Origin of the sequence: Streptomyces luteolifulvus, assembly GCF_008806595.1 — a bacterium.
Classification (GTDB): domain Bacteria; phylum Actinomycetota; class Actinomycetes; order Streptomycetales; family Streptomycetaceae; genus Streptomyces; species Streptomyces luteolifulvus.
In genome coordinates, this window is sequence record NZ_VZRB01000026.1 from 1 (window position 1) to 56,328 (window position 56,328).

The following is a 56,328-nucleotide window of genomic DNA, read 5'->3' on the forward strand; positions in this document are numbered from 1 at the left end:
AAAGGAACCTCGCCCCGGCCGTGACGGCCGGAGACGGGGTATCAACATATCTGGCGTTGATTTTTGGCACGCTGTTGAGTTCTCAAGGAACGGACGCTTCCTTCGTACTCACCCGAGACCATCTCTCAGGTTTTCCTCCGGGCGCTTCCCTTCGGTCTTGCGTTTCCGACTCTATCAGATCCTTTCGGGCCTGACTCCCAGTCAGCGGGATTTGTCCTCGCGGCCGTTGGGCCGTTCCGACGAGTGAGACTTTAGCGGATTCCCGGCTCCCGAGCTAATCGGAGGCCCGCGTCCTTTCGAACGGGATTCCTCATTTCGAAAATACGCATACCAATGGCACGACGGCAGTACGACTGATCGTCGGGTCTTGGCTGGTACTTACGGAATGGCTGCCCGGGGACCGACCGAAGTCGGCGCTCACGTCGGACAACCCGAAGAACACTACGTACCGGCCCCAGGTGTGTCAACTTCGGGCCGGACGGTCCCCCGGCGGCGTACGCTGGGATCCATGACGACGCATACGTGCACCCAGCAGTGGTGGGCCGCCTGACGGCGGCCGTACTCACGTATGCATGCAACGGCCGCCGACCCGGCGGCCGTTCTCGTATCTCCCTCCCGGGGCCGGCCGACGGTTCGGCGGTCTCTACCAGGAGGTGGAGAGATGACGCGGGTCTTCAGCGGGATCAAGCCGACCGGGCACCTGACGCTGGGGAACTATCTGGGAGCCATGCGGCGGTGGGCAGCCGTCGACCAGCACCGGGCGGACGCGCTGTTCTGCATCGTCGATCTGCACGCGCTGACCGTGGACCACGATCCGGCGCGAGTACGCCGACTCAGTCGGCAGGCGGCGACGCTGCTTCTGGCGTCGGGGCTGGATCCCGAGCTGTGCACCGTGTTCGTACAGAGTCATGTGGACGAGCACACGCGGCTGTCGTACGTGCTGGAGTGCGTGGCCACGGACGGCGAGATGCGGCGGATGATCCAGTACAAGGAGAAGGCCGCACGGGAGCGGGAGCGGGGCGGGAGTGTTCGGCTGTCGCTGCTGACGTATCCCGTGCTGATGGCGGCGGACATCCTGGCGTACGGGACCGACGAGGTGCCGGTGGGGGACGACCAGACGCAGCATGTGGAGCTGACCCGGGATCTGGCGGTGCGGTTCAACCAGCGGTACGGGCACACGTTCGTGGTGCCGAGAGCCACGCGTCCGCAGGTGGCTGCGCGGGTGATGAACCTCCAGGAGCCGACGTCGAAGATGGGCAAGAGCGACGACGCCGGGCCGGGGATCGTCTATCTGCTGGATGAGCCGGACGTGGTGCGGAAGAAGATCATGCGGGCCGTGACCGACAGCGGGCGGGACGTCGTGTACGACCCTGAGGCGAGGCCCGGCCTGGCGAATCTGCTGGAGATCCTGGCGGCCTGCACGGGTGGGAACCCTTCGGGCTTGAGCGGTGTATATGAGTCGTACGGCGCTTTGAAAAGGGACACCGCGGAGGCGGTGGTGGAGGTTCTCAGGCCCGTGCAGGAAAGGCACAGGGAGTTGTGCGCGGATCCGGGCTATGTGGAGGGGGTGCTGCGGGATGGAGCGGAGAGGGCGCGGGCGTTGGCCCGGCCGACCGTGGATGCCGCATACCGTGCGATCGGGCTGCTGCCTGCCGTGTCCGACAGCGGCTCCCCCTCTGATACCGGGGCTGTGCTGAACGCGGCCCGGTAGGCGCGTGGGCTGGTGGCGAGGCGCGATGCGAAGTGCTGGCGCATGGTGACCTCGCTGCCGAAGCCGGCGCGGCGGGCAACCTCGGGCATGGGGAGGTCAGTGCGTTCCAGGAGCTTCTGTGCGGCGGCGATGCGCTGGTCGAGGAGCCAGCGGAGGGGGGTCGTGCCGGTCGCCGCGGTGAAGTGGCGGGCGAAGGAGCGCGCGGACATACCTGCCTGGGCGGCCAGGTCGGCGACCGTGAGCGGTTCGTGCAGGTGGCGCAACGCGTGTTCGCGTACGGCGGCCAGGGCGTCGGCGTCCCGGTCCGTGTGGGGAGTGGGGTGCTCGATGAACTGTGCCTGGGTTCCGGTGCGGAAAGGGGCCGTGACCATGGAGCGGGCGATGGTGGCGGCCGCTTCGGCTCCCTGGGCGGTGCGTACGAGGTGGAGGCAGAGGTCGATGCCGGCGGCGGTACCGGCCGCGGTCCAGATGTTGTCGTCCTCGATGTAGAGGGCGTCGGGGACGACGCTGACTTGGGGGTGGTGTGCGCGAAGAAGGTCGACGAGATTCCAGTGGGTGATGGCGCGGCGGCCGTCGAGGAGGCCGGCCTGGGCCAGGGTGAAGGCGCCGCCGCAGAGCGCGGCGATGGTGGTGCCGCGGGCGTGGGCGCGGCGAAGGGCGTCGAGGACGGGGGTGGGTGCGGGTGTGAGGTGGTCGTCGAGGCCGGGGATCACGATGAGATCGGCCCGGTGGAGCCAGCCGAGGGTGCGGTCGGGGAGGAGGGTGAGACCGCCGCGCATCGGGACCGGGGTGGTGTCGGTGGCGACGCGGTGGAGGTCGAAGGCGGGGACGCCGCGGTCGGTGCGGTCGGCGCCCCAGACCTCGGTGATGACGGAGACGTCGAAGGCGCGGACACCGGGAAAGGCGACCAGGGCGACGCGGTACGCATGCTCCACGGTGGCAGTAAACCATCGATCGCTGACTTCTGTAGCCCTGGGGTGAGGGGGTCCGCGACGGCAGCATCGTGGGCATGGAGATCGCACAGAACGCAGCGCTGGTTGTCGTGGACGTCCAGAAGGGCTTCGAGGAACTGGACTTCTGGGGGCCGCGGAACAACCCCGGGGCGGATGACAGCATCGCGTCGCTCATAGACGTATGGCAGTCGACGGGGCGGCCGGTCGTCTTCGTCCGCCATGACTCGGACACGCCGCGGTCGCCCCTGCGGGCGGGGTATGCGGGCAATGAGTTCAAGGAGTACGTGGAGCGGCGGCGCGGAAAGGGGGCCGGAGCGGAGCTGTTGGTGACGAAGACGGTGAACTCGGCGTTCTATGGCACGCCCGAGCTGGACGGCTGGCTGAAGGCGGAGGGGATCACGCAGATCGTCGTGGCCGGGATCCAGACCAACATGTGCGTGGAGACCACCGCGCGGATGGGCGGGAATCTCGGGTACGACGTGATGGTGGCGTTCGACGCCACGTACACCTTCGATCTGGAGGGGCCGTTCGGCTGGCGGCGGAGCGCCGAGGAGGTGGCGCAGTCGTCGGCGGTGTCCCTGCATGGGGGCGGCTTCGCGCGCGTGGTGACGGCGAAGGAGATCGTGGCTGCGGCGGGGTGATGTGCCGCCCCCTGGGAGCAGGTCGGGCCGCCCCCGGGGAGCAGGTCGGTTCTTGGGGAGAGGTCAGTCCTTCTTGCCGGAGGCCAGTTCGCGGCTGCGGTCGCGGGCGGCTTCGAGGGCGGCGATGAGGGCGGCCCGTACACCGTGGTTCTCGAGTTCGCGGATGGCATTGATGGTGGTGCCGGCGGGGGAGGTCACGTTCTCGCGGAGCTTGACCGGGTGTTCGCCGCTGTCGCGGAGCATGGTGGCGGCGCCGATCGCGGACTGGACGATCAGGTCGTGGGCCTTGTCGCGGGGCAGGCCGAGGAGGATGCCGGCGTCGGTCATGGCTTCGACCAGGTAGAAGAAGTACGCCGGGCCGGAGCCGGAGAGTGCCGTGCAGGCGTCCTGCTGGGACTCGGGGACGCGGAGCGTCTTGCCGACGGCGCCGAAGATCTCCTCGGCGTGCGCAAGGTGTTCCTCGCTGGCGTGGCTGCCGGGCGAGATGACGGACATGGCCTCGTCGACAAGGGCGGGGGTGTTCGTCATGACGCGGACTACGGGGGTGCCGGCGGCAAGCCGGTCCTCGAAGAAGGAGGTGGGGATACCGGCGGCTCCGCTGATCACCAGGCGGTCGGCGGGGATGTGCGGGGCGAGCTCGTCCAGGAGGGTGCCCATGTCCTGCGGTTTGACCGTGAGGATCAGGGTGTCGGCGGTCTTGGCTGCCTCCGGGTTGCTGACCGGGGTGACGCCGTAGCGGGTGCGGAGTTCCTCGGCACGCTCGGGGCGGCGGGCGGTGACCAGAAGGTTGGCCGGTGCCCAGCCTGCGCGGATCATCCCGCTGAGCAGGGCTTCGCCGATCTTGCCGGTGCCGAGGACTGCGACTTTCTGGGTCATGGTGCGGGGCCCTCCGGGGGTGCGTCGTCCTACAGGCATCCTCGCATCGGGGGTGCGTGTGCGGCTTGTCTGTCCGGTGGGCGGAACGTGGCTGGAGCGCCCTCGGCCGGTTCTGGACGGGTGGGTAGCGCAGCCCGGAGCTGAGGGGGTGCCGCTTCTTTGGGACGGGCGCCGCCCCAGCGGCACGACTGCCCGCCGCGGGTCGGGACCGACCGGCGGTGAGCTGCGGTCACGCGGTCCTGCGCCGTAGCGTCGCCGCGCCCAGTCCCAGGACCAGGAGTGCGCACCCCGCCACGATCAGGACGTCCCTGATGAACGTCGCCGTCATGTCCGTGTGGCGCAGGACCTCGTTCATGCCGTCGACGGCGTAGGACATGGGGAGGACGTCGGAGATGGCTTCCAGGACCGGGTGCATGTTGTCGCGGGGGGTGAAGAGGCCGCAGAGGAGAAGCTGGGGGAAGATCACCGCCGGCATGAACTGGACCGCCTGGAATTCCGAGGCTGCGAAGGCGGAGACGAACAGACCGAGGGCGGTGCCGAGGAGGGCGTCGAGGAGGGCGACCAGGAGGAGGAGCCAGGGGCTGCCGACGACGTCCAGGCCGAGGAACCAGACGGCCAGGCCCGTCGCGAGGGCCGACTGGATGATCGCGAGGGTGCCGAAGGCGAGGGCGTAGCCGGCGATCAGATCGCCTTTGCCGAGGGGCATGGCGAGGAGGCGTTCGAGGGTGCCGGAGGTGCGTTCACGCAGGGTGGCGATGGAGGTGACCAGGAACATCGTGATGAGCGGGAAGATCCCCAGGAGGGATGCGCCGATGCCGTCGAAGGTGCGCGGGCTGCCGTCGAAGACATAGCGCAGCAGGAAGAGCATCACGCAGGGGATCAGGATCATCATCACGATCGTGCGCGGGTCGTGGCGGAGCTGGCGGAGGACCCGGGCCGCGGTGGCGGTGGTGCGGGAGACGTTGAGGGCGCTCGTGGGGGCGGTGGTGTTCATCGTCGGCTTCTTCGTCGGCTTCGTCGGCTTCTTCGTCGTCGGTGTGCTCATCGGGCCGTTTCCTTTCGCCGGCCGGCGGCTGCGGCCTCGTCGACCAGGTGCAGGAAGGCCGCCTCGACCGTTTCCGAGCCGGTGCGCGTGCGCAGGGCGTCCGGGGTGTCGTCGGCGAGGATCTCGCCCTCGCGCATCAGCAGCAGGCGGTGGCAGCGCTCGGCCTCGTCCATGACGTGCGAGGAGATGAGGAGGGTGGCACCGCGGGAGGCCGCGATGTCGTGGAAGAGGTTCCACAGGTCGCGGCGCAGGACGGGGTCCAGGCCGACGGTCGGCTCGTCGAGGATCAGGAGTTCGGGGGTGCCGAGCAGTGCGACCGCGAGGGAGACACGGCTGCGCTGGCCCCCGGAGAGGTTGCCGGCGAGGGAGTCGGCGTGGGTGGTGAGGTCGACGTCGGCGAGGACGCGGTCGATGTCGGTGCGGCGGGCGGATGCCGCGCGGCCGAGGGTGAGGATCGCGGCGAAGTAGTCGAGGTTCTGGCGGACGGTCAGGTCGTCGTAGACGGAGGGGGCTTGGGTGACGTAGCCGATGCGGGTGCGCAGGGTGGGGTGGCCTGCGGAGAGGCCGAGGACGTCGAGGGTGCCGGTGACCTTGGCCTGGGTGCCGACGATCGCGCGCATCAGGGTCGACTTGCCGCAGCCGGAGGGGCCGAGGAGGCCGGTGATCTGGCCTCGCGGGACGGTGAAGTCGAGGCCGCGCAGGACCGTGCGGGGGCCTCGGACGACGGTGAGGCCTTCGGCGCGTACGGCTGGGGTGGGCAGGGTGCGGCTCTCCGTCTCCGGCGGACCGGAAGAATAATTCATCATGCGATGAATAATCCTCGCGGGCCGGTTCGCCGTCAAGTGGGGCGTGTTCGGCGGCGCAGGCGCATGGTGTGGCGATCGGGAGCGGACGCCCCGGGCCGTGTGCCTCCGTGCCCCCGCCTGGTCACTCGGACGGGGCTGCACAGACGTCCTTCCGTTCCTGACAATGGATTTCAGTTCGCCGAGCCCCTCCCCCGGCTCGGCGCCCACGCATCTCCCACATCCCTGGAGGTGCTTCTGTCATGCGCTGTGGCGTACGCAAGGCCGATCTGTCCGCTTCCCTCGTCGTGTTTCTCGTCGCGCTGCCGCTGTGCGTCGGAGTGGCCCTGGCCTCGGGCGTGCCCGCCGAACTGGGGCTGGTCACCGGAATCGTCGGCGGGCTCGTCGCCGGGGCGCTGCCCGGCAGCAGCCTGCAGGTCAGCGGGCCGGCGGCGGGGCTGACGGTGCTCGTGTACGAAGCCGTGCAGAGGTACGGCCTCGAAACGCTCGGAGTGCTGGTGTTCGCGGCGGGGCTCGTGCAGCTGGGGCTCGGGGCGCTGCGGCTCGGGCGGTGGTTCCGGGCCGTGTCCGTGGCCGTCGTACAGGGGATGCTCGCCGGGATCGGGCTGATGCTGGTCGCCGGGCAGGTGTACGCGCTGGGTGACGCCGCCGCACCGGCGACCGGGCTCGGGAAGGTCGCCGGGCTGGTGTCGCTGCCGGGGCTGCTGGATCCGGTGGCGTTGTCAGTGGGCGGTGCCACCCTTGCCGTACTGCTGCTGTGGCCGCGGTGGAAGCGGGCGGCGCGGCTGGTGCCCGGGCCGCTCGTGGCGGTGGCCCTGGCGGCTGCGGTGACCGGGGCGTTCGACCTGGGGGTGCGGCGGGTCGACGTCCGGGGGCTGCTGGATGCCGTGCGCGTACCGGAGGCGGGGGATTTCGGGCGGCTTACGGAAGTGGGGGTGATCGGGACCGTCGTCGCCTTCGCGCTGATCGCGTCCGCCGAGTCGCTGTTCAGCGCGGCGGCGGTGGACCGGCTGCACCGGGGTGCGCGGACCGACTACGACCGGGAGTTGATGGCACAGGGAGCCGGGAACGCGGTGTGCGGGGTGCTCGGGGCCCTGCCGTTGACCGCGGTGATCGTGCGGAGTGCGGCGAATGTGCAGGCCGGGGCGCGGACCAAGGCGTCGCGGGTGCTGCACGGGGTGTGGCTGCTGGTGTTCACGGTCGTGCTGCCCGGGGTGCTCGGGCTCATCCCGGTGGCGGCGCTGGCCGGACTGCTGGTGCATGCCGGGTGCAAGCTCGTGCCGGTGCGGGAGGTGCGCGGGCTGTGGCGCGGGCATCGGGGAGAGGTCGTCGTGCTGGGGGTGACCGCCGGGGTGATCCTTGCCGGGAGTCTCTTCGAAGGGGTGCTGGTCGGATTGGCGCTGGCCATCGGGAAGACGGCGTGGGACGCGAGCCATGTGCATGTGGAGACCGAGGACCGGGGGGAGGGCGGGTTGCTGGTGCGGGTGCTCGGGCACGCGACGTTTCTGCGGCTGCCGAAGCTGCTGGACGAGCTGGAGTCCCTGCCGCACGACCGGGAGGTCAAGCTTGAACTGGGCGGGCTGCGGCACCTGGACCACGCGTGTGCGGCGGCCCTTGAGGGGTGGGCCGCCGCACGTGGTCAGGAGTTGGTGGCGAGCAGCAGGTCGACGTCGTAGATCTCCTCGACGATTCCGTCGGGGAAGGCCCGCAGCAGATGGGCGCGCTCCTCGGTGAAGAAGGCGGCGGCCGCCTCCTCGTCGTGGACCAGGAAGAGGGAGTGGCTGCCGACGTTGGCGAGATGGATGTCGACGGGGACGCGGCGGCTCCAGCGGAGCCGGCGGACGGCGAAGTCGAGACGGCCGTCCGGGTCGGGGGCGCGAGCGCCGGCCCCCGCCTTCTCGGCCGCGATGTCGATGCCGAGGAAGCGGCCGATGCGGTCCGCCTCCTCGGCGATCCACGGCACGTCGAGGGCGTCGGTGTTCCACCACAGCGCGAGCGCGCCGCCGGGGCGCAGGACGCGGAAGGCCTCAGGGATCGACTCGGCGGGGTCGGTCCAGTGCCAGGACTGCGCGTAGGTGAGGAGGTCGGCGCAGCCGTCGGTGAGGGGGAGGGCGTTGCCGTTGCCCCTGATCACCGGGATGCCGGGGAGGGCGCGGCGGAACTGGGCCGCCATGCCCTCGCCGGGCTCGACGGCGATCACATCGGCGCCGCGGTCGCGGAGGAGGGCGGTGGCTATGCCGGTTCCGGCGCCGATGTCTGCGACCCGGGAGCCGGTGAGGGGGCGGGCGGTCAGGGCCTCGATCGCGTCGAAGAGGGCGGGTGGGTAGGAGGGGCGGTTGGCGGCGTACTGGGCCGCGGCGGCGTTGAAGGAGTGGGCTCGGCTTGTGTGGGAGGGGGGCGGGGGTGCGGAGGCCGAGGGTGTGGTCATACGGCCATGGTGGCGGGCGGGGTGGGACGGCATCGGGTTTTTCGCCCCCGCCGCCCCTGCCCCTGCCCCTTCCCGTCCCCTGGGGCTGCGCCGCCAGACCCCCCTTCGGCCTCAACGGCCTCGTCCTCAAACGCCGGACGGGCTGGATCAAACGCCGGACGGTCTGGGTTATCGCTTCCGCTTCTTCGACGGGTTGCCCGTGCGGCGGCCGGTGCGCTTCTCGTGCTGGGCGCGAGCCCTGTCGTACTCCTCGCGGTGGAGCTTTTCGCCGGGAGCCTCGGTGAGGGAGCGGAAGAAGTACGCGAGCAGCGAGCCCACGAAGCCGATGGCCAGCAGGCCGCGCAGGGAGGCCTGGCGGGCCGGGTCGTGGCGCTTGGTGAAGCCGTCCCAGGTGTGGCGGAAGGCCAGGGCGCTGCACACCGCGAACATGACGACGACCAGGAACGTCACGAAGGTGCCGATGTCCGCGATCTGGAGGCCTTCGTAGGCGAAGCGCAGGACCAGGCAGGAGGCGACCGCGGCGGCGAGTGAACCCGCGGACGCGGCGACACGGCGGAGGGTGTAGCCGTCGTCGTGGTTCACCCAGGTCGTGCCGAAGAAACGCAGGGGCTCCGGGCGGGGGCCGGTGGAGCCCGCGGGGGTGGACGGGGTGCCGTTCTCGTCGCTCACCCGTCGATTATGACTCGGGGTGTCCGCGGGCTCCGTGGCGCGTCAGGAGCAGCGCGGGGCGATGTACCCGTCGGCGCCCGTCTTCACATACGCGTCCGAGACGTACTCGCCGTCGTTGATGTTGTCCCAGATCCTGGTGGTGCCGTACGGGCCGGTCACCGTCGAGCCCGGTGTCTGACAGAAGATCGGGACTCTGGCGCCCTCGGCCAGTACCCGGACGATGCTGTACGTCGTGCCGGGACCACTGCGGACATTGAGCCGGACGCCCGGCGCGACCGGGTAGTAGTGCAGGGCCGTCGTCGTGACGGCCTCCTCGACGGCCTCGGCCGCTCCGGCCTCGTCGACACGGTCGACTGACATACCGAACTCCCCCCGTTGAACCCCATGACTGCCATGGGGCCACGTTGATTCCCCTGATACGCGTGATGAAACACATATGCGCAACTCGTACATGGAGGCTAGCAAGCCTCCTCTGACTCGTACGAGTCATCGACTAGGCTCCCTGCGTCGCGCGCGCGGACGAACAGCACCGGGGGTGGTTCCATGGCGCCACAGCAGAACGCCGGAGCGGGCGCGGAAGCGGAACTTCCCGAGTACGCCGGTCACTACCGTCTTGAGTCCTCCCTCGGCTCCGGCGGCATGGGGGTCGTGCACCTGGCCCGGAGCACCTCCGGGATGCGGGTCGCGGTGAAGGTCGTCCATGCCGAGTTCGCCAGGGATCCCGAGTTCAGGGGGCGTTTCCGCCAGGAGGTGGCCGCCGCGCGGCGGGTCAGCGGGGCCTTCACCGCGTCCGTCGTCGACGCCGACTTCGAGGCCGAACGGCCCTGGATGGCCACGCTGTTCATCCCCGGACCGACCCTCTCGGACCATGTGAAGCGGAACGGGCCCATGGAGCCCGACCAGCTGCGCCGTCTGATGGCCGGTCTCGCCGAGGCGCTGCGCGACATCCACCGGGTCGGGGTCGTGCACCGGGATCTGAAGCCGAGCAATGTGCTGCTGGCCGAGGACGGGCCGAAGGTCATCGACTTCGGCATCTCACGGCCCAAGGACAGCGAACTGCGCACGGAGACGGGGAAGCTGATCGGGACGCCTCCGTTCATGGCACCCGAGCAGTTCCGCCGGCCGCGGGAAGTCGGACCGGCCGCCGATGTGTTCGCGCTCGGGTCCGTGATGGTGCACGCGGCGACGGGGCGCGGGCCGTTCGACTCCGACAGTCCGTACGTCGTCGCGTACCAGGTCGTGCACGACGAACCGGATCTGACGGGTGTTCCGGAGAATCTCACGCCGCTGGTGCTGCGCTGCCTCGCCAAGGAACCGGAGGACCGGCCCACCCCGGACGAGCTGATGCGGGAACTGCGATCGGTGGCCGCGTCGTACGAGACCCAGGCGTTCATACCGGCGCAGCGGACCACCGACGCGCGGCCGCCCGCGCAGGAGTCTCGTGGCAGAAACGGCAAGAACAGCAAGGACAACAAGAACAACAAGAACAGCGCGGACAGGAAGAAGCAGGGTCCTCGCACGAAGAGGAGCCCGCGCAGGCAGGTGCTCATGGTGGCCGGTGTGCTCGGCCTGGCCGTGGTCGCCGCCTTCGCCTCGGTGCCAATGCTGCGCGGCGGGGGAAGCCCCGTACCGAAGGAATCGGGCTCCCCGGTCGCCGCGGCCGGGTTCACGTCGTGGGAGACGAAGCCGGTCGCCGGGAAGGCGGCGGCTTCGCAATGCTCGTACGGGGCACGGATGTTGCTCTGCGCCCAGCCCGGCGTGGTGTTCGCGCTCGACCCGTCCGACGGCACCGTGCTGTGGCGGCACCGGGTCGCCGAGTCCAGCAGGAGTGAGCCGCCGGTTCTGTCGGGCGGGCTCGTGCAGGTGTCGGCGAACGACGGGCGGCGGCTGGAGGCGCTCGATCCCGCCTCGGGCAGGACGCGCTGGCACCGGGACGCGCCGGCGCACAGTGGGACGGCGTACGCCGGGGGCGTGCTGCTGCTGACGGGCGCCGACGGGACGGTCACCGGCGTGGACGGCTCCTCGGGCGAGACGAAGTGGAGCCGGCGGGTGCCGGATCAGAAGACGCCGTACTTCTCCTCGTTCGGCGAGGACTCGCTCGCCTATGCGGCGAGCAGTTCCGACGACGGGTCGAGCACACGGATCAGCGCGGTGGACCCGGCCACCGGGGACGTGCGGTGGGACGCACAGCTGAAGGGCTCGCTGAGACCGGTCGGCGTGCGTGGCGGGTCCGTGTACTTCGTCGCCGTGGATCCGGTGTACGAGGAGACGAAGGCCGTTGTCCGCTACACCCCCGGGGACAAGGACCTGCGGCGGGTGGCTCTGCCGTTCCCGCTGGCGCGTGCACGGGCCGCCGTCCACGGGGACGTCGTCCATCTGCTGGCCGCCGACGGTGCTCTGGCGGCCGTCGACCTGGCCGCGGGGAAGCAGCTCTGGAGCCTTCAGACGGCCGTGAACCGGGGTTCGACTCCGGTCGTGGACGACCGGCATGTGTTCTTCACGGCCGCCGACGGGCGGCTCCTCGCGGTCGACACGCGCAGGGGGAAGCTGGTCGGGCAGACCAAGCCGCGGCCGGGCACGGACTCGGACCGGGTCGCGGGCTCGCTGCCCGAGCCGTTGATCGCCGACGGCCATGTGTTCGCGGGCGCCCCCGACGGCACCGTCTTCGGCGTCAACGGGCGCAACCCCTCGACCTGGTAGCACGCGAAAGGGCCGCCCCCGCACGGAGGCGGCCCCAGGAAGCGGGCGAGCCCTCGGAGCCTGCGGCTCTCAGCCCAGCCGGCTCACGTCCCGCACCGCGCCCTTGTCCGCGCTGGTCGCCATCGCCGCGTACGCCCGCAGCGCCGCCGACACCTTCCGGTCGCGGTTCTTCGGGGCGTACGTCCCGCCCAGCGCCTGCTCGCGGCGGGCCAGTTCGGCCTCGTCGACCAGCAGCGCGATGGAGCGGTCCGGGATGTCGATGCGGATGCGGTCGCCGTCCTCGACGAGGGCGATGGTGCCGCCGGACGCGGCCTCCGGGGAGGTGTGGCCGATGGACAGGCCGGAGGTGCCGCCGGAGAAACGGCCGTCGGTGATCAGGGCGCAGGTCTTGCCGAGGCCGCGGCCCTTGAGGAAGGAGGTCGGGTAGAGCATCTCCTGCATACCCGGGCCGCCCTTGGGGCCCTCGTAGCGGATGACCACGACGTCGCCGTCCGTGACCTGCTTGTTGAGGATCTTCTCGACGGCCTCCTCCTGCGACTCGCAGACGACCGCCGGGCCCTCGAAGGTCCAGATGGACTCGTCGACGCCCGCCGTCTTCACCACACAGCCGTCGACGGCCAGGTTGCCCTTCAGCACCGCGAGGCCGCCGTCCTTGGAGTAGGCGTGCTCGACGGAGCGGATGCAGCCGCCCTCGGCGTCCTCGTCGAGGGCGTCCCAGCGCTCGGACTGGGAGAACGCCTCGGCGGAGCGGACGCAGCCGGGCGCCGCGTGCCACAGCTCGACGGCCTCCGCGGACGGGGAGCCGCCACGCACGTCCCAGGTCTTCAGCCAGTCGGCCAGGGACGGGCTGTGGACCGAGTTCACGTCCTCGTTGAGCAGGCCCGCGCGGTGCAGTTCGCCGAGCAGGGCGGGGATGCCGCCGGCGCGGTGCACGTCCTCCATGTAGTAGGTGCGGTTCTTGGCGACGTTCGGGGCGACCTTCGCCAGGCACGGCACACGGCGCGAGACCGCGTCGATCTGCTCCAGGCCGAAGGGGACGCCCGCCTCCTGGGCCGCGGCGAGCAGGTGCAGGATCGTGTTGGTCGAGCCGCCCATCGCGATGTCCAGGGCCATCGCGTTCTCGAAGGCCGCGAAGGAGGCGATGGAGCGGGGCAGGACCGTCTCGTCGTCCTGCTCGTAGTAGCGGCGAGTGATGTCCATGACCGTGCGGGCCGCGTTCTCGTACAGCGCCTTGCGGGCGGTGTGCGTGGCGAGGACCGAGCCGTTGCCGGGCAGGGAGAGGCCGATGGCCTCGGTCAGACAGTTCATCGAGTTGGCGGTGAACATGCCGGAACAGCTGCCGCAGGTCGGGCAGGCGTTCTCCTCGATACGGGAGATGTCCTCGTCGGAGATCTTGTCGTTGACCGCGTCGGAGATCGCGTCGACCAGGTCGAGCGTGCGGACCGTGCCGTCGACCAGGGTGGCCCGGCCGGACTCCATCGGGCCGCCGGAGACGAAGACGGCCGGGATGTTCAGGCGCAGGGCCGCGTTGAGCATGCCCGGGGTGATCTTGTCGCAGTTGGAGATGCAGATCAGGGCGTCGGCGCAGTGCGCCTCGACCATGTACTCCACGCTGTCCGCGATCAGGTCGCGGGAGGGCAGGGAGTAGAGCATGCCGCCGTGGCCCATGGCGATGCCGTCGTCGACGGCGATCGTGTTGAACTCGCGCGGGATGCCGCCCGCCTCCCTGATCGCCTCGCTGACGATCCGGCCGACCGGCTGGAGGTGGGTGTGGCCCGGCACGAACTCCGTGAAGCTGTTGGCGACGGCGATGATCGGCTTGCGGCCGATGTCCGCACCGGGTACACCGGAGGCGCGCATAAGGGCGCGGGCGCCCGCCATGTTGCGGCCGTGGGTGACTGTGCGGGACCTCAGCTCGGGCATCGTCGCTCGCTCCTTCAGAGACGGCTGTCAGAGATTTCGGGATTCTGACTGAGTCGAGCGTACGCCGGTTGCTCCAAGGGGCGGACACGTCGTCCGGAATGCGGGATGCACATCTCAGAGCCCGTGTCGCCTGCTCTCGGCGATCGGGTGCCCTGCGCTTCGGGGATTGGGCTGATCAGGGGTCGGTGAGGTGCCCCTGCACCACCGGCGCCAGCCGCGCGATGATCGCCTCCAGATCCGCCGAGGCCAGCGGCTCCACCTTGATCACGTATCGCAGCATCGCCGTACCCACGAGCTGCGCCGCCGCGAGTTCGGCGCGCAGCTCCGCGTCCGGCAGCTCCAGCTGGGCGGCGATACGGCGCAGCAGCTGCGCGGCGACGAGCCGGCGGAAGACGGCGGCGGCGGTCTCGTTGCTCACGGCGGAGCGGAGGATCGCCAGCAGGGGCGCACGGGTGGTCGGGTTCTCCCAGACGCCGAAGACGAAGCGGGTCAGCCGCTCGCCGACCCCGTCGAGGGGACCGTCGGCGATCGCCTCCGGCGCATTCATGGCGGGCGCGAAGGCGACCTCCACGGCCGCCGCGAAGATCTGTTCCTTGGTGCCGAAGTAGTGGTGGACCAGGGCCGAGTCCACCCCGGCGGCCTTCGCGATGCCGCGCACGGACGTCTTCTCGTAACCCCGCTCGGAGAACTCCTCGCGGGCCGCGGCCAGGATGCGGTCGCGGGTGTCGGCGGATTCCGTACGAGGAGGCCGGCCCCGGCGCCGGGCGGTCGCGCCGGTCATCGCCGCGGCACCTTCACTGCCGAGGCAAGATGGAGGCGGGTGAAGGCCAGCGCCTCGGCGAGGTCGGCCTCCCGCTCGGCTCCGGACATGGCACGCCGGGTGTTGACCTCGATGACGACATGGCCGTCGAAGCCGGTCAGGGCGAGGCGTTCCAGCAGTTCGGCACAGGGCTGGCCGCCGCGGCCGGGAACGAGGTGCTCGTCCTTCGCCGAGCCCTTGCCGTCCGCGAGATGGACGTGCCCGAGACGGTCGCCCATGCGGTCGAGCATCTGCAGTGCGTCGGAGCGGGCCGTCGCGGCGTGCGAGAGGTCGAGCGTGAAGTGGCGGTAGTCGTCCTTCGTCACGTCCCAGTCGGGCGCGTAGGCGAGCATCTCGCGGTCGCGGTAACGCCATGGGTACATGTTCTCGACGGCGAACCGCACATCCGTCTCGTTCGCCATGCGCCAGATCCCGGTGACGAAGTCACGGGCGTACTGGCGCTGCCAGCGGAACGGGGGGTGGACGACGACCGTGCTCGCGCCGAGCTTCTCGGCCGCAGCCCGGGCCCGCTGGAGCTTCACCCACGGGTCGGTGGACCACACGCGCTGGGTGATGAGCAGGCACGGCGCGTGCACCGCCAGGATCGGGATGCCGTGGTAGTCGCTGAGTCTGCGCAGCGCCTCGATGTCCTGGCTGACCGGGTCGGTCCACACCATGACCTCGACTCCGTCGTAGCCGAGGCGCGCGGCGATCTCGAAGGCCGTCGCCGTGGACTCCGGGTACACGGAGGCCGTGGACAGCGCGACCTTCGCATCCGGGATGCGTACGACTGGCTCCGCCATGGGGGACAGGTTACGGGGTGCGGTCGGGTGGGGGCGGGGTGCCTATTCGCCGTTGTGGGGTTTGCCACGTGGGCGGGTGCGGGTGCGTCGGGGCTCGTCGCGCCCACGCGGCGGAGCCGCAACGTCACAGCCCCGCCCCCGTGGGTCCGTCATGCCGAGCCCATGTGATCAAGCCTCCGCAGGATCACGCCCTCTCTCAGGGCCCAGGGGCAGATCTCCAGGTTGTCCACTCCGAAGAGGTCCATCGTGCCCTCGGCGACCAGGGCGCCGGCCAGGAGCTGGTTGGCGCGGCCTTCCGAGACTCCGGGGAGTACGGCGCGTTCGGCGGTGGTCATGCCCGCCAGGCGTGGGACCCAGGCCTCCAGGGACTCGCGCTTGAGTTCGCGCTGGACGTACAGGCCGTCGGCGGAGCGGGCGGCGCCGGCGATACGGGCCAGTTGCCTGAAGGTCTTGGACGTGGCGACGACGTGGTCGGGGGCGCCGAAACGGCTGAATTCGCCGACGGTACGAGCGATCTGCGCACGGACATGGCGGCGCAGGGCCCTTATGTCGTCCGGTTGGGGCGGGTCCCCGGGCAGCCAGCCGGCGGTGAGGCGGCCCGCGCCGAGCGGCAGGGAGACGGCCGCGTCGGGCTCCTCGTCGATGCCGTACGCGATCTCCAGCGAGCCCCCGCCGATGTCGAGGACGAGCAGCTTGCCCGCGGACCAGCCGAACCAGCGGCGGGCGGCGAGGAAGGTCAGCCGGGCCTCCTCCGCGCCGGTGAGGACCTGCAGCTCCACACCCGTCTCCGCCTGCACGCGCGCGAGGACGTCGTCGGCGTTGCTGGCCTCGCGCACGGCGGAGGTCGCGAACGGGAGCAGATCCTCGACGCCCTTGTCCTCGGCGGCCTGAAGCGCCTCGTGAACGACGGAGATGAGCCTGTCGACCCCGCCGGGGGCGACAGCTCCGCTCTCGTCGAGAAGTTGGGCAAGGCGCAACTCCGCCTTGTGCGAATGGGCGGGAAGGGGGCGCGCGCCTGGGTGTGCGTCCACCACCAGCAGATGCACCGTGTTCGATCCCACGTCGAGGACACCGAGTCTCATGTACGGAACGCTACTGCCACCTGGGCGGACTTCCGTCCTCCGTGCTGTCCCTGGAGGGGTCTCGGGCGACTTACCCTGGACGCGTGCCAAAGACGAAAAAGGCGAAGGACGACAAGGCGGCCAAATCTGTCGGCGGTTCTTCGCCGGAGAAGCAGGCGAAGCTGTCGAAGCAGTCCAAGCAGTCGAAGAAGGCCCTGGCGGACGACGAGAAGGGCCTCGACTTTGCGCGGGCGTGGGTGGAGTTCCCTGATCCGGCGGACGACGAACAGGTCTTCCGCTGCGATCTGACATGGCTGACCTCCCGCTGGAACTGCATCTTCGGCAGCGGCTGCCAGGGCATCCAGGCGGGCCGCGCGGACGACGGGTGCTGCACGCTGGGCGCCCACTTCTCCGACGAGGACGACGAGAAGCGGGTCGCCGAGCACGTGGCGCGGCTCACGCCGGAGATCTGGCAGCACCACGACGTCGGCACGAAGACGGGCTGGATCTCGGAGGACGACGAGGGCTCCCGGCAGACCCGCCCCTACCAGGGCTCGTGCATCTTCCAGAACCGGCCCGGCTTCGCGGGCGGCGCGGGCTGCTCGCTGCACATCCTGGCCCTGAGGGAGGGCCGCGAGCCGCTGGAGACCAAGCCGGACGTCTGCTGGCAGCTGCCGGTGCGGCGGACCTACGACTGGATCGACCGGCCCGACGACACCCGCGTGCTCCAGGTGTCGATCGGTGAGTACGACCGGCGCGGCTGGGGCCCGGGCGGCCACGATCTGCACTGGTGGTGCACCTCGGCGACCTCGGCGCACGGCGCGGGCGACCCGGTGTACGTGTCCTACCGGGCCGAGCTGACCGAGCTGATGGGCAAGGCCGGCTACGACCGTCTGGCCGAGCTGTGCGAGGAGCGGCTGGCCTCGCAGCTGCCGTTGCTGGCACCTCATCCGGCGGATCCGGTCGACTGACCCCTACGGAGCGGCCACGGTGGGGTCGCCGCCGCCCGCGGGCGGCGTGGGCGAGCCCCCCGGGTCGGTCGGGGCGGTGTCGCTGGGGGTCGGTTCCGGGTCCGGTGACGAGGGCGGGTCGGCCGGCGTGGGGTCCGAGACGACCGTTGCCGTCGGTGTCGGGTCCGGGCCGGGCGGGGGCGGGTCGCCCGGGTCGGGGTCGGAGGGACGGGGCGCCCTGCCGTAACCCTCGATGGTCACGACGGCACCGGCGGGCGCGATCGCCACGCGCGCGCTCCAGCGGCCGGACGGCTCGCGCAGATGATCGACGTACACCTTGATCGTCACCGTGTCACCGGGGTCGAGGGTTCCCGACGACCGGCTCAGATAGAGCCAGGGGGCGGCCGTGGTCGCGGACCAGCGGACCGGGGCGGACCCGGTCGCGGTGAGGGTGATGAGTGTGGTGTCGCCGCTGTGCCCGGCCGACACACCCAGGCGGGCCTGGCCCTTCCGGTCGCCGCCGGTGACGCTGACGACCTCGACGGAGACAGCACCGGAACCCTTGCCGAAGCGGCCGCCGGGGCTGGTCCTGGCGTTGCCAGCATTCGCGTATCCGTCGCCCGCCGCCTCACCGTCGAGACTGCCCGGGCCCCGCGCCTCGCTGGCCGAGGCCGAGCGGCCGTCCTGGCCCTCGACGGCCGGCTCACCCCGGTACGCGGCCCACAGGGCGAGCACCGGGGCGGCGACGACGGTGGCGACGACCGTCGTCGTGACGGCACGCGCGCGCAGGCGCTCTCTTCGGGCGGCGCGGTCCTTGGGGTCCATCGGAAATCCGCGCCGGTCGAAGCGCGGGGCGGCGCTCCCCCGCGCGCGGGGAAGGTGCGCCACGGCGGAGCGCAGGGCCGCGCGGGGCGCCTCCAGGACCGGCAGCTCGGCGGGCGTGACACTGGCGCCGGGCCAGCGGCCGGGCACGGCGCGCTCGGCGGTACGGCGGCAGCGCGGGCAGTCGTCGACATGCCGGACGAGCTCACGGCGTACAGCCGTACTGAGCACGAGCCGGCTGTCGCCCGTGAGACGGGCCACGTCCGGGCAGGCGCCGGTCTCGACGACGGCGAGCGCCGCGCGCGTGCGCTCCACTTCGCAGGCGGCCGTGGCGAGCAGCTCGCGGGCTGCTGCCGGGTCCATGCCGAGGACGGCGGCGACCTCGGGGGCGGCCAAGTGGTGGCGCACGGCGAGTTCGAGCGCCTCGCGCTGCTCCGGGGTGGTGCCGGCCGCCTCCGGCCAGGCGAGCAGGGCGAGTTCACGCCGGCGCTGCTTCTGGGTCTCTTCGGCGACCGGCGGTGCGGCGGGCTGTGCGGGAGGCTTCCGGCCGGCGGTGGGGCGGCCCGCCGCGTGGGTGCCCTGACGTTTCTGCCTGGCCTCGGCCAGCTTGCGCAGACACGCCCAGCGGGCCAGTGCGTACAGCCAGGCCCTGCGGTCGTCGGCGCCGTCCGGGCCACGGCGGCGCTCGGCGAGCGCGAGGGCGTCCCCGAGGGCGGCGGTCGCCGCCTCGTGCTCGCACAGCACGGACAGACAGTAGGTGAACAGGCCGTCCAGATACGGCTCGCAGCGCGCGAACGGCCGCTGGGCCAGCGAGCGTGCGGCGGCGCGGTCACGCGCTTCCCGGTGGGCCCGGTGAGCGCCGGTGGTACGGATCGAGGTCTCCGAACTGCTGCTCATCCATGGACCGTAGGCGGCGTACGGCAGCCCCTTCCTCCCGCTTGAGCACATTTAATCCGTACGGGTGAAACGATCCCTCATGTCCATGGTCCCGTGAGCGGCCGGGCAGCGCGGGAGGAACACCATCCTCCGCCCTCGGGCGTTGTCAGTGGCCTCGGCTACGGTTCCGTCCATGGCTGCCCGTGCGAAGACCACCAAGGACCGTCCGTCCTACCGCTGCACCGAGTGCGGCTGGCAGACGGCCAAGTGGCTCGGCCGCTGCCCGGAATGCCAGGCATGGGGGACGGTCGAGGAGTACGGCGCGCCCGCTGTCCGTACGACGACGCCGGGACGTGTCACCACCTCCGCCCTGCCCATCGGCCAGGTCGACGGGCGCCAGGCCACCGCCCGTCCCACCGGTGTGCCCGAGCTGGACCGGGTGCTCGGCGGCGGGCTGGTGCCCGGTGCCGTCGTCCTGCTCGCGGGCGAGCCCGGCGTCGGCAAGTCCACGCTCCTGCTCGACGTGGCGGCCAAGTCGGCGAGTGACGAGCACCGCACCCTGTATGTGACCGGCGAGGAGTCGGCGAGCCAGGTGCGGCTGCGCGCCGACCGCATCAAGGCCATCGACGACCACCTGTATCTGGCCGCCGAGACCGATCTGGCCGCCGTGCTCGGCCACTTGGACGCGGTCAAGCCGTCGCTGCTGATCCTCGACTCGGTGCAGACGGTCGCCTCGCCGGAGATCGACGGCGCCCCCGGCGGCATGGCGCAGGTGCGGGAGGTCGCGGGGGCCCTGATCCGGGCCTCCAAGGAGCGCGGGATGTCCACGCTCCTTGTGGGCCATGTCACCAAGGACGGCGCCATCGCCGGGCCCCGTCTCCTCGAACACCTCGTGGACGTCGTCCTGCACTTCGAGGGCGACCGCCACGCACGCCTCCGGCTCGTACGCGGTGTCAAGAACCGCTACGGCGCGACGGACGAGGTCGGCTGCTTCGAACTGCACGACGAGGGCATCACGGGGCTTGCCGACCCGAGCGGGCTTTTCCTGACCCGGCGTGACGAGCCCGTCCCGGGCACCTGCCTGACCGTCACCCTGGAGGGCCGCCGTCCCTTGGTGGCCGAGGTCCAGGCGCTCACCGTCGACTCGCAGATCCCCTCCCCCCGGCGCACGACCTCGGGTCTGGAGACCTCCCGCGTCTCGATGATGCTGGCCGTCCTCGAACAGCGGGGCCGGATCAGCGCCCTGGGCAAAAGGGACATCTACTCCGCGACGGTCGGCGGTGTGAAGCTCTCGGAGCCCGCCGCCGACCTCGCGATCGCCCTGGCGCTGGCGTCGGCCGCGAGCGACACCCCGCTGCCGCAGAACCTCGTCGCGATCGGCGAGGTGGGACTCGCGGGCGAGGTGAGACGGGTCACGGGCGTCCAGCGCCGGCTCACCGAAGCACACCGTCTGGGCTTCACGCACGCCCTGGTACCGGCCGATCCCGGCAAGATCCCGCCAGGCATGAAGGTGCTGGAAGTGGCGGACGTGGGGGACGCCCTGAGAGTCCTTCCGCGCTCGCGTCGACGAGACGCCCCACAGGAGGCGGAGGACCGCCGGTAGACTTTGCCCTGGTCTCGCCCGTCCGTACGAACCGAGAGTGCGGACGGGAGCGCCAGAAGAACCTGCGACCGGAGGAGTGCAGTGGCAGCCAACGACCGGGCAGCAGCTCCCGGAAAGTCCGGTGGGAGTTCCGGTGCCGATGGCCTGATGCGCGCCTCACTGAGCGCCGTGGCACCCGGCACGGCGCTGCGCGACGGCCTGGAGCGGGTTCTCCGCGGCAACACCGGCGGCCTCATCGTGCTCGGCTCCGACAAGACCGTCGAGACCATGTGCACGGGTGGATTCGTCCTGGATGTCGAGTTCACCGCGACCCGGCTGCGCGAGCTGTGCAAGCTGGACGGCGGCATCGTGCTGTCCTCGGACCTGTCGAAGATCCTGCGGGCCGGGGTGCAGCTGCTCCCGGACCCGACGATCCCCACCGAGGAGACGGGCACCCGGCACCGCACCGCGGACCGGGTCAGCAAGCAGGTCGGCTTCCCCGTCGTCTCCGTCTCCCAGTCCATGCGGCTGATCGCGCTGTACGTGGACGGCCAGCGCCGCGTCCTGGAGGACTCGGCGGCGATCCTGTCCCGTGCCAACCAGGCCCTGGCGACCCTGGAGCGCTACAAGCTCCGCCTCGACGAGGTCGCGGGGACGCTGTCGGCGCTGGAGATCGAGGACCTGGTGACCGTGCGGGACGTCTCCGCGGTGGCCCAGCGTCTGGAGATGGTGCGCCGTATCGCCACCGAGATCGCGGAATACGTGGTCGAACTGGGCACGGACGGACGGCTGCTCGCCCTCCAGCTGGACGAGCTGATCGCGGGCGTGGAGCCCGAGCGCGAGCTCGTCGTGCGGGACTATGTCCCCGAGCCCACCGCCAAGCGCTCCCGCACGGTCGACGAGGCGCTGTACGAGCTCGACGCCCTCACCCATGCCGAGCTCCTCGAACTGCCCACGGTGGCCCGGGCGTTGGGCTACACCGGCTCGCCCGAGGCGCTCGACTCGGCGGTGTCCCCGCGGGGCTTCCGCCTGCTGGCGAAGGTGCCGCGGCTCCCGGGCGCGATCATCGACCGGCTCGTGGAACACTTCGGCGGCCTGCAGAAGCTGCTCGCCGCGAGCGTGGACGACCTGCAGACGGTGGACGGCGTCGGCGAGGCCCGCGCCCGCAGCGTCCGCGAGGGCCTGTCCCGGCTGGCGGAGAGCTCGATCCTAGAGCGGTACGTCTAAGAAGACGCACCGCCCGCCCGGCTACCGGAGCGGTGTGTCTCAGGGCGTCCCGAAGGGGCCCGGGGCCGCGTCCCTGTGCGGCTCCGCCGCGTGGGCGCGACCAGCCACGACGGCGCCGCAGACGGCCGACGACGCATCGCGGCACGTCCAGCGGAGCGCTCAGTCGTTCTCCAGCACGAACGAGGTCCGCGCCTTCGCGTACCCCGGTGTCTTCGCCTCCACCAGATACGTGCCCGCCGCGGCCGACCCCGCCGGAGGCGTCGCGCAGCGGGCGGCGCTCGGCTTGCGGTCCCACTTCACGGTGTACGTGATGGTGCTGTGGGCGGGCACCCGGAAGAGTTGGCTGCCGGAGGCCTTCGGGCAGTCGGCGGAGGACCAGTAGGCGTCGTCGGCGCCCGCCCGGGTGATTGTCAGCACCGCGTTCTTCGGGCCGAGGTCGACCTTGCAGTCGCCGGCGGAGGAGTTCTTCACGGTGAGCTCGATGGCGGGCGTCTGGCCGGGCTCGTACGAGTTGCCGGCGCTGCGCAGGGTCAACGTGACCGTGCTCGCCGTGCAGTTGGGCAGGGTCGAGCCGACCGGAAGCGCGTCGCCGGTGCTGACACCGCCGGTCGTGCCGCCCACCGAGCCGCCGCCCGCGGATCCGTCCGAGGAGCCGCCCGAACCGCCGGAGTCACCGGACCCGGAGCCCGTGCCGGTGTCCGATCCGGAACCGGAGCCCGATCCCGACCCGCCGGAGCCCCCGCCGCTCGACTCGTCGCGCCCGCCCGGCGCTTGGCTGATCGCCGGTCCGGAGCCGGACGGGCCCGGGGTGATCGACGGCGCGGGATTCTTGCCGTTGGTACCGTCCGCGCCGTTGTTTCCGCCCGACCCGCTGGAGCCGACCACCCAGGCGATCAGCAGCGCCAACAGGGCGAGCATGGACAGCAGTACGGCCCTCCGACGCCAGTAGATGGAGGAGGGAAGCGGCCCGACAGGATTGCGCAGAGATCCCACGGCGCAAACTGTACGAGACATCGGGTCGTTCGCTTGTACCACCCGCCGCCCGGACCCACAACTTTTCCGGATCATCATCCCGGACACCCTTGTCGTGCCACCTGGGGTGGCGCTCCCGGCGACCCCCCGCTCCCCCGTGGGAGGATCGGAAGGCCATGACTGCGCCCACGAAGCCCCCGCACAGCAGCCCCTCCGACGCCCTCTCCGGTGCCTCGCAGGGAGAGGACCTCCACGCCCCCGTCATCGACTGGTTCGACGCGCATGCCCGTGATCTGCCCTGGCGGCGGCCCGAGGCCGGTGCGTGGGGTGTGATGGTCAGCGAGTTCATGCTTCAGCAGACGCCGGTGAACCGGGTCCTGCCCGTCTACGAGCAGTGGCTGGCCCGCTGGCCCCGCCCCGCCGATCTCGCCGCGGAAGCCCCCGGCGAGGCCGTCCGCGCCTGGGGCCGGCTCGGCTACCCGCGCCGCGCCCTGCGGCTGCACGGCGCCGCCCTCGCCATAACGGAACGGCACGACGGCGACGTACCGACCGACCATGCGCAACTGCTCGCGCTGCCCGGCATCGGCGAGTACACGGCCGCGGCCGTCGCCTCCTTCGCCTACGGACAGCGGCATCCCGTCCTGGACACCAATGTGCGCCGGGTGTTCGCGCGGGCCGTCACCGGAGTGCAGTACCCGCCGAACGCCACCACCGCCGCCGAACGCAGGCTCGCCCGCACGCTGTTGCCCGAGGACGTGCCGACCGCCGCGCGCTGGGCCGCCGCCTCCATGGAGCTCGGGGCGCTGGTGTGCACGGCCAAGAACGAGACCTGCGGGCGCTGCCCGATCGCCGCACAGTGCGCCTGGCGGCTAGCGGGGAAGCCGGAGCACGACGGGCCGCCGCGCCGCGGCCAGACCTACGCGGGCACGGACCGGCAGGTGCGCGGCAAGCTGCTGGCCGTGCTGCGGGAGGCGCACGCGCCCGTCCCGCAGGCGGCGTTGGACCGGGTGTGGCACGAGCCGGTGCAGCGTGCCCGGGCGCTGGACGGTCTGGTCTCGGACGGTCTGGTGGAGCCTCTGCCCGGTGGTCTGTTTCGGTTGCCGCTGACCCCGCCGCACCCCAAATCGCCCTGAACCAGGGCCATTCGGTGCGCCTCTTTACCCCGTTCCTACGGCTGTTACACAACCGACGGACAGCCGAGTGCTGGCCGCGCGCTGCTTCGGACAGCGCCGTGACAACCCGTCCGTAGCTTCTTTGCCATGCCGCACGGACCGCGGCACACAGGCAGAGGACAACCGGCAGCAGGCGGGTCGGGAACGGGGACGGGAGGCGGTTGATCATGGCGCAGGGCGAGGTGCTCGAATTCGAGGAGTACGTCCGCACCCGGCAGGACGCGCTGCTGCGCAGTGCACGCCGGCTGGTCCCGGACCCGGTCGACGCGCAGGATCTGCTGCAGACGGCACTGGTGCGGACGTACGGCCGCTGGGAGGGCATCTCGGACAAGCGGCTCGCGGACGCCTATCTGCGCCGGGTCATGATCAACACGCGGACGGAGTGGTGGCGGGCCCGCAAGCTCGAGGAAGTGCCCACCGAGACACTCCCGGAGGCCCCCGTCGACGACTCGACCGAGCAGCACGCGGACCGCGCCCTGCTGATGGACGTCATGAAGGTGCTCGCTCCCAAGCAGCGCAGTGTCGTGGTGCTGCGACACTGGGAGCAGATGTCCACGGAGGAGACGGCCGCCGCCCTCGGCATGTCGGCCGGAACGGTCAAGAGCACGCTGCACCGGGCGCTCGCCCGGCTCCGCGAGGAGCTGGAGAGCCGCGATCTGGACGCACGCGCGCTGGAGCGTGAGGAGCGGGAGCGTTGCGCGGCCTGATCTGCGCCGGGCCAACACCGGCCCGAGGGACCAAACAGGCGGCGATCACGGCACTGGCCGTGGTCGCCGCCCTCGCCCTTTCCGTCTCCGCGTGCGGCACGGGCGGGACCGGTGCCCGCGACGAGGGCCCGGCGCACTCCGACTATGTGGCGGGCGCCACACCCTCGCCCGCCTCGGCCGCTCCCAGCAGCACCCCCGACCCGGTGGACGCGGTGCGTCTCGTCAAGGCGGATCCCCAGGTCTCCAGGGAGGTCAAGAGCGAACTGAAGCCGTGCGTCGGCGACGAGTACCCCGTCGACGTCTCCTACGGCGACCTGACCGGGGCGTCGGCCGAGGACGTCGTGGTCAACGTTCTGACGTGCAGTGACGCGGTCGGAGTCGGCTCGTACGTATATCGCGCGGACGACGGCCGGTACGAGAATGTGTTCAAGTCCGAGGAGCCTCCGGTCTACGCAGAGATAGACCGGGGCGCCCTGGTGGTGACCAAGCAGGTGTACGAGGGGGGCGATCGGGTGTCGAGCCCGTCCGGCGAGGACGTGATCACCTACGCCTGGACCTCGGGCCGGTTCGTCAAGAAGTACAGCACGCGCACCGAGTACAGCGACGCCGTCGGGGGCGAGCCCTCGCCGGTGCCCGACACCTGAGCCGCGGATCTCCCCGCGGAGTGAACCGATCGGGCCCCCCGGTCCGATTATCTGGTACCGGTCCATGGGCGACCGTTCACGAGCAACGGCAGAACGAGAGGTGAGAACAGCGGGATGGCAGACCAGACCCATGTCCTGTTCGTCGAGGACGACGACGTCATCCGCGAGGCCACCCAGCTCGCCCTGGAGCGGGACGGCTTCGCGGTCACGGCCATGCCCGACGGGCTGTCGGGCCTGGAGGCGTTCCGCGCCGACCGCCCCGACATCGCCCTCCTGGACGTCATGGTCCCCGGCCTCGACGGGGTCAGCCTCTGCCGCCGTATCCGGGACGAGTCGACCGTCCCGGTGATCATGCTGTCCGCCCGTGCCGACTCGATCGACGTCGTCCTGGGTCTGGAGGCCGGCGCCGACGACTATGTGACGAAGCCGTTCGACGGTGCCGTCCTGGTCGCCCGGATCCGCGCGGTGCTGCGCCGATTCGGTCACGCCGGCGGCAGCGACCGGGCGGACGACTCCGCCGCCGCGGCGGACGCCGGCGTGCTCACCTTCGGCGAACTGGAGGTCGACACCGAGGGCATGGAGGTGCGCCGGGCCGGTCAGCCGGTGGCGCTGACGCCGACCGAGATGCGGCTGCTGCTGGAGTTCTCCTCCGCTCCGGGCACGGTCCTGTCCCGCGACAAGCTCCTGGAGCGCGTGTGGGACTACGGCTGGGGCGGGGACACCCGCGTGGTGGACGTCCATGTGCAGCGGCTGCGTACGAAGATCGGCCAGGACCGGATCGAGACGGTCCGCGGCTTCGGCTACAAGTTGAAGGCCTGAGCAGGGGTATCAGAAGTATGCGGGGGAACTTCCGACGCCCGGTCCCGAAGCACGGGGGCAGACGTGCGGCGCCGGGCCGGCAGCTCACCACGGGGATGCGCACCGGTCTGCGGTGGAAGCTCAGCGCGGCCATCGCGCTGGTCGGCGCGCTGGTGGCGATCGCGCTCAGCCTGGTGGTGCACAACGCGGCCCGGGTCTCGATGCTGGACAACGCGCGCGACCTCGCGGACGAGCGTGTCCAGATCGCCCAGCGCAACTACGAGCTGTCCGGGCGGCCGAACTTCCCCAACATCAAGATCGACGACCCGCAACTGCCCGGCGAGCTGCGGCAGAAGGTCGAGCAGGGCCGCAGAGCGACCTATGTCACCGACGACGCCCGCAGCGGGCCCGACATATGGGCCGCCGTGCCGGTGAAGGACGGGCATGTGCTGTCCCTGCACACCGGGTTCACCGACCGCAGCACCGACATCCTCTATGACCTCGACAAGGCCCTCGTGATCGGCTCCATCGCGGTCGTCCTCGGCGGCAGCGCGCTCGGCGTGGTCATCGGCGGCCAGTTCTCGCGCCGGCTGCGCAAGGCGGCGGCCGCCGCCAACCAGGTCGCCAACGGCGAGCCGGACGTGCGCGTGCGGGACGCCATCGGCGGGGTCGTCCGGGACGAGACCGACGACCTCGCGAGCGCCGTGGACGCCATGGCGGACGCCCTCCAGCAGCGGCTGGAGGCCGAACGCCGGGTGACCGCCGACATCGCGCACGAGCTGCGCACCCCGGTGACCGGGCTGCTGACCGCCGCCGAACTGCTGCCGCCGGGCCGGCCGACGGAACTGGTCCTCGACCGGGCCAAGGCCATGCGCACCCTCGTCGAGGACGTCCTGGAGGTGGCCCGCCTGGACGGCGCCTCGGAGCGGGCCGAACTCCAGGACATCCTGCTGGGTGAGTTGGTCAGCCGGCGGGTGGCGGCGAAGGACCCGACGATCGAGGTGCATGTGGTGCACGAGTCGATGGTCACCACCGACCCCCGGCGCCTGGAACGCGTCCTGTTCAACCTGCTGGCCAACGCGGCACGGCACGGCAAGCCGCCGATCGAGGTCAGCGTCGAGGGCCGGGTCATCCGGGTGCGCGACCACGGCCCCGGCTTCCCCGAGGATCTGCTCGCCGAGGGCCCGAGCCGCTTCCGGACGGGCAGCCGCGACCGTGCCGGACACGGTCACGGCCTCGGTCTGACCATCGCGGCAGGTCAGGCCCGGGTGCTGGGCGCCCGGCTGACCTTCCGCAACGTACGGCAGGCGGGGGCGCCGGAGCACGTACCGGCGGAGGGGGCGGTGGCGGTGCTGTGGCTGCCGGAGCACGCGCCCACGAACACGGGCAGCTACCCGATGCTGCCGTAGGACTGCCGTCGCCGCGGGACAGGCCCCAGCCGAAGTCCGGATCGGCCCAGTCGCGGTCCATGGCGTCCTTGGCGAGACGCAGCCGCCGCAGCTTGTCCATGGGCCGATGGTGGCACGCGGCACTGACATCGGCCGAGATCGGCACAATCCAGCCCGTCCGGCGTTTGAGAACGAGGTCCTTCGGGCCGACCGGGGGTCTGGGGGCAGAGCCCCCAGCCAGCCCCGCCCTCAGCCGACCGCAGGTCAGACCGCCTCGGCGACCGTCTGCTGCGGCGCAGCCTCGTCGCTCTTCTCCGGCCCCGCCCCCTTCAGCGGAACCTCCTTCACGAACACCGCCGCCACCAACGCGACCACCGCGACGACCGCCCCCAGCAGGAACGCCGTGTGCGTACCCGCCGACACCGCGTGCTGGTACGCCTCCCGTACCGCCGCAGGCAATGTCGGCAGACTCGGCGCATCCAGCTGCGCGGACCGCTCGGTCACCTTGGACCCCAGCGCCCCGGCCCGCTCGGCCATGACGTCCTGGACCCGGTTGTTGAACAGCGCGCCCATGATCGCGACTCCGAAGGACGCGCCGAGCGTACGGAACAGGGTGGTGGACGAGGACGCGACGCCCATGTCCTTCATCTCCACGCTGTTCTGCGCGACGAGCATGGTGATCTGCATCAGACAGCCCATGCCGAGACCGACGACGGCCATGAACACACCGGAGGTGAACCGGCTCGTGCCGGTGTCCATCAGCGACAGCAGATACAGCCCGACGACCATCAGGACGCTGCCGAGGACCGGGAAGACGTAGTACCTGCCGGTGCTCGTGGTCACTCGCCCCGCGACCATCGACATGACGAGCATCGCACCCAGCATCGGCAGGAGCAGCAGCCCGGAGTTGGTCGCGGAGGCGCCCTGCACCGACTGCTGGTACAGCGGCAGGAAGAGGGTCGCGCCGAACATCACGAAGCCGGTGATGAAGCCGATGACCGACATCAGTGTGAAGTTGCGGCTGCGGAAGATGTGCAGCGGCACGATCGGCTCGGCGGCCCTGGTCTGCCAGAACACGAACCCGATGAGCGCGGCGACGCCGATCCCGATGAGCTCCATGATCCGCGCGGACGACCAGGCGTACTCCGTGCCGCCCCAGGTGGTGACGAGCACGATGGCGGTGATGCCCACGGTCAGCAGGCCGGCGCCCAGGTAGTCGATCCGCGCCTGCGCCCGCTTCTTCGGCAGGTGCAGTACGGCGCTGATCGCGGCGAGGGAGACCACGCCGAGCGGCAGGTTGATGTAGAAGGACCAGCGCCAGCCCCAGTTGTCGGTGATGGTGCCGCCGACCAGCGGGCCGCCGATCATGGCGAGCGCCATCACGCCGGCCATCATGCCCTGGTACTTGCCGCGCTCCCGCGGTGGGATCAGATCACCGATGATCGCCATGACGCCGACCATCAGACCGCCCGCACCGAGGCCCTGCACGGCGCGGAACCCGATCAGCTCGCCCATGTTCTGGGCCATGCCGCTGAGCGCCGAGCCGATCAGGAAGATCACGATGGAGGTCATGAAGGCGCCCTTGCGCCCGTACATGTCCCCGAGCTTGCCCCAGATCGGGGTGGAGGCGGCGGTCGCGAGGGTGTACGCGGTCACCACCCAGGAGAGATGTTCGAGCCCGCCCAGCTCGCCCACGATCGTCGGCATCGCCGTGCCCACGATCATGTTGTCGAGCATCGCGAGCATCATCGTGATCATGAGCGCGAGCAGGACGACCCGCACACTTCTGGGCTGCTTTTCCGTCCCCGCCTCGACCGCCGCCGCGTCCGCCATGGTTCCCACTCCCCTGGGCACTCCCCGGCCGGCGGCTTACTTGCCGCCCGGCTAGTTCACTACACTGGGAAGGTAGCCCCGCAACTAGCCGGGCGTCAAGTAAGTTTCTCGGGGGTGCGAAGATGGGCGACACGATGGACGGCAGCAAGCAGCAGCGCCGCGGAAACACCCGCCAGCGCATCCAGGACGTGGCGCTCGAACTCTTCGCCGAGCAGGGCTACGAGAAGACCTCACTGCGGGAGATCGCCGAGCGCCTGGACGTCACCAAGGCCGCGCTCTACTACCACTTCAAGACCAAGGAAGAGATCATCGTCAGTCTCTTCGAGGATCTGACGCGGCCGATCAACGAGCTGATCGAGTGGGGCCGGGAACAGCCGCACTCCCTGGAGACGAAGCAGGAGCTCGTACGCCGCTACAGCAGGGCCCTGGCCGGGGCGGCCCCGCTGTTCCGCTTCATGCAGGAGAACCAGGCGACGGTGCGGGAGTTGAGCATCGGCGAGTCGTTCAAGAACCGCATGCTGGGCATGCGCGACATCATCGTCGACCCGGACGCGGACCTGGTCGCCCAGGTCCGCTGCGTCAGCGCGCTGTTCACGCTGCACGCCGGGATGTTCGTGATGCAGGACATCGAGGCCGATCCCGAGGAGAAGCGCGAGGCCGTCCTCCAGGTCGCGATCGACCTCGTGACCCAGGCGCATCAGGGTTCCTGAGCGCCTGTCGGACGTCAGAGCCTGTGTCAGACCTTCAGGCCCTTGGCGCGCAGGAAGGCGACCGGGTCGATGGCCGAGCCGTAGTTCGGGGTCTTACGGATCTCGAAGTGCAGGTGCGGACCACTGGAGTTGCCCGTGTTGCCGGACCGGGCGATGTGCTGGCCGGTCTTGACGACCTGGCCGACGCTCACGTCGATGCGCGAGAGGTGGGCGTACTGCGAGTAGGTGCCGTTGCCGTGCTTGATGACGATGGCGTTGCCGTACGCCGGGCCGTCACCGGCGCCGTTGCCACCCGCCTTGACGACGGTGCCGCCGTGCGTGGCCATGACGTTGGTGCCGCTCGGCACGGCGAAGTCCTGCCCGCTGTGGGTGGACTGCCACATGCCGCCCGCCTGCGCGAACTTGGCGGAGAGGGCGTACTTCTTCACCGGGTCGACCCAGGAGACGGCCTTCTTGGCGGCGGCAGCCTTCTTCGCGGCTGCGGCGGCCTTCTTGGCAGCGGCGACGGCCTTGGCCTTCGCCTTCGCGGCCGCGGCGGCCTGCGCAGCCTTGGCGGCCCTGGCCTGCGCGGCGGCCTGCGCCTGGACGGCGCTCGCGGTGGTGGCGGCCGGGGCGGCGGCCGCGCTGGTGTCGGCGGCGACCGCGACCCCGGCCCCCAGTACGGCCGTAGCCCCCAGGCCGGCGGCCATGAAGGCCGCACGAGTACGGAGCCGGGACGTACGGGAAGAACGGGACGAGACGCGCTGGGACATGGAAACCTCATGGGAACGGGGACAGGAAGACCACCCGGCGTTCAGACACCTGCCGAATGGGCCATCCCTTGGTAACCCCGCGACCAGCGGACTCCCAAACCCCCCATCTACGACGGGAGCTAGTACTCCACCGCAAAGCTCACCACCTATTGACAGAGCTGCCATCCGGGACGAATCCACCCATAGCAACCGGGTTGTTCCTTAACGGGCGAGATATATGTCCGTTTTGCCCAAATGACGCCATCCACTATTCCACCTAGTAACGGACAAATCGCCTGTGCGGCATGTCACCGGCGGCAAAGATCCAAGCACCGGGGAATGTGACGGGCGCTACGCTGCTGGCCAGTCAACAAGGTTGGGGAATGTGACGACATGCCCCGAGGGGGAGGCCGAGTGGATCCGACGGTCATCGGCATCAGGCTTGCGTCGAGCCTGGTCGGTCCGCTGGTGAAGAGGCTGTTCGTGACCGAAGGCCCCGGCGCCGGGCTGGTCGACAAGCCGGTGCGGATATCGGGGTTCGTCTCGTTCAAGGGTGAGCACCGCACCCTCGACAAGGCCGCCCTGCTCAAGCTCTCCGCCGAGCTGGTGCGCCAGTCAACGAAGACCGGCGAGCGTCCCCTCCACGCCGACGAGGAACAGGCCGTCGTGCACGCCCTCGCCGACACCCTGCACGCCCTCGGCGACCTCACCATGACGGACGCCCAGGCCGTCGAGCTCGGACACGAAGTCCTGGCCGCCGGCCTCCGGTCCGCGAGCGGCAATCCGGACCGGGACCTGTCCTTCGACGCGAGCCTGCTCTACGGCAGCCTGCTCACCACGGCCTGTCTGCACATCGTCCACTTCTTCACCCAGCGGTCCACCTTTGTCGCCCGCACCCTCGTCGAGCAGAGCCGCCGGCAGCGCCAACTCATCGCCAAGGTGGACGAGTTGATCGCCCGGACGCCCCCGGTCGGCGGCACCGACACGGCCTTCGAGGAGCGCTATCTGTCGTACGTCGTCACCCGGCACAGCCATCTCACGATCTACGGCATCGACCTGACCGACTCCCCCGACCGCTGGCCCCTGGATGCCGCCTACCTCAGTCTCCAGGCGCTGGGACCGGCCGAGGACGACCACGCGACCGGGCCCGGCGGGCTGCAGATCGCCGCCGCCGCGACCGCGCGGCCCGCCGAACAGGCCCTCGCCGAGCGCGACCGGGTGCTGCTGCGCGGGGTGGCCGGCTCCGGCAAGACGACCCTCGTGCAGTGGCTCGCGGTGACATCGGCGCGGGGCGAGCGCGGTGACCGGATCCCGTTCGTGCTGCCCCTGCGCAGTCTCGTCCGCCGTCCCGACGGCCTCCCGGCCCCCGACGCCTTCCTGGCCGCCGTACGCGTCCCCTTCCACGCCTCACAGCCGGACGGCTGGGCGGACCGGGTGCTCGGCGCCCGCCGCGGACTGCTCCTGGTCGACGGGATCGACGAGATCCCCGAGCGGGACCGCGAGCACACCCGCCGCTGGCTGCGCGACCTGCTGGACGTCTATCCCGGCAACCGGTGGCTGGTCACCTCCCGCCCCTCCGCCGTACGGGAGGACTGGCTCGCCCCGGACGGCTTCGCCGAGCTGGCCCTCACCCCCATGGGCCGGAGCGATGTCGCCGCGTTCATCGCCCGCTGGCACGCGGCGGCCCGCACCGGTGCCCCCGAGGCCGACCTCGACCGCCTCACCGGCTACGAGCACGGCCTCCTCGACGCCGTACGGACCAAACCCGACCTCGGCCGTCTCGCCACCAACCCCCTGATGTGCGGACTGATCTGCGCCCTGCACCGGGACCGGCGCGGCTACCTCCCGCACGGGCGGCAGGAGTTGTACGACGCCGCCCTGTCGATGCTGCTCGCCCGCCGGGACGAGGAGCGGGACATGTTTCCCCGAGGAGGCGGCGAGGGCGTCCACCTCACCGAGCTCCCCCAGATCCAACTGCTCCAGCGGCTCGCCTACTGGCTGATCCGCAACAACCAGTCGGAGATGGACCGCGAGCGCGCCGAGCGCATCGTGGCGGACGTCCTGCCGTCGCTGCCGGCCGCCGCGGCGCAGGGCGACGCCCGGAAGATCCTGCGGTATCTGCTCGTCCGCAGCGGGCTGCTGCGGGAACCCTCCGCCGGCACGGTCGAGTTCGTGCATCGCACCTTCCAGGACTACCTGGGCGCGAAGGCGGCCGTCGAGGACGGCGACTTCGGGCTGCTCGTCCGCGGTGCGGTGGACGAACAGTGGGCGGACGTGGTCCGCATGGCGGTGGCGCACGCCCGGCCCCGTGAACGGGCCGAACTGCTCACCGACCTGACCGGGTCGGCACGGCACCTGGACGGCCCGGCGGCCACCCGGGTACGGCTCCTCGCCCTGGCCTCACTGGAACACGCCACCCAGCTCGACCCGGCCGTCCGGGCCGCCGTGGAGCGCGACGCCGCGACGCTCATCCCGCCCCGGACCACGGAGGAGGCCCGCGCCCTCGCCTCGGCCGGCCCCCTCGCCCTGGAACTGCTGCCGGGCCCGGAGGGCCTGAGCGACGCAGAAGCACGAGCGGTCGTGGTCACGGCGTCCCTGATCGGGACGGAGGCGGCGATGGGGGTGCTGGCCCGGTTCCGGGACCATCGGGCGGTGGATGTCCGCGCCCAGCTCTCCTGGAGCTGGTGGCGTTTCGACACCCGACGGTACGCCGAGGAGATCATCGCCCATCTGCTCCCGGACGACCTCTTCTTCTCCGTGCGTTCCAGGGAGCAGTTGCGTGCCCTGTGCGACCTCGGCGGCAGGCCGGCCGTGCAGCTCCTCGACGGGACCGACCCGGCCGAGCTGAGCGCCGCGCCCTCTCCCGACACGGTGACCCGCCTGCATGTGGGCGAGTGCGGGGAGCTCAACGACCTGAACTGTCTGACGCCCCTGCGCCGGCTCAGCCACCTGTCCCTGTACGGATCCCCACTGCTGGAGGAGCTCTCCCCGCTCGCGCGTCTGCCCTTGCAGCAGCTGTCCCTCAACCGCCTCGCCGGCCTCGAACGGCCTGGCGCCCTGGCCCCGTTCAGCGGCTCCGCCACCCTGTGGCACCTCAGCATCGGTGTGACGCTGATGGCGGCGAGCCTCCACGACGCCCTTCCGCAGGACGTGTCCCTGCGCTATCTGAGGGTCACGCCGAGGGCGGTCCAGCACACCGGCCTGCGCGGTCTCCATCGGCGCTGCTCGCTGAAGACGCTGAGCCTGGGCGGACTGTTCGACGACCTCCCCGCCGCAGACCACGATGAGATCGCCCTGCTCCCCGCCTTGGAGGAACTGCGCCTCGTCTGGCCGCCCGGCGGATGGACCGGCCCGCCCCTTCGCGGCGTCACCAGTCTGCGAATCAACCCGTTCATGGGTGACGAGGACCTCTCAGGGCTCCACGCGTCCTTTCCCGACGTACAGAACGTCACGCTCCAACTCGCCCCGAACGTCTACGAGATCCCCGATCGGATCCTTGCGCCCCTCCCGGTCCGACCCACCATCGTGAAATCGCACACGTCAGTGTGACGCACATCTCTAGCGACTTACCCTCCAGTAACCCTACGGTTCCCCTCGCGCCACTCGCCCCAACGAACATGCACCCGACAAAGCACGTATGGACGTGAGAGGACCCCCCACCATGAGCAGTCGCCACCTGGCGCGCCGCACAGCAGTCACCGTCGTCTCCGCGGCCGCCCTTGTGGCCATGGCCGCCCCGGCCGACGCCGCGACCACGACGAGCACCTCCACCACGGCCGCCGCTGCATCGGCGGGGGATGTCGACTACGCCACCTGGCAGAAGGACTGCCAGGCCGTGATGAACCAGGCCCTGCCGTATCTGAAGCAGCGCATCGCCGCCACCAAGCCGGGCGAGAAGCAGGCGATCGTCTTCGACATCGACAACACCACGCTGGAGACCGACTTCGGCTTCAGCTACCCGCAACCGGCCAACAAGCCGGTCCTGGACGTCGCCAAGTACGCCCAGGAGCACGGCGTCTCACTGTTCTTCGTGACCGCACGGCCCGGCATCATCTACACGTTCACCGACTACAACCTCAGGTACGACGGCTACAAGGTCTCCGGGCTGTACGTCCGCGGTCTGTTCGACCTCTTCAAGGACGTCGCCGCCTACAAGACCGCCCAGCGCGCCGACATCGAGAACAAGGGCTACACGATCATCGCGAACATCGGCAACAGCGCCACCGACCTGTCGGGCGGCCACGCCGAGAAGACGTACAAGCTGCCGGACTACAACGGTCAGCTGTCGTAACAGGCAGGCCTGCCATGCGAAAGGGGCCGGTGCTCCGAGAGCACCGGCCCCTTTCGGTCAGGCGAACCCCTTCGGGGTCACGCCTCCTTGCTCAGGTTCGGCCCGGCTCCGCCGGCGGCCTGCTCGATCGGCGGGACGTCCGGCAGGGCCGACTTCTCCTCGCCGCGGAAGGTGAAGGTCTGGTTCTCGCCCTCGCCCTCCGTCTCCACGACCACGATGTGACCGGGGCGCAGCTCGCCGAAGAGGATCTTCTCCGACAGCGTGTCCTCGACCTCGCGCTGGATGGTCCGGCGCAGCGGCCGGGCGCCCAGGACGGGGTCGTAACCCTTCTTGGACAGCAGCTCCTTGGCGGACTGGGAGAGCTCGATGCCCATGTCCCGGTCCTTCAGGCGCTCGTCCACCTTGCTGATCATCAGGTCGACGATCTTGAGGATGTCGTCCTGGGTCAGCTGCGGGAAGACGACCACGTCGTCGACGCGGTTGAGGAACTCGGGGCGGAAGTGCTGCTTGAGCTCGTCCTGGACCTTGTTCTTCATGCGCTCGTAGTTCGACTTCTTGTCACCGGAGGCCGCGAAGCCCAGGTTGAAGCCCTTGGAGATGTCCCGGGTGCCGAGGTTGGTCGTCATGATGATGACCGTGTTCTTGAAGTCCACGACCCGGCCCTGGGAGTCGGTCAGACGACCGTCCTCCAGGATCTGCAGCAGCGAGTTGAAGATGTCCGGGTGGGCCTTCTCGACCTCGTCGAACAGGACGACGGAGAACGGCTTGCGGCGGACCTTCTCGGTCAGCTGGCCGCCCTCTTCGTAGCCCACGTAGCCGGGAGGCGAACCGAACAGACGCGAGACCGTGTGCTTCTCGCTGAACTCCGACATGTCGAGGGAGATCAGCGCGTCCTCGTCGCCGAAGAGGAACTCGGCGAGCGCCTTGGACAGCTCGGTCTTACCGACACCGGACGGGCCGGCGAAGATGAACGAACCACCGGGACGCTTCGGGTCCTTCAGACCCGCACGCGTACGACGGATCGCCTTCGACAGCGCCTTGACGGCGTCGACCTGGCCGATGACCCGCTTGTGGAGCTCGTCCTCCATGCGCAGCAGACGCGAGGACTCCTCCTCGGTCAGCTTGAAGACCGGGATGCCGGTGGCGGTCGCGAGGACTTCGGCGATCAGCTCGCCGTCGACCTCGGCGACGACGTCCATGTCGCCGGCCTTCCACTCCTTCTCCCGCTTGGCCTTCGCGGCGAGGAGCTGCTTCTCCTTGTCACGCAGGGAGGCGGCCTTCTCGAAGTCCTGCGAGTCGATCGCGGACTCCTTGTCCCGGCGCACGCCCGCGATCTTCTCGTCGAACTCGCGCAGGTCCGGCGGCGCGGTCATCCGGCGGATACGCATCCGGGAGCCGGCCTCGTCGATCAGGTCGATGGCCTTGTCCGGCAGGAAGCGGTCGGAGATGTAGCGGTCGGCCAGCGTGGCGGCCTGGACCAGCGCCTCGTCCGTGATGGAGACGCGGTGGTGGGCCTCGTACCGGTCGCGCAGACCCTTGAGGATCTCGATCGTGTGCGGCAGGGACGGCTCGGCGACCTGGATGGGCTGGAAGCGGCGCTCCAGGGCCGCGTCCTTCTCCAGGTGCTTGCGGTACTCGTCCAGGGTGGTCGCACCGATGGTCTGCAGCTCACCGCGGGCCAGCATCGGCTTCAGGATGGAGGCCGCGTCGATGGCGCCCTCGGCGGCACCCGCACCGACCAGCGTGTGCAGCTCGTCGATGAACAGGATGATGTCGCCGCGGGTGCGGATCTCCTTGAGCACCTTCTTCAGGCGCTCCTCGAAGTCACCGCGGTAGCGGGAGCCGGCGACCAGGGCGCCGAGGTCCAGGGTGTAGAGGTGCTTGTCCTTGAGCGTCTCGGGCACCTCGCCCTTGACGATGGCCTGGGCGAGGCCCTCGACGACGGCGGTCTTGCCGACGCCGGGCTCACCGATCAGGACCGGGTTGTTCTTGGTACGGCGGGACAGTACCTGCATGACCCGCTCGATCTCCTTCTCGCGCCCGATGACCGGGTCGAGCTTGGACTCACGAGCGGCCTGGGTGAGGTTCCGGCCGAACTGGTCGAGGACCAGGGAGGTGGAGGGCGTGCCCTCGGCGGGACCGCCGGCGGTGGCGGCCTCCTTGCCCTGGTAGCCGGAGAGCAGCTGGATGACCTGCTGCCGCACCCGGTTGAGGTCGGCACCGAGCTTGACCAGGACCTGGGCGGCGACACCCTCGCCCTCACGGATCAGGCCGAGCAGGATGTGCTCCGTGCCGATGTAGTTGTGGCCGAGTTGAAGGGCCTCGCGGAGCGACAGCTCCAGGACCTTCTTGGCACGGGGGGTGAAGGGGATGTGCCCGGACGGGGCCTGCTGGCCCTGGCCGATGATCTCCTCCACCTGCTGGCGGACCGCCTCGAGCGAAATCCCGAGGCTCTCAAGGGCCTTGGCGGCGACACCCTCACCCTCGTGGATCAGGCCCAGGAGGATGTGCTCGGTGCCGATGTAGTTGTGGTTGAGCATCCGGGCTTCTTCCTGAGCCAGGACGACAACCCGCCGCGCGCGGTCGGTGAACCTCTCGAACATCGTTAATCGCTCCTCAGAGCGGTCAGGCAGTAAGGGGACGCTCCCCTCGCTGTCCTTCCGCAGCTTAGTCCCGCAAGCGGGGACCGCTCATTCCAACTGCCGACACCGGACCGAGAACCAACACTGCCTCCTGACCCCGAACGCCGACATCTGCTCCAACCCGATGGTGCGAGACGATGTTCCCGCAGGCCAGACAGTTACCCTCACCATCAGTACGCCGATGGCGAACGTGAGACGCCGTGATCTGCGTGTCGCCCCCTCCCACTAGGGATGTCTTACCCGCTGCCACGGACAGTCCATGCCGCGTGCACCGGTTCCCTCCGCTACGGGCGAACAACCTTGCGCCACCCCGTGCCCCCGCACGCCCCGAAATCCGGCACTCTGTGCGTTTAAGGGAGCACCCAGCGTAACCTGCGGGCCGTTCCCACTGTTGCACTTGTCATGGTTGGCAGCCTCCCTCCGGTCACGGTTCCCCTCCCCCGCCGGCCGCTCGACGAGAGCGATCAGGTTCGCCGGTGGTACGAGAACGAACTGGGCTGGCCCGTGGTGCCCGCGAACGAGGGAGAACCCGAAAACCGCAGAACGGCGGTACGACTCCGTACGGGCCTGCGCTTCGACGTGCTGGACGTACCGGCCGAGGCGGGCCGGGCGACGCTGCGGCACCTGGCAGCGGGCTCTCCGGTGGCCGTGCAGGGCGACCGGATGCGGCTGCTGGTGGCGGCGGGCAGCGCGGAGGAGCTGCCCGGGGTGCTGCGCTGGCTGGAGTGGGGCGCGCTGGCACTCGACCTCGCCGTGCTGGGCGAGGGCGGGCTCATGGACGCGCCGCTGCCCCCCGCCGGGGGACCGGCCGGAGCGCGGCCGCCCGCGCCGGGACGCCCCGGTGTCCTGCAGGGGGCCGCCGTGTGGCTGCGGCCCCCCGGGCCGGGGTGCGAGGTCGAGGCCTCGCTGCCGACGGTGTCGGCTCTGGGGGGCGGTGGTGGCGCCCCCGATCTGGTGCGCGTTGTGGACACGGTGGCCACCCAGTGCCACCGGCTGCGGCTGGTGCGCGCGTGCGCTCAGCCGTTGGCCTTCTCGTAGGCCTCGCGGATGGACGCGGGAACACGGCCTCGGTCATTGACCTCGTAACCGTTCTCCTTGGCCCACGCGCGGATCTGTGCGGTGTCCTGGCTGCCGCCGGAAGCGGCGCGCGCCTTTCCGCGGCCGCCCGAAGCGCGGCCTCCGGTACGACGACCACCCTTCACGTAAGGCTCGAGAAGCCCGCGCAGCTTGTCCGCATTGGCGGTCGTGAGATCGATCTCGTACGTCTTGCCGTCCAGTGCGAACGTGACAGTCTCGTCCGCCTCGCCGCCGTCGAGGTCGTCGACAAGAAGGACCTGAACCTTCTGTGCCACCGGATTTCCTTTCATCCATAACTTGAGGGCCGGGGGCCTGCGGCGTCCGCCGTTTCGCCGTCCCCTGTTATATGCAGTACTGCAGTACGTCGGAAAGCAAACCGCTTTTGCTGGAAAAACACAAACCCCTGGGAGAGACCCGCAGGCCGCCCCCACCCCGGAAACATGCGCGTTTCGGACATAGGGAACCCGGGCAGGGTCGGGAGCAGGGTGGAATATGCCTTGCGGATCCTCGGCGATCACAGATGCAGAAGCATCCGGCTGTTGCCCAAGGTGTTCGGTTTCACTCGTTCGAGACCGAGGAACTCGGCCACGCCTTCGTCATAGGAACGCAGCAGCTCCGTGTAGACATCGGTGTCAACCGGGGTCTCGCCGATCTCGACGAAGCCGTGCTTGCCGAAGAAGTCCACTTCGAAGGTCAGACAGAAAACCCGGCGAACGCCGAGCCAGCGCGCGGTCTGCAGCAACTTCTCCAGCAACTGATGACCGACGCCGGCGCCCTTCAGGCCGTGCTTCACGGCGAGAGTGCGCACTTCCGCGAGGTCTTCCCACATCACGTGCAGGGCACCGCAGCCGACCACCTCGGCGTTGTCGTCCCGTTCGGCGACCCAGAACTCCTGGATGTCCTCGTAAAGCGTCACCGTGGCTTTGTCGAGCAGGATGCCCTCACGGACGTACGCGTCAAGGAGACGGCGCACGACCGGGACATCGCTGGTACGGGCCCGCCGGACGGTGATGGCTTTAGCGGTGACTTCGGGACGCTCTGCTGACATGAGCGGACGCTATCGCCCGTCACGCTCCTGTGCCGAGCCGGGGTTCTCGCCGCCGGTATCGGCCACGGTATCCGTCTCGGCTTCGGAAGTTTCCGGTCCCTGGACGATGCGTACGGCGTCCCGCAGAGCCTGTCGCTGTTCGTCGCTCATCATCCCGAAGAAGGCGACGAGAGCGGCGGCGGGGTTGTCGCTCTGGGACCAGGCGTCGTTCATCAGCGCGGCGGCGTAGGCGGCGCGTGTGGAGACCGCCTCATATCGATAGGCCCGGCCTTCCGCCTCGCGGCGCACCCAGCCCTTCTGATGGAGATTGTCCAAAACGGTCATCACCGTGGTGTAGGCGATGGACCGTTCCCGCTGAAGGTCTTCCAGGACTTCTCGAACGGTCACCGGGCGGTTCCACTTCCACACCCGCGTCATGACCGCGTCTTCGAGTTCTCCCAATGGGCGAGGCACACCTCGCACAATAGTGGGCGATCTCTGCATTGGCGTGCCGAACGTGCACATTCAGCAACAAACAGGGACAAAAGGGCGCGGCGCCCCGGCCCGAGGTGGCTCAGTCGTCGGTCTTCGGAGAGCCCTGCCGGGCCCCCTCGGCCCGCGCGAGGGCGGCATCGACGACCGCGTCCTCCTTGGCCTTGTTGGCCCCGCCCTGGGTCTTCACGATCACCCTGATGAGCCCAGCAAAGAAAACGGCCATGACAACCGGGGGCAAGAGCGCGGAGACGTAGTCCATGGCTCCAGGGTAGCTACGGGGTCGGGGGCGCCAGGGGCGGGGTGGGACGGACAGGGGCTGGGCTTGGGAACGAGGGCGTCCCGGCGTCGGCTCAGCCCGCGGCCAGCTGCTGGGGTGGGTTCGGTGGGGGCGGGGTTGGTTTGCGGCGGGGGAAGACCTCGCCCGGGGTGGGGATGGGGCGGGTGGGTTTTGGTGGGGCGGGCCTCGGGGTCGGCTTCTCCGCCGGCTTTTCCTCGGGTTTTTTCTCCGGACGCCGGGCCGGGTCCTGGCCGCCGTCCGCGGCCGGGTCCGTGGGGCCGTCGGAAAGGCCGCCGGGGAGGGCCAGGAGGCGCGTACGGGAGGCAGGGACGACCGGGGCGACCAGGGCGGGCCCGGGCTCCGTACGGCGGGCGAGACGGGCGCGTACGTCCTGCTCGGCCAGGTCCTGGCAGCGGGCCAGCAGCGCGGCCGCGACCGGGTTGCCGCGCAGCGCCCGGAGTCCCGCGAGGTCGTCCGCGTCCGGGCGGTACCCCGCACTCAGCGCCTCCTCCAGGAGCGAGAGATAGCCGGCCGCGGTGCCGGGCAGGGCGGCGCGGTACCGGGCGAGGTCGGCCACCAGGAAGGCCCGCAGCCGGGCGCCCTCCCGCAGCGCCTCGTCGAGGGACTCGGCGAGGCGGAGACAGTCCTGGACGTCCCCGGCCGAGGCGGGGCTGGGCTGAAGGGCGAGGGCGAGAGCGCGGCGGAGCACACGCAGCTCCTCCGCACCGAACGCCATGCCGCCGCGGGATCCGTATGGCGTGGGCATGCTCCGACACTACGCGCTAATCGGACAAACCCGACACAGGGGCACGGGTGTGGCGTGGTGCAGGCCACCCGGGTGGGCGGGTGGCCCGCCCGGCCCGGGGCGCGCACGTCACATGCGCGAGATGTTCCGCTCGTACACCAGCCGCAGCCCGATCAGGGTCAGCCACGGCTCGTGCTCGTCGATGACCGAGGACTCGCCGAGGACCATGGGCGCAAGCCCACCGGTCGCGATCACCGTCACCTCGGCGGGATCGTCCGCCAGCTCGCGCGCCATCCGGGTCACGACCCCGTCCACCTGGCCCGCGAACCCGTAGATGATGCCCGCCTGCATCGCCTCGACCGTGTTCTTGCCGATCACGCTCCGCGGCCGCGCCACTTCGATCTTCCGCAGCTGCGCACCCTTCACGCCCAGCGCCTCGACCGAGATCTCGATACCGGGGGCGATCACCCCGCCGACGTACTCCCCGCGCGCGCTGACCGCGTCGAACGTCGTCGCCGTACCGAAGTCGACCACGATCGCCGGGCCGCCGTAGAGCTCGACGGCGGCGACCGCGTTGATGATGCGGTCCGCGCCGACCTCCTTCGGGTTGTCGGTGAGGATCGGCACGCCCGTCTTCACGCCCGGCTCGACGAGCACCGCCGGCACGTCGCCGTAGTAGCGCCGGGTCACCTCGCGCAGCTCGTGCAGCACGGACGGCACGGTCGCACAGATCGCGATGCCGTCGATGCCGTCGCCCAAATCCTCGCCGAGCAGCGGGTGCATGCCCATGAGGCCCTGCAGCAGCACCGCCAGCTCGTCGGCCGTGCGGCGTGCGTCCGTGGAGATGCGCCAGTGTTCGACGACGTCCTCGCCGTCGAACAGGCCGAGCACCGTCTGTGTGTTGCCCACGTCGATCGTGAGGAGCATGGCCCTACTCCGCCTCGCGCAGGTCCAGGCCGATGTCCAGGATCGGCGAGGAGTGGGTCAGCGCCCCGACGGCCAGGTAGTCGACGCCCGTGTCCGCGTACGCCCTCGCGTTCTCGAGGGTCAGCCGGCCGGACGCCTCCAGGGCCGCGCGGCCGTGGGCGAGGGTCACCGCCTCCTCGCACTCCATGGGAGTGAAGTTGTCGAGCAGGATCAGGTCGGCCCCGGCGTCCACGACCTCGCGCAGCTGGTGCAGGGTGTCGACCTCGACCTCGATCGGTACGTCCGGGAAGGCCTCCCGCACGGCCTTGAAGGCCTGCCCGACGCCGCCCGCGGCGACCACGTGGTTGTCCTTGACCAGCGCCGCGTCGGAGAGGGACATGCGGTGGTTGACCCCGCCGCCGCAGCGGACCGCGTACTTCTCCAGCGAGCGCAGGCCCGGCGTGGTCTTGCGGGTGTCCCGCACCCGGGCCTTCGTGCCCTCCAGGACGTCCGCCCACGCGCGCGTGGCGGTCGCGATGCCCGACAGCCGGCACATGAGGTTGAGCGCGCTGCGTTCGGCGGTCAGCAGGTCACGCGTGCGCGTGGTGACCGACAGTAGCTTCTGCCCAGCCTCCACCCGGTCGCCGTCCTCGACGTGCCGCTCGACCTCGAACTCGTCCGTGCAGACCACGGAGACGACCGCTTCGGCGACCCGGAGGCCGGCCACGACGCCCGCCTCGCGCGCGGTGAAGTCGGCGGTGGCGACGGCGTCCTCGGGGATGGTCGCCACCGTGGTGACGTCCACACCGCCGGCCAGGTCCTCCTGGATGGCGACGTTGGCGATGTCCTCGACCTCCAGGGGGTCGAGTCCGGCGTCGGCCAGGAGCTGCGCGAGCGCGGGGTCGAGCCCGCACTCGAGGAATTCTTCGTCGGTCTCCGCGCCGCAGGCACAGCCGTCGCCGCAGCCGCCGGTCGACGCGAGGGGGAGGTCGGGGGTACTCACTTCTGTCACTGCTCCTGGAGGCGCTGCCGGTGCTGCCGGGTCGGGGGGAAGTCTGCGGTATCGGTGGTGTGCAGGGCGAGTGTGCGGTCCGGATTCAGCCGTACGACGATATGGCGGCGCCACGTCGTGTCGTCGCGCTCGGGCCGGTCCTCGCGCCAGTGGCAGCCGCGGGTCTCCTCGCGCTGCCGGGCGGCGGCGACCAGGACGCGGGCCACGCACAGGAGGTTGGTGGCCTCCCAGGTGTCGACGCCGGGCTCGGCGGTCTTGCCGTTCTCGTCGAGCGCGTCGCGGGCGTCGGTGTGCAACCGCTGGAGCTGGTCGGCGGCCCCGGCGAGGGAGCCTGCCGAGCGCAGGACGCCCGCGCCGTTGGCCATGATCCGCTGGATCGTGAACCTGGCCTCCGGCGCGAGCAGGGGGTGCGCGGGCTTGTCGGGGTACGGGACCGGGTGGGGCACGCGCGCGTGGAGGCCGTTGTCCGTATGGCTCTCCGCGATGTCGGCGGCGATCCGCTCGGCGTAGACGAGGCCCTCCAGGAGGGAGTTGGAGGCCAGCCGGTTCGCGCCGTGCACGCCGGTGCAGGCGACCTCGCCGCACGCGTACAGACCCGGGACCGTCGTGCGGCCGTGGGAGTCGGTGCGCACGCCTCCGGAGGCGTAGTGGGCCGCCGGGGCGACCGGGACGGGCTCGGTGACCGGGTCGATGCCGTTCGCCCGGCAGGCGGCGAGGATCGTCGGGAAGCGGTGCTCCCACATCTCGGCGCCGAAGTGCCGGGCGTCGAGGAACATGTGCTCGGCGTCCTGCTCCTGCATACGGCGCATGATGCCCTTGGCGACGATGTCCCTCGGCGCGAGTTCGGCCAGCTCGTGCTGCCCCGCCATGAAGCGCACGCCGTCCGCGTCGACCAGGTGGGCGCCCTCGCCGCGCACCGCCTCGGAGACGAGGGGCTGCTGGCCCTCCGCGTCCGGGCCGAGGAACAGCACCGTCGGGTGGAACTGGACGAACTCCAGGTCGCTGACCTCCGCGCCCGCACGCAGCGCGAGGGCCACGCCGTCGCCCGTGGACACGGACGGGTTGGTCGTCGCGGAGAACACCTGGCCCATGCCGCCCGTCGCGAGGACCACGGCGGGCGCGTGCACGGCGCCGACGCCGTCGTGCTGGCCCTCGCCCATGACGTGCAGGGTCACGCCGGCGGTGCGGCCGTCCGCATCCATGAGCAGGTCCAGCACGAGCGCATTCTCGATCGTGCGGAGGCCACGCGCGCGTACGGCCTCGACGAGCGCGCGGGAGATCTCCGCGCCGGTCGCGTCGCCGCCGGCGTGCGCGATCCGGCGGCGGTGGTGGCCGCCCTCGCGGGTGAGCTCCAGGCCGCCTTCCTCCGACTCGTCGAAGTGGGCACCCGTGTCGATCAGCCGCCGTACGGCGTCGGGACCCTCCGTCACGAGGATGCGTACCGCCTCCTCGTCGCACAGCCCTGCGCCCGCCACCAGCGTGTCGTCCTGGTGCTGTTCGGGGCTGTCGCCCTCGCCCAGGGCCGCGGCGATGCCGCCCTGCGCCCAGCGGGTGGAGCCGTCGTCGAGGCGCGCCTTGGTGACGACGACCGTCGTCAGTCCGGCGGCCTCGCACCGCAGGGCGGCGGTGAGCCCGGCGACGCCCGAGCCGACGACCACCACGTCCGCGGAGATGGACCACCCGGGGGCGGGGGCGTGCAGACGTATGCCTGTGCTGGTCACGAGGCGGCTCCGAAGGTGAGGGGGATGTTGTCGATCAGCCGGGTCGTCCCGACCCGGGCGGCGACGGCGAGGACGGCCTCGCCGGTGAAGTCGTCCTCGATCTCCGTGAAGTCGGACGGGTCGACGAGGGCCAGATAGTCCAGGACCAGCGGCGGGTCGAGGCGAAGGGCCTCGTCGAGGACCAGGCGGGCGGCCGCGCGGACGGCCGCCGGGCCGCCCGGGGAGGCCTTGGCGACGGCGTGCGCGTCGGCCGCAGCGCGCGACTCCCCTATGGCGCTGAGCGCCTCGGCACGCGCACGCGTGGCGGGCACTTCGCGGGCCCGCGCGCGCAGCGCCTCCTGGGCTGCGTGCCGGTCGCCGCCCGCGAACAGGGCCCCGGACAGCGCGAGCGCCGTGCGCCGCTCCTCGGCGGACAGATAGCGGTTGCGGCTGGACAGGGCCAGTCCGTCGTCCTCACGCACGGTCGGTACGCCGACGATCTCGACGCCGAAGTTCAGATCGCGGACCATACGGCGGATCAGGGCGAGCTGCTGGGCGTCCTTCTGCCCGTACAGGGCGATGTCGGGGCGCGTGAGGTGCAGCAGTTTGGCGACGACGGTGAGCATGCCGTCGAAGTGCCCGGGCCGCGAGGCACCCTCCAGGCGCTCGCCCATCGGGCCCGCCGTGATGCGGACCTGGGGCGCACCGCCCGGATAGACCTCCTCCACGGCCGGGGCGAACACGACGTCCGCGCCGGACTGTTCCGCGATCTTGAGGTCGGCGTCCAGGGTGCGCGGGTAGCGGTCGAGGTCCTCGCCCGCGCCGAACTGGAGGGGGTTCACGAAGACGGTGACGACGACCTCGCCGTCCGCTCCGGCGATCTCGCGCGCGGAGCGGATCAGGGTGGCGTGGCCCTCGTGCAGGGCGCCCATGGTCATCACGACGGCACGGCGGCCCACGCGCGCGCGTGCGTGCAATTCGTCGGCGGTACGCAGCAGCGTGGTGGTCATCGGGCGTCTCCCTCGGCGCCGTCGGTCCCGTCGGTCCCGTCGGTTTCCTCGGCCCCGTCGGCGAGTACCCCGAGAAGGTCCTCGGCGAGTTCCGGTTTGAGCAGACCGTGGGCGAGTGCCCGGTCGGCGGTCGCGCGGGCCATCGCGAGATAGCCGCCGACGGTCTGCGGGGCGTGCCTGCGCAGTTCCGCGACATGCGCGGCGACCGTGCCCGCGTCCCCGCGCGCGACGGGGCCGGTCAGCGCCGCGTCGCCGGAGCGCAGGGCGTTGTCCAGGGCGGCGCCGAGCAGGGGGCCGAGCATCCGGTCGGGGGCCGCGACACCGGCCGTGCGCAGCAGTTCCAGGGACTGGGCGACCAGCGTCACCAGGTGGTTGGCGCCGAGCGCGAGTGCCGCGTGGTAGAGCGGCCGGTTCTCCTCGGCGATCCACTCGGGCTCGCCGCCCATCTCGATGACGAGGGCCTCGGCGGCCAGCCGCAGTTCGTCGGGCGCGGTGACGCCGAAGGAGCAGCCGGCCAGGCGCTGGACGTCCACGGGGGTGCCGGTGAAGGTCATCGCCGGGTGCAGGGCCAGCGGCAGCGCGCCCGCGCGCAGGGCGGGGTCCAGGACCTTCGCGCCGTACCGCCCGGAGGTGTGCACCAGCAGCTGACCGGGCCGCACGGCGCCGGTCTCGGCGAGGCCCTGCACAAGCCCGGGCAGGGCGTCGTCCGGGACGGTCAGCAGGACCAGGTCGGCGCGCTGGAGGACGTCCGCGGGCGGGACGAGCGGCACATCGGGGAGCAGCAGCGCGGCACGCCGTCTGGAGGCGTCGGAGACCCCCGAGACGGCCACCGGGCGGTGTCCGGCGAGCTGGAGCGACGCGGCCAGTGCGGGGCCCACGCGACCGGCGCCGACGACGCCGACGGTGAGCCGCGCGGGGCGGTCCTTGGGGTCTGGCTGGTGGACTGTACTCACGCGACGGCGGCCTTCCCGTTCCAGTCCGCTCTGGGTACCGGACGATTTCTCGTCATGTTAACGCTAATCGCTTCCCGGGCCGTCCGGTTGTCCACAGGCTGTGGGTTTCGGCACACATCGCACGCGGACGGCGGGAACGGAGCACGCGCGCGGGCGGCGAGCCGAAATACGCGTACCCGCACGGAACGCCGCACGGCATGATCCCGACTGTCAGTGGCGGAGTGCACGATGTGGGCATGAGCGTGCGCATCGACATCGCGGGGCTGCGGCAGGAGAGGGTCGCCGTCGTGCGGTCGACAAGCTGGGCGAGGCCCGGACGGCCACGGAGGACGGCGGCCTGCTGCTCGTCCCGACGAGCCTCGGCCGGCCGCACCTGATGGTCCTGCACCGGTACGCCTGGCAGCCGGTGCTGCACTACCCGGTGGGCTCCCCCGAGCCCGGCGCCCCGCCCTCCGTCGAGCAGCTGGCCCTGCGGATGACCGCCCTGTCCCACCCGGTGCGGATGCAGCTGTGCCGCAGCCTGGCCCGCAGCGCGTTCACCACGGGCGAGCTGGCGCAGGCGCACGGCGTGACGGCCCCCGAGAAATCCCGGCATCTGGGCGTGCTGAAGAAGGCGGGCCTGGTCACCACCCGCCGCCGCGGGCGGTACGTCCTGCACCAGCTGGACGTGACGGTGGTGGCCCGGCTGGGCAGTGACTTCCTGGAGGGACTTCTCAGGTAGCCCGCGGGCGGGCCATCACCGGCCGGACGGGCGGGCCGCCACCGGTCGACGGGCCGGACGGGGTTGTCGATCAGCCGTGCCCGCCCGCCCGTACGAGCCCCGTCTCGTACGCCAGGACCACCACCTGCACCCGGTCCCGCAGCCCCAGCTTGGTGAGGATGCGGCCGACGTGCGTCTTGACGGTGGCCTCGGACAGGACGAGCCGGGCGGCGATCTCGCCGTTGGACAGGCCCTGCGCGACCAGCACCATGACCTCGCGCTCACGTTCGGTGAGCCGCTCCAGCTCCTTGTGCTGGGGCTCCTTGCCGGTCGTGGGCAGCATCGGCGCGAACCGGTCCAGCAGGCGCCGGGTCGTCGACGGCGCCACGACCGCGTCGCCGCTGTGCACGGAGCGGATGGCGGCGAGGAGTTCGCCGGGCGGCACGTCCTTCAGCATGAAGCCGGAGGCGCCCGCCTTCAGCCCGGAGAACGCGTACTCGTCAAGGTCGAAGGTGGTCAGGATCAGGACCTTCGGCGCTTCGGGCTCCGAGCAGATGCGGCGGGTCGTCTCCACGCCGTCCAGCTTCGGCATGCGGACGTCCATCAGGACGACGTCCACGGCGGTCGCGCGCAGCACCTGGAGGGCCTCGACGCCGTCACCCGCCTCCGCGACGACCTCCATGTCCGGCTGCGCGGCGAGCACCATCCGGAACCCGGTGCGCAGCAGCACCTGGTCGTCGACGAGCATCACGCGGATCGTCATCGGGCCTCTTCCGTCTCTTCGGTGGTCGTTACAGGTGTCAGCGGTCGGCGTGCGAACACGTCAGTGCGCGGGCTTGAGGGGCAGCAGCGCACTGATGCGGAATCCTCCGCCCGGGCGCGGGCCCGCGTCCAGGGTGCCGCCGACCATCCCGACCCGCTCGCGCATACCGATCAGGCCGTGTCCGTGGCCGTCGGCGCCGCCCTCCTCGTACAGCTCGTGCGGGGCGCCCTTGCCGTCGTCCTCGACGAGCAGTCCGAGCCCGTCGTCGAAGTAGACCAGGCGCACGCTCGCGCCGGCGTTCGGTCCGCCGTGCTTGCGGGTGTTGGTGAGGGCTTCCTGCACGATCCGGTACGCGGTGAGCTCGACGCCGCTGGGCAGCGGGCGCGGGGTCCCCTCGATCTTGAAGTCGACGGGCAGACCGGAACCACGGCACTGTTCGACGAGGTCCTCGATCTGCTGGACGTCCGGCTGCGGAACGTACTCGCCGCTTTCCTGGTGCTCGCCGGTACGCAGCACGCCGAGCAGGCGGCGCATCTCGGCGAGGGCCTGCCGGCCGGTGGAGGAGATGGTCTCCAGGGCCTTCTTGGCCTGGTCCGGAGCGGTGTCGAGGACATAGGCGGCACCGTCGGCCTGCACGACCATCACCGACACGTTGTGCGCGACGACGTCGTGCAGCTCGCGCGCGATCCGAGCGCGCTCGGCGGCGACCGCGACCTTCGCCTGCGCCTCGCGCTCCTTCTCCAGGCGCGCGGCCCGCTCCTCCAGCTGCGCGAAGTAGGCGCGCCGGGTGCGGATGGAGTCGCCGAGCACCCAGGCGAGGGCGTACGGCACCGTCAGGAATATCGCCTTCGCAATGTTGCCCAGCGCGTCGTCCTCCAGCGGCCAGCGCAGCTGCGCCACGGGCGCCGCACACAGGCCCACGACAAGCGCAAGCCGGGAGGCCCAGCGGGCACCGGTTGCGGCCACGGTGTAGACGATCACCAGCAGCGCGAAGTCGGCGGCCATCGGCGCGACGTCCAGCACCAGCTGGGCGACCCCGAGGGCGACGGCCAGCAGCAGCATCTTCTCCGGCATGCGGCGGCGCAGCGCGATCACCAGGCACAGCAGGAGCGTGATCGGAACGATCACGGCCATCGCGTCGGTGCCGCTGATGCCCTCGGCGGCGGCCCCGCTCGCGACGGAGATCCCGAAGAGGAAGACGGCCCAGAAACCGTCGACCCATGTCGGGTGCCTGCGGAGAAAGTCATAGAGGCGCTGCACGTAACCCAGCGTAGGGAAGCGTGATGCGTGCAGGGGTCAACCGGAGGGCCGATCCGTATCGGGCGCGCATACTCCGCAAGGTGGAGGCTCGCTTCTCCGTTGTGCCTAACCTGTGCCCGTGGCAGCAGAGATGACTGATCGGTGGCTCGGCTGGCGGGCGGCCGCGCAGGAAGCCCTGTACGGCCCGGACGGCTTCTATCGCAGGCCGGAGGGGCCGGCCGGGCACTTCCGTACGTCCGTGCACGCCTCGCCGCTCTTCGCGGGGGCCGTGGCCCGGCTGCTGTGCCGGGTCGACGAGGCCCTGGGGCGGCCCGCCGCGCTCGACTTCGTGGACATGGCCGCGGGGCGGGGAGAGCTGGCCGCCGGGGTCCTCGCCGCGCTCCCCGCCGAGGTGGCCGCCCGCACGCACGCGTATGCCGTCGAGGTCGCCTCCCGGCCCGAGGGCCTGGACCGGCGGATCGAGTGGCTGCCCGAGTTGCCGCAGCAGATCACGGGGCTGCTGTTCGCCAACGAGTGGCTGGACAACGTACCGGTGGAGGTCGCCGAGGTGGACTCCGCCGGCGTACCGCGGCTGGTGCTCGTACGGCAGGACGGGAGCGAGCGGCTCGGGGAGCGGGTCCCGGGGGCGGAGGCGGAGTGGCTCGCGCGGTGGTGGCCGCTGCCCGCGGAGGAGGGGCTGCGGGCGGAGATCGGACTGTCCAGGGACCGCGCCTGGGCGGGCGCGGTCGCGTCCGTCGGGCGGGGCCTCGCGGCCGCCGTCGACTACGCGCACACATCGGACGCGCGCCCGCCCTTCGGGACGCTCACCGGCTTCCGGGAGGGGCGCGAGACGGCACCCGTGCCGGACGGGTCGTGCGACATCACGGCGCACGTGGCACTGGACGCGTGCGCGCTCCCCGGCGCACGACTGCTTGCACAGCGCGACGCCCTGCGCGCCCTGGGCGTGACAGGCGCGCGCCCCCCGCTCGCACTCGCCTCCACCGAGCCCGCAGCCTATGTCCGCGCCCTCGCGAGCGCCGGTGAGGCCGCGGAGCTCACCGCGGCGGGCGGACTCGGCGACTTCGGGTGGCTCGTGCAGCCGGTAGGAATTCCGGACCCGCTCCACGCGCAGACCTGAACCGGCTGAGCCGGTTCCTATTTGTCGATGTCTCCGACCACGAAGAACAGCGACCCGAGGATCGCCACCATGTCCGCCACCAGCGTCCCCGGCAGGAGCTCCACGAGCGCCTGGATGTTGTTGTACGAAGCCGAGCGCAGCTTCAGCCGGTACGGGGTCTTCTCGCCCTTGCTGACCAGGTAGTAGCCGTTGATGCCGAGCGGGTTCTCGGTCCACGCGTACGTGTGGCCCTCGGGCGCCTTGAGCACCTTGGGCAGCCGCTGGTTGATCGGCCCGGGCGGCAGCCCAACCAGCCGGTCGAGGCAGGCGTCGGCGAGGTCGAGGGAGTTGTGCGTCTGCTGCAGGAGGCACTCGAAGCGGGCGAGGCAGTCGCCCTCCTCCCGGGTGACGACCTCCAGGGTGTCCTGGAGGTCGCCGTACGCCAGATACGGCTCGTCCCGGCGCAGATCGAAGTCCACGCCCGAGGCGCGCGCGATGGGGCCGCTGACGCCGTACGCGTGCACGGTCTCCGGCGCGAGGACGCCCACGCCGCGGGTGCGCCCCCGGAAGATCTCGTTGCCGAGGACCAGGTCGTCGAACCGGTCCATGCGGGAGCGCAGGGCCGCGACGGAGGCACGCGCGCGGGACGTCCATCCCGCGGGCAGGTCCTCCTTGAGGCCGCCGACGCGGTTGAACATGTAGTGCATGCGCCCGCCGGAGACCTCCTCCATGACGTGCTGGAGTTCCTCGCGCTCCGTGAAGGCGTAGAAGATCGGGGTGATCCCGCCCAGCTCCAGCGGGTACGACCCGAGGAACATCAGGTGGTTCAGCACCCGGTTGAGCTCCGCGAGCAGGGTGCGCGTCCACACGGCACGCTCGGGGACCTCCATGCCGAGCATCCGCTCCACGGCGAGGACCACGCCCAGTTCGTTGGAGAAGGCCGACAGCCAGTCGTGGCGGTTGGCGAGCATGATGATCTGGCGGTAGTCGCGGGCCTCGAAGAGCTTCTCCGCGCCGCGGTGCATATAGCCGATCACCGGCTCCGCGCGCGTGATGCGCTCGCCGTCCAGGACGAGCCGCAGGCGCAGCACCCCGTGCGTGGACGGGTGCTGCGGCCCGATGTTGAGCACCATGTCGGTGCTCTCCGCGGCGCCGCCGATACCGACCATGGTCTCCGTCGTAGGAGTCATGGACACAGTCTCTCCTACGTACGCTGGCCCCATGGAGACGGGGAGCGCGGGGAGCGCGGAGGACACGGGGGCCGGGGACGGCGAGCCGGTGTGGACCGGGCTGCCGCCGGGGCTGCTGCGGATGCGACGGCTGCTGCTGGTGGTGTGGCTGGGGCTGACGGCCGTCGCCACCGGACTGCTGCTGGGGCTGACGGCCGGGCCCGTCTGGGCCTCCATCGCGCTGCTCCCGTCGGCGCTGACGGCCTGGGGCTGGGTGATGCTCGGCCGCAACTGGCGCTCCTGGCGCTACGCCGAGCGCGCCGACGACCTGCTGATCAGCCGGGGCGTGCTGTGGCGCGAGGAGACCGTCGTGCCGTACGGGCGGATGCAGCTGGTCGAGGTCACCTCCGGGCCGGTCGAACGGCATTTCGGGCTGGCCAGCGTGCAGCTGCACACGGCGGCCGCGGCGACCGACGCGACCATCCCTGGCCTCGATCCGGCCGAGGCGGAACGGCTGCGCGACCGGCTCACCGAGCTCGGCGAGGCCCGATCGGCGGGTCTGTGACGGTGCCGGGCCGCGAGGACGCCGTATCCGGGAAGCCGTCCGTCACCGAGCGGCGGCTGCACCCCGTGACGCCGCTCAGGCGGGCATGGGCGCCGATCGCCGTGGTAGCCGGGTGGGCGGTGCACGATCCCGACCAGGCGCAGCGTCACCTGACCAGGCTGACGACCACCACACTGACGGCCGCCCTCGCCGTGCTCGTCCCGGCCGCCGCCCTCTACGGCTTTCTGACCTGGTGGTTCACCCACTTCGCGGTCACCGACACCGAACTGCGCATCCGCACCGGCCTGTTGTTCCGGCGCACCGCGCACATACGGCTGGAACGGATCCAGGCCGTCGACGTCACCCAGCCGCTGCTCGCCCGCGTCGCGGGAGTCGCCAAGCTGAAACTCGACGTCGTCGGGACGGACAAAAGGGATGAACTTGCCTTTCTGGGTGAGGGAGAGGCCCGTGCGCTACGGGCCGAACTGCTCGCACGGGCGGCGGGTTTCGCACCCGAGGCGGCGCACGAGGTCGGCGAGGCGCCGTCCCGGCAACTGCTGCGCGTGCCGCCCCGCGTCCTCGCCGTCTCGCTGGTGCTGACCGGCGCCACCTGGGGATCGCTGGCCGCCGCGCTCGTCGTACCTCCGCTGCTGTGGCTCGGTACCCACAGCGTGTGGACGGTCCTCGCGAGCGGTGTGCCGCTGCTCGGCGCGGCGGGCGCAAGCAGCGTGGGGCGGTTCGTCGGCGAGTACGACTGGACGGTGGCCGAGTCGCCCGACGGGCTCCGCATCGACCACGGACTGCTCGACCGGACCCACGAGACCGTGCCGCCCGGGCGCGTGCAGACCGTACGGATGGTGGAGCCGCTGCTGTGGCGGCGGCGCGGCTGGGTGCGGATCGAACTCGACGTGGCCGGGTCGTCCAACTCCGTGCTGGTGCCGGTGGCTCCGCGCGAGGTCGCCGAAGCGGTCGTCGCGCGCGTGCTGCCCGGTGTGACCGTGCCGACGGCGACGTCGATGGCGCGGCCGCCACGCCGGGCACGGTGGTGCGTGCCGCTGTGGTGGCGGGGCTACGGGTTCACCGCCACGGACGCGGTGTTCGCGGCCCGGCACGGGCTGCTGCGGCGCAGCCTGGCGCTGGTGCCGCACGCGAAGGTGCAGAGCGTCCGGCTGACCCAGGGCCCCTGGGAGCGCGCCCGGGGGCTCGCCGACGTCCACGTGGACACGGGGGCGGACAAGACGGTGACGGCGCGGCTGCGGGACGCACAGGAGGCCGCGGAGCTGCTGCGGGAGCAGGCGGAACGGTCCCGGACCGGGCGCCGGGGGGCGCGGCCGGACCGCTGGATGACCTGACCCCCGCCCCCGCCCTGGGGCCTACGAGACCGCGCTGCGCAGCCCCTTTACGTCGATCTGCTCCGTCTCGTCGTGCGCCGTCAGGTCGATCACCTGGCCGACGCCCCGGGACTCCTCGCCGGCGGGCTTGAACTCCGCCTCGGACTCGGCCTTGTGGAGGGCGAGCGCCTCCTGTCCCACCACATCGGCGAGATCCTCGTTCTGCACGGCCTCCAGGGCCTCGTGCGGGCTCGCCTGCTTGGTGCCGAAGAAGTCGAACCCGCCCTCGACCGCGGGACGCCGCACGGGCGCCGCCGGTACGACGGCCACGGCGGTCGGCGAGACGAAGTGCCCGGAGGGCTGCTGGGCGGGCTGTGCGGCCGGTCCGGCCGGGTTGGTGGCGGCCGCGCGCTCATGCCCGTCGGCCGCCTCGGGCTTCCCCCGCGACTCATCCTCCTGCGCGGCCTCCGCCGCGGTCCCGCCGGCCGCGGTCCCGGGCTCGGCGGCGGCCATCACCGGCTCGCCCTTCGCGGGCGAGGGGATGTCGATCTTGCCCTCGGCCTTGCCGTCGACCTGGGCGCGGGACGTGCCGCCCGGCGTGACGTCGGCCTTGTCCCTCGCCTTGCCGTCCGACGGGCCGGCGTTCTCGGCGTCGGCGACCTCGGACGCGTCGTCGGCCATGGGGCCGGCCTTGGGGTCGGCCTTGGGGTCGGCCTCCTCCTCGGAGCCGGACGCGTCGTCGGCCTGCGCCGAGTCGTCGCCCTGCGCAGACGCGCCGTCCTCGGCGGACTGATCGTCGTCGCCGTCGCCGTCGAACCGGCCCAGCGCCTCCTTCGCCCGCAGGAACAGCCGCGAGCCCTCCGGCGAGAAGACCTCAGGGGCGGCCTCGCTCTCCTCGACCTCCGCCGGGACAGCCACAGCCCCGGCCTCCTCCCCGGGCTCCGTCACCGGCGCGGGCGGCAGGGCGGGCGCCGGAACGGTCGCCTCGATCTCCAGCAGCCGGCGGCCCTCCAGGGCGCTCGCACGCTCGGTCTCCGCCGTGGCGTACCGGCGCAGCAGCGCGGCGTGCTCGTTGCGCAGCCCGGCCAACTCCCCGCGCTTCGCCCGCAGCCGCTGTTCCAGCTTCACGCGCAGCTCGCGCGACTCCTCGAGGTCGGTCTCCAGTTCGGCGACCCGTTCCTCGTGCCGCCACTCGTCGCTCGCACGCGCGCGCGTGAGATCGGCGACCTGTTTGCCGGCCTGGGCATCCCAGCGGCGCATGACGGCCGCACCGACGACCGCCGTCGCGGCGGCGACCGCGGCGACGACACGGAGCACGGCCGGCTCCGAGAACGCCCAGGGGCCGAAGGCGCAGACGAAGGAGACGCCTGCGATCGCCGACGGAGGCAGCAGCCTGTGCAAGGGCGGGGAATGGCGATGACGTCCACGTGGCATGGCCAGAAACTTACCGCGCGTAGAGGAATCGTGGTGCCCCGCACCGTAAAAACACCGCCATCCCGCAGCCTTCATATGACATCAGGAATCAGGCCATCGCCGAATTCGGCCCTTCCTTGGTCATCGGTCGGTCAGCCGCCCGCTGATCCACTGAAGCGTCCCGGGGATCTCCCGCCGCCAGGTGTTGAAGTTGTGCCCGCCGCTGTCGAGGACGATCGACGAGATCCGGGTCGGCGTCTTGGCCTTCACCTGCTCGATGAACCTCAGCGTGTCCCGGTAGTTGGACTCGCCGATCCGGCTGGTGGTGACCAGCAGTGAAGTGTCGGGGGCGGGCATGTGCTTGAGGTACCAGAACAGGTTCGCGCGGTCCTTCAGCGACTTGTTCCCATGGAAGAGGTCGCCCGTGGTGGGATCGACCGGCGCGTTGTAGTACGCGGACAGGCCCGCCCCCGCGGCGTACACCTCGGGGTGGTGCAGGGCGAGCTTGAGGGCGCAGTAGCCGCCCGTGGAGTCGCCGATGATGCCCCAGCTGCCGGGCTTCGTGCCCACCCGGTAGTGGGCGAGCACGGCTTCGGGCAGGTCCTCGGCGAAGAACGACTCGGTCTGCGGCCCGTCCGGGATGTCCACGCACTCCGTGTCCCGCGGCGGCGCCACCGTCGGCCGCATCATCACCAGGATCATCGGCTGCGCCCGCCCGTCCTTGGCGAGCTCCAGGGCCGTACGCGGGTAGTGCAGCTTGTCCACCAGCGCCTGGGCGGTTCCGGGGTAGCCGGTGAGGACGACGGCCGCGGGGAACGTACGCGTGCGGTACTGCGGCTGGAAGTACTCCGGCGGCAGATACACGTACGCGGGCGTGGCGATGCGGGTCGTACGGCCGACGATGTCGACCTTCTGGATCTGCCCGCCGACCTCGGGCCGCGCGCTGCCCTTCTCCCTCACCCGCCGCGTCTCGACGACCTGGAGCGGGCCGCCCGACCCGCCGCCCGCCGTGTGGTCGACGACCACGCCCTGGCCGTCCTCCTGCCCGAACAGGTCCGCCCAGGTGGCGTAGAACCCGAAGGCCTGGTTCGCG

Annotated in this window: 49 protein-coding genes and 2 pseudogenes (1 of these 51 only partly in view); 20 read left to right on the top strand and 31 right to left on the bottom strand. The window is 71.2% G+C overall.

The window, feature by feature from the left end; genetic code table 11:
* Window positions 1–661 precede the first annotated feature (661 nt).
* Window positions 662–1,711: a tryptophan--tRNA ligase gene (trpS, locus tag F7R91_RS29760; RefSeq protein ID WP_150953677.1), complete on the top strand. Its 1,050-nt coding sequence runs from the start codon at window positions 662–664 to the stop codon at window positions 1,709–1,711.
* On the opposite strand, the pseudogene F7R91_RS29765 reads toward trpS, so the two are convergent.
* Window positions 1,630–2,646, bottom strand: a pseudogene (locus F7R91_RS29765) (GlxA family transcriptional regulator); the annotation flags it as partial. The gene trpS and the pseudogene F7R91_RS29765 overlap by 82 nt on opposite strands.
* A 74-nt stretch (window positions 2,647–2,720) precedes the next feature.
* Here F7R91_RS29765 and F7R91_RS29770 point away from each other — a divergent pair.
* Window positions 2,721–3,305, top strand: coding sequence for a cysteine hydrolase family protein (locus tag F7R91_RS29770; RefSeq protein WP_150953680.1), 585 nt, complete (start codon window positions 2,721–2,723; stop codon window positions 3,303–3,305).
* Window positions 3,306–3,368: 63 nt separating this feature from the next.
* Here the strand turns inward: F7R91_RS29770 and proC are convergent, their stop codons facing one another.
* From proC to F7R91_RS29785, 3 genes are all read right to left on the bottom strand, one after another.
* The gene (gene proC, locus F7R91_RS29775) at window positions 3,369–4,181 is read right to left on the bottom strand and encodes a pyrroline-5-carboxylate reductase (RefSeq protein ID WP_150953683.1); all 813 of its coding nucleotides are present in this window, start codon (window positions 4,179–4,181) and stop codon (window positions 3,369–3,371) included.
* Between the two features lie 229 nt (window positions 4,182–4,410).
* Entirely contained in the window at window positions 4,411–5,226 is an 816-nt protein-coding gene (locus F7R91_RS29780; protein WP_408056071.1) for an ABC transporter permease, read from the bottom strand.
* Window positions 5,223–6,032, bottom strand: coding sequence for an ABC transporter ATP-binding protein (locus F7R91_RS29785; protein ID WP_150953686.1), 810 nt, complete (start codon window positions 6,030–6,032; stop codon window positions 5,223–5,225). Before F7R91_RS29785 ends, F7R91_RS29780 begins: the two co-directional genes overlap by 4 nt.
* Window positions 6,033–6,271: 239 nt before the next feature.
* Here F7R91_RS29785 and F7R91_RS29790 point away from each other — a divergent pair, with 239 nt between their 5' ends.
* Window positions 6,272–7,705, top strand: a complete 1,434-nt coding sequence (locus tag F7R91_RS29790; RefSeq protein WP_150953689.1) for a SulP family inorganic anion transporter — start codon at window positions 6,272–6,274, stop codon at window positions 7,703–7,705.
* Here F7R91_RS29790 and F7R91_RS29795 read toward each other — a convergent pair.
* The 3 genes from F7R91_RS29795 to F7R91_RS29805 all read right to left on the bottom strand — a co-directional run bounded on the left by F7R91_RS29795 (window position 7,669) and on the right by F7R91_RS29805 (window position 9,486).
* Entirely contained in the window at window positions 7,669–8,457 is a 789-nt protein-coding gene (locus tag F7R91_RS29795; protein ID WP_150953692.1) for a class I SAM-dependent methyltransferase, read from the bottom strand. The genes F7R91_RS29790 and F7R91_RS29795 overlap by 37 nt on opposite strands.
* Window positions 8,458–8,625: 168 nt before the next feature.
* The gene (locus F7R91_RS29800) at window positions 8,626–9,126 is read right to left on the bottom strand and encodes an EamA/RhaT family transporter (protein ID WP_150953695.1); all 501 of its coding nucleotides are present in this window, start codon (window positions 9,124–9,126) and stop codon (window positions 8,626–8,628) included.
* 42 nt (window positions 9,127–9,168) lie between these two features.
* On the bottom strand, window positions 9,169–9,486 hold the full coding sequence (locus F7R91_RS29805) for an SH3 domain-containing protein (RefSeq protein WP_150953697.1): 318 nt from the start codon (window positions 9,484–9,486) through the stop codon (window positions 9,169–9,171).
* 183 nt (window positions 9,487–9,669) lie between these two features.
* On the opposite strand from F7R91_RS29805, the gene F7R91_RS29810 reads away from it, so the two are divergent.
* On the top strand, window positions 9,670–11,826 hold the full coding sequence (locus tag F7R91_RS29810) for a serine/threonine-protein kinase (protein ID WP_150953700.1): 2,157 nt from the start codon (window positions 9,670–9,672) through the stop codon (window positions 11,824–11,826).
* 69 nt (window positions 11,827–11,895) lie between these two features.
* Here the strand turns inward: F7R91_RS29810 and ilvD are convergent, their stop codons facing one another.
* From ilvD to F7R91_RS29830, 4 genes are all read right to left on the bottom strand, one after another.
* Complete coding sequence (ilvD, locus tag F7R91_RS29815) at window positions 11,896–13,749, bottom strand: dihydroxy-acid dehydratase (RefSeq protein WP_150953703.1); 1,854 nt, start codon at window positions 13,747–13,749, stop codon at window positions 11,896–11,898.
* A gap of 175 nt (window positions 13,750–13,924) precedes the next feature.
* Complete coding sequence (locus F7R91_RS29820; protein ID WP_150953706.1) at window positions 13,925–14,530, bottom strand: TetR/AcrR family transcriptional regulator; 606 nt, start codon at window positions 14,528–14,530, stop codon at window positions 13,925–13,927.
* On the bottom strand, window positions 14,527–15,351 hold the full coding sequence (locus F7R91_RS29825; protein ID WP_150953708.1) for a sugar phosphate isomerase/epimerase family protein: 825 nt from the start codon (window positions 15,349–15,351) through the stop codon (window positions 14,527–14,529). Before F7R91_RS29825 ends, F7R91_RS29820 begins: the two co-directional genes overlap by 4 nt.
* A 149-nt stretch (window positions 15,352–15,500) precedes the next feature.
* A complete protein-coding gene (locus tag F7R91_RS29830) occupies window positions 15,501–16,433 on the bottom strand; it encodes a Ppx/GppA phosphatase family protein (protein ID WP_150953711.1) in 933 nt (310 codons plus the stop codon).
* Window positions 16,434–16,516: 83 nt separating this feature from the next.
* On the opposite strand from F7R91_RS29830, the gene F7R91_RS29835 reads away from it, so the two are divergent.
* Complete coding sequence (locus tag F7R91_RS29835; protein ID WP_150953714.1) at window positions 16,517–17,383, top strand: hypothetical protein; 867 nt, start codon at window positions 16,517–16,519, stop codon at window positions 17,381–17,383.
* Between the two features lie 3 nt (window positions 17,384–17,386).
* On the opposite strand, the gene F7R91_RS29840 is transcribed toward F7R91_RS29835, so the two are convergent.
* Window positions 17,387–19,081: a BACON domain-containing protein gene (locus F7R91_RS29840; protein ID WP_150953720.1), complete on the bottom strand. Its 1,695-nt coding sequence runs from the start codon at window positions 19,079–19,081 to the stop codon at window positions 17,387–17,389.
* Between the two features lie 172 nt (window positions 19,082–19,253).
* Between F7R91_RS29840 and radA the strand changes: the two genes are divergently transcribed.
* Window positions 19,254–20,663, top strand: a complete 1,410-nt coding sequence (radA, locus tag F7R91_RS29845) for a DNA repair protein RadA (RefSeq protein WP_150953723.1) — start codon at window positions 19,254–19,256, stop codon at window positions 20,661–20,663.
* Between the two features lie 81 nt (window positions 20,664–20,744).
* Window positions 20,745–21,869: a DNA integrity scanning diadenylate cyclase DisA gene (gene disA / locus F7R91_RS29850; protein WP_150953726.1), complete on the top strand. Its 1,125-nt coding sequence runs from the start codon at window positions 20,745–20,747 to the stop codon at window positions 21,867–21,869.
* A 159-nt stretch (window positions 21,870–22,028) separates the two neighbouring features.
* Here disA and F7R91_RS29855 read toward each other — a convergent pair whose 3' ends face one another.
* Window positions 22,029–22,862, bottom strand: coding sequence for a hypothetical protein (locus tag F7R91_RS29855; protein ID WP_150953730.1), 834 nt, complete (start codon window positions 22,860–22,862; stop codon window positions 22,029–22,031).
* A 155-nt stretch (window positions 22,863–23,017) separates the two neighbouring features.
* On the opposite strand from F7R91_RS29855, the gene F7R91_RS29860 reads away from it, so the two are divergent.
* The 5 genes from F7R91_RS29860 to cseC all read left to right on the top strand — a co-directional run bounded on the left by F7R91_RS29860 (window position 23,018) and on the right by cseC (window position 27,571).
* Entirely contained in the window at window positions 23,018–23,974 is a 957-nt protein-coding gene (locus F7R91_RS29860) for an HhH-GPD family protein (protein WP_150953733.1), read from the top strand.
* Window positions 23,975–24,180: 206 nt separating this feature from the next.
* Window positions 24,181–24,720, top strand: a complete 540-nt coding sequence (locus tag F7R91_RS29865) for a SigE family RNA polymerase sigma factor (protein ID WP_150953734.1) — start codon at window positions 24,181–24,183, stop codon at window positions 24,718–24,720.
* Window positions 24,708–25,364 carry a hypothetical protein gene (locus tag F7R91_RS29870; RefSeq protein WP_150953737.1) on the top strand — a complete coding sequence of 219 codons (657 nt, stop codon included), beginning with the start codon at window positions 24,708–24,710 and terminating at the stop codon, window positions 25,362–25,364. The genes F7R91_RS29865 and F7R91_RS29870 overlap by 13 nt, the downstream gene beginning before the upstream one ends.
* A gap of 114 nt (window positions 25,365–25,478) precedes the next feature.
* Complete coding sequence (gene cseB / locus F7R91_RS29875; protein WP_150953740.1) at window positions 25,479–26,183, top strand: two-component system response regulator CseB; 705 nt, start codon at window positions 25,479–25,481, stop codon at window positions 26,181–26,183.
* Between the two features lie 17 nt (window positions 26,184–26,200).
* The gene (gene cseC / locus F7R91_RS29880; RefSeq protein ID WP_150953743.1) at window positions 26,201–27,571 is read left to right on the top strand and encodes a two-component system sensor histidine kinase CseC; all 1,371 of its coding nucleotides are present in this window, start codon (window positions 26,201–26,203) and stop codon (window positions 27,569–27,571) included.
* A gap of 243 nt (window positions 27,572–27,814) precedes the next feature.
* Here cseC and F7R91_RS29885 read toward each other — a convergent pair whose 3' ends face one another.
* Entirely contained in the window at window positions 27,815–29,383 is a 1,569-nt protein-coding gene (locus tag F7R91_RS29885) for an MDR family MFS transporter (RefSeq protein WP_150953745.1), read from the bottom strand.
* A gap of 122 nt (window positions 29,384–29,505) precedes the next feature.
* On the opposite strand from F7R91_RS29885, the gene F7R91_RS29890 reads away from it, so the two are divergent.
* Complete coding sequence (locus F7R91_RS29890) at window positions 29,506–30,093, top strand: TetR/AcrR family transcriptional regulator (protein ID WP_150953748.1); 588 nt, start codon at window positions 29,506–29,508, stop codon at window positions 30,091–30,093.
* A gap of 26 nt (window positions 30,094–30,119) precedes the next feature.
* Here the strand turns inward: F7R91_RS29890 and F7R91_RS29895 are convergent, their stop codons facing one another.
* Window positions 30,120–30,845 (bottom strand): M23 family metallopeptidase, encoded by a 726-nt coding sequence (locus tag F7R91_RS29895; protein ID WP_150953751.1) that lies wholly within the window; start codon window positions 30,843–30,845, stop codon window positions 30,120–30,122.
* Window positions 30,846–31,238: 393 nt separating this feature from the next.
* Here F7R91_RS29895 and F7R91_RS29900 point away from each other — a divergent pair, with 393 nt between their 5' ends.
* Together F7R91_RS29900 and F7R91_RS29905 are read left to right on the top strand one after the other, a co-directional pair.
* Window positions 31,239–34,373 (top strand): NACHT domain-containing protein, encoded by a 3,135-nt coding sequence (locus tag F7R91_RS29900; protein ID WP_150953754.1) that lies wholly within the window; start codon window positions 31,239–31,241, stop codon window positions 34,371–34,373.
* Between the two features lie 112 nt (window positions 34,374–34,485).
* Window positions 34,486–35,115, top strand: coding sequence for an HAD family acid phosphatase (locus F7R91_RS29905; RefSeq protein WP_150953757.1), 630 nt, complete (start codon window positions 34,486–34,488; stop codon window positions 35,113–35,115).
* 77 nt (window positions 35,116–35,192) lie between these two features.
* Here F7R91_RS29905 and F7R91_RS29910 read toward each other — a convergent pair whose 3' ends face one another.
* On the bottom strand, window positions 35,193–37,718 hold the full coding sequence (locus F7R91_RS29910; protein ID WP_150953760.1) for an ATP-dependent Clp protease ATP-binding subunit: 2,526 nt from the start codon (window positions 37,716–37,718) through the stop codon (window positions 35,193–35,195).
* 441 nt (window positions 37,719–38,159) lie between these two features.
* On the opposite strand from F7R91_RS29910, the gene F7R91_RS29920 reads away from it, so the two are divergent.
* Window positions 38,160–38,795 carry an SCO3374 family protein gene (locus tag F7R91_RS29920; RefSeq protein WP_150953763.1) on the top strand — a complete coding sequence of 212 codons (636 nt, stop codon included), beginning with the start codon at window positions 38,160–38,162 and terminating at the stop codon, window positions 38,793–38,795.
* On the opposite strand, the gene F7R91_RS29925 is transcribed toward F7R91_RS29920, so the two are convergent.
* From F7R91_RS29925 to F7R91_RS29970, 10 genes are all read right to left on the bottom strand, one after another.
* Window positions 38,774–39,109, bottom strand: coding sequence for a histone-like nucleoid-structuring protein Lsr2 (locus tag F7R91_RS29925; RefSeq protein WP_030573823.1), 336 nt, complete (start codon window positions 39,107–39,109; stop codon window positions 38,774–38,776). The two genes, F7R91_RS29920 and F7R91_RS29925, sit on opposite strands and share 22 nt — an antisense overlap.
* Before the next feature lie 239 nt (window positions 39,110–39,348).
* A complete protein-coding gene (locus F7R91_RS29930) occupies window positions 39,349–39,882 on the bottom strand; it encodes an amino-acid N-acetyltransferase (RefSeq protein WP_150953766.1) in 534 nt (177 codons plus the stop codon).
* 9 nt (window positions 39,883–39,891) lie between these two features.
* Entirely contained in the window at window positions 39,892–40,323 is a 432-nt protein-coding gene (locus F7R91_RS29935; RefSeq protein WP_150953769.1) for a BlaI/MecI/CopY family transcriptional regulator, read from the bottom strand.
* Between the two features lie 112 nt (window positions 40,324–40,435).
* The gene (locus F7R91_RS29940) at window positions 40,436–40,615 is read right to left on the bottom strand and encodes a hypothetical protein (RefSeq protein ID WP_150953772.1); all 180 of its coding nucleotides are present in this window, start codon (window positions 40,613–40,615) and stop codon (window positions 40,436–40,438) included.
* A gap of 91 nt (window positions 40,616–40,706) precedes the next feature.
* Window positions 40,707–41,369 (bottom strand): hypothetical protein, encoded by a 663-nt coding sequence (locus F7R91_RS29945; protein WP_150953961.1) that lies wholly within the window; start codon window positions 41,367–41,369, stop codon window positions 40,707–40,709.
* Between the two features lie 138 nt (window positions 41,370–41,507).
* A complete protein-coding gene (locus F7R91_RS29950) occupies window positions 41,508–42,305 on the bottom strand; it encodes a type III pantothenate kinase (RefSeq protein WP_150953775.1) in 798 nt (265 codons plus the stop codon).
* Between the two features lie 4 nt (window positions 42,306–42,309).
* Complete coding sequence (gene nadC, locus F7R91_RS29955; protein ID WP_150953778.1) at window positions 42,310–43,287, bottom strand: carboxylating nicotinate-nucleotide diphosphorylase; 978 nt, start codon at window positions 43,285–43,287, stop codon at window positions 42,310–42,312.
* Between the two features lie 5 nt (window positions 43,288–43,292).
* On the bottom strand, window positions 43,293–45,017 hold the full coding sequence (locus F7R91_RS29960) for an L-aspartate oxidase (RefSeq protein ID WP_150953781.1): 1,725 nt from the start codon (window positions 45,015–45,017) through the stop codon (window positions 43,293–43,295).
* Window positions 45,014–46,006, bottom strand: a complete 993-nt coding sequence (gene panC, locus F7R91_RS29965) for a pantoate--beta-alanine ligase (protein WP_150953783.1) — start codon at window positions 46,004–46,006, stop codon at window positions 45,014–45,016. Before panC ends, F7R91_RS29960 begins: the two co-directional genes overlap by 4 nt.
* Window positions 46,003–46,959, bottom strand: a complete 957-nt coding sequence (locus F7R91_RS29970) for a Rossmann-like and DUF2520 domain-containing protein (protein ID WP_150953786.1) — start codon at window positions 46,957–46,959, stop codon at window positions 46,003–46,005. The genes panC and F7R91_RS29970 overlap by 4 nt, the downstream gene beginning before the upstream one ends.
* A gap of 283 nt (window positions 46,960–47,242) precedes the next feature.
* On the opposite strand from F7R91_RS29970, the pseudogene F7R91_RS29975 reads away from it, so the two are divergent.
* Window positions 47,243–47,680, top strand: a pseudogene (locus F7R91_RS29975) (DUF5937 family protein); the annotation flags it as partial.
* 70 nt (window positions 47,681–47,750) lie between these two features.
* On the opposite strand, the gene F7R91_RS29980 reads toward F7R91_RS29975, so the two are convergent.
* Together F7R91_RS29980 and F7R91_RS29985 are read right to left on the bottom strand one after the other, a co-directional pair.
* Entirely contained in the window at window positions 47,751–48,422 is a 672-nt protein-coding gene (locus tag F7R91_RS29980) for a response regulator (protein ID WP_150953788.1), read from the bottom strand.
* Between the two features lie 60 nt (window positions 48,423–48,482).
* Complete coding sequence (locus F7R91_RS29985) at window positions 48,483–49,682, bottom strand: sensor histidine kinase (RefSeq protein WP_150953791.1); 1,200 nt, start codon at window positions 49,680–49,682, stop codon at window positions 48,483–48,485.
* 130 nt (window positions 49,683–49,812) lie between these two features.
* Between F7R91_RS29985 and F7R91_RS29990 the strand changes: the two genes are divergently transcribed.
* The gene (locus F7R91_RS29990; protein ID WP_150953963.1) at window positions 49,813–50,799 is read left to right on the top strand and encodes an SAM-dependent methyltransferase; all 987 of its coding nucleotides are present in this window, start codon (window positions 49,813–49,815) and stop codon (window positions 50,797–50,799) included.
* A gap of 17 nt (window positions 50,800–50,816) precedes the next feature.
* On the opposite strand, the gene F7R91_RS29995 is transcribed toward F7R91_RS29990, so the two are convergent.
* On the bottom strand, window positions 50,817–51,968 hold the full coding sequence (locus F7R91_RS29995) for an NADH-quinone oxidoreductase subunit D (protein WP_150953794.1): 1,152 nt from the start codon (window positions 51,966–51,968) through the stop codon (window positions 50,817–50,819).
* Window positions 51,969–51,999: 31 nt separating this feature from the next.
* Between F7R91_RS29995 and F7R91_RS30000 the strand changes: the two genes are divergently transcribed.
* The gene (locus F7R91_RS30000; RefSeq protein ID WP_150953799.1) at window positions 52,000–52,512 is read left to right on the top strand and encodes a PH domain-containing protein; all 513 of its coding nucleotides are present in this window, start codon (window positions 52,000–52,002) and stop codon (window positions 52,510–52,512) included.
* Window positions 52,509–53,843, top strand: a complete 1,335-nt coding sequence (locus tag F7R91_RS30005; RefSeq protein WP_150953801.1) for a PH domain-containing protein — start codon at window positions 52,509–52,511, stop codon at window positions 53,841–53,843. The genes F7R91_RS30000 and F7R91_RS30005 overlap by 4 nt, the downstream gene beginning before the upstream one ends.
* Before the next feature lie 21 nt (window positions 53,844–53,864).
* On the opposite strand, the gene F7R91_RS30010 is transcribed toward F7R91_RS30005, so the two are convergent.
* Together F7R91_RS30010 and F7R91_RS30015 are read right to left on the bottom strand one after the other, a co-directional pair.
* A complete protein-coding gene (locus F7R91_RS30010) occupies window positions 53,865–55,256 on the bottom strand; it encodes a prolipoprotein diacylglyceryl transferase (protein WP_191971690.1) in 1,392 nt (463 codons plus the stop codon).
* Between the two features lie 120 nt (window positions 55,257–55,376).
* Window positions 55,377–56,328, bottom strand: the 3' portion of a protein-coding gene (locus F7R91_RS30015) for an alpha/beta hydrolase (protein WP_150953804.1). It continues 176 nt past the right edge of the window; the window shows 952 of its 1,128 coding nt (coding positions 177–1,128); the start codon falls outside the window, past its right edge — the gene reads right to left on this strand; it ends in the stop codon at window positions 55,377–55,379.

Coding starts and splice junctions, on each gene's coding strand:
- F7R91_RS29940 (WP_150953772.1), bottom strand. CDS start 40,615: ATGGACTACGTCTCCGCGCTCTTGCCCCCGGTTGTCATGGCCGTTTTC.
- cseB (WP_150953740.1), top strand. CDS start 25,479: ATGGCAGACCAGACCCATGTCCTGTTCGTCGAGGACGACGACGTCATC.
- F7R91_RS29865 (WP_150953734.1), top strand. CDS start 24,181: ATGGCGCAGGGCGAGGTGCTCGAATTCGAGGAGTACGTCCGCACCCGG.
- F7R91_RS29790 (WP_150953689.1), top strand. CDS start 6,272: ATGCGCTGTGGCGTACGCAAGGCCGATCTGTCCGCTTCCCTCGTCGTG.
- F7R91_RS29920 (WP_150953763.1), top strand. CDS start 38,160: ATGGTTGGCAGCCTCCCTCCGGTCACGGTTCCCCTCCCCCGCCGGCCG.
- F7R91_RS29840 (WP_150953720.1), bottom strand. CDS start 19,081: ATGAGCAGCAGTTCGGAGACCTCGATCCGTACCACCGGCGCTCACCGG.
- trpS (WP_150953677.1), top strand. CDS start 662: ATGACGCGGGTCTTCAGCGGGATCAAGCCGACCGGGCACCTGACGCTG.
- F7R91_RS29995 (WP_150953794.1), bottom strand. CDS start 51,968: ATGACTCCTACGACGGAGACCATGGTCGGTATCGGCGGCGCCGCGGAG.
- F7R91_RS29860 (WP_150953733.1), top strand. CDS start 23,018: ATGACTGCGCCCACGAAGCCCCCGCACAGCAGCCCCTCCGACGCCCTC.
- F7R91_RS29905 (WP_150953757.1), top strand. CDS start 34,486: ATGAGCAGTCGCCACCTGGCGCGCCGCACAGCAGTCACCGTCGTCTCC.
- F7R91_RS29910 (WP_150953760.1), bottom strand. CDS start 37,718: ATGTTCGAGAGGTTCACCGACCGCGCGCGGCGGGTTGTCGTCCTGGCT.
- F7R91_RS29795 (WP_150953692.1), bottom strand. CDS start 8,457: ATGACCACACCCTCGGCCTCCGCACCCCCGCCCCCCTCCCACACAAGC.
- ilvD (WP_150953703.1), bottom strand. CDS start 13,749: ATGCCCGAGCTGAGGTCCCGCACAGTCACCCACGGCCGCAACATGGCG.
- F7R91_RS30010 (WP_191971690.1), bottom strand. CDS start 55,256: ATGCCACGTGGACGTCATCGCCATTCCCCGCCCTTGCACAGGCTGCTG.
- F7R91_RS29785 (WP_150953686.1), bottom strand. CDS start 6,032: ATGATGAATTATTCTTCCGGTCCGCCGGAGACGGAGAGCCGCACCCTG.
- F7R91_RS29950 (WP_150953775.1), bottom strand. CDS start 42,305: ATGCTCCTCACGATCGACGTGGGCAACACACAGACGGTGCTCGGCCTG.
- F7R91_RS29770 (WP_150953680.1), top strand. CDS start 2,721: ATGGAGATCGCACAGAACGCAGCGCTGGTTGTCGTGGACGTCCAGAAG.
- proC (WP_150953683.1), bottom strand. CDS start 4,181: ATGACCCAGAAAGTCGCAGTCCTCGGCACCGGCAAGATCGGCGAAGCC.
- F7R91_RS29990 (WP_150953963.1), top strand. CDS start 49,813: ATGACTGATCGGTGGCTCGGCTGGCGGGCGGCCGCGCAGGAAGCCCTG.
- F7R91_RS29890 (WP_150953748.1), top strand. CDS start 29,506: ATGGGCGACACGATGGACGGCAGCAAGCAGCAGCGCCGCGGAAACACC.
- radA (WP_150953723.1), top strand. CDS start 19,254: ATGGCTGCCCGTGCGAAGACCACCAAGGACCGTCCGTCCTACCGCTGC.
- F7R91_RS29805 (WP_150953697.1), bottom strand. CDS start 9,486: ATGTCAGTCGACCGTGTCGACGAGGCCGGAGCGGCCGAGGCCGTCGAG.
- F7R91_RS29820 (WP_150953706.1), bottom strand. CDS start 14,530: ATGACCGGCGCGACCGCCCGGCGCCGGGGCCGGCCTCCTCGTACGGAA.
- F7R91_RS29780 (WP_408056071.1), bottom strand. CDS start 5,226: ATGAGCACACCGACGACGAAGAAGCCGACGAAGCCGACGAAGAAGCCG.
- F7R91_RS29980 (WP_150953788.1), bottom strand. CDS start 48,422: ATGACGATCCGCGTGATGCTCGTCGACGACCAGGTGCTGCTGCGCACC.
- F7R91_RS29895 (WP_150953751.1), bottom strand. CDS start 30,845: ATGTCCCAGCGCGTCTCGTCCCGTTCTTCCCGTACGTCCCGGCTCCGT.
- F7R91_RS29930 (WP_150953766.1), bottom strand. CDS start 39,882: ATGTCAGCAGAGCGTCCCGAAGTCACCGCTAAAGCCATCACCGTCCGG.
- F7R91_RS29810 (WP_150953700.1), top strand. CDS start 9,670: ATGGCGCCACAGCAGAACGCCGGAGCGGGCGCGGAAGCGGAACTTCCC.
- F7R91_RS29825 (WP_150953708.1), bottom strand. CDS start 15,351: ATGGCGGAGCCAGTCGTACGCATCCCGGATGCGAAGGTCGCGCTGTCC.
- F7R91_RS29945 (WP_150953961.1), bottom strand. CDS start 41,369: ATGGCGTTCGGTGCGGAGGAGCTGCGTGTGCTCCGCCGCGCTCTCGCC.
- cseC (WP_150953743.1), top strand. CDS start 26,201: ATGCGGGGGAACTTCCGACGCCCGGTCCCGAAGCACGGGGGCAGACGT.
- F7R91_RS30000 (WP_150953799.1), top strand. CDS start 52,000: ATGGAGACGGGGAGCGCGGGGAGCGCGGAGGACACGGGGGCCGGGGAC.
- panC (WP_150953783.1), bottom strand. CDS start 46,006: ATGACCACCACGCTGCTGCGTACCGCCGACGAATTGCACGCACGCGCG.
- F7R91_RS29885 (WP_150953745.1), bottom strand. CDS start 29,383: ATGGCGGACGCGGCGGCGGTCGAGGCGGGGACGGAAAAGCAGCCCAGA.
- F7R91_RS29830 (WP_150953711.1), bottom strand. CDS start 16,433: ATGAGACTCGGTGTCCTCGACGTGGGATCGAACACGGTGCATCTGCTG.